This is a genomic window from Chryseobacterium gotjawalense (genome assembly GCF_030012525.1).
GTDB lineage: Bacteria > Bacteroidota > Bacteroidia > Flavobacteriales > Weeksellaceae > Kaistella > Kaistella gotjawalense.
In genome coordinates this window covers 2248841-2306511 of the sequence record NZ_CP124855.1, presented here as the reverse complement: position 1 = coordinate 2306511, position 57671 = coordinate 2248841, and the positions used below count along the sequence as shown (strand labels likewise).

The following is a 57671-nucleotide window of genomic DNA, read 5'->3' as shown; positions in this document are numbered from 1 at the left end:
GTTCACCTTTTACATAAGTTGCGAAAGAGTAAGCGGTTCCATTATCGTGATGGTCTCCTAACCACACGGCAGGTTCTTCAATTCCTCTTTTTACAAAATTCCTGTACCGGTCTAAACTTCCCGTAAACGGATTTGCCTGTGGTGTTTTTGGTGGAAATAACTGGTACATCACAGAATCATCATAATAACTTGTAAAACCTTCATCCATCCACGGCCGGACGCTTTCGTTGTAAGCCATAATCTGCTGATTCCAGGAATGCCCGCCTTCGTGAACCATTAAACCAACGAGACCGTCTAAACTTTTCGCTTCGCCCAGAATCATGGTACACATTCCATATTCCATTCCGCCGTCGCCACCCTGAATAAAAGAGTACGAAGGATAAACGTATCTGCCGAAAGTAGCATTCATTATCTGGAAAAACTTCGTTACATACGGTTTTGACTGTTCCCAGTATTTGGTCTTCTCTGATTTTTGATAAACGAAATAAACTTTCGGTCCGTCTAAAACCACAAACGAATCTACAGTATAATCACGGTCTGCAGCCCATGCGAAATCCAACATGTTTTTGGCAGTCCATTTCCAGGTTGCTTTGTTATTTTTATCAGCTTTAATGGTGGCTTTCTTATCATAACCTTTTACTTCTAAAGGGTTTTCTAAAGTTCCGCCCGCTCCAATTACATACTCTTTATCGATTTTAATATTGACTTCAAAATCTGAAAAAGGGGCGTGAAATTCCCTGCCGATATAATCAAAAGTTGCCCAGCCGTCATAATCGTATTCTGCGATCTTCGGATACCACTGTGTGACCGTCATGTCGATTCCTTCGCGGTTATTTCTTCCGGCACGGCGAATCTGCATCGGAATCACTGCGTCCCATTCCATCGTAAATGTGGTTGACGAATTGGCTTTTATCGGAGAATCCAGATACACTTTCATCACCGTTTCCTGGATTTCAAATTTCAGATTTTTCCCATTTTGCTTGATCCAATGGATATTTTGCGCGCCTTCTTCATCTTTCGGAATTGAAGCTAAACGCGAAATGCCATTATTCTGTAATCTCGAATCACCATTTTTACCTTGGCCCGCAATTCTTTGATCCATCATGGAACCCGGTTTAAAGGCATTCCAGTAAAGGTGAAAATAAACCACATCCAGTTCATCCGGAGAATTGTTGGTGTACGTCAACGTTTGATTTCCGTTGTAGGTGAAGTTTTTCGCATCCACATCAATATCCATTTTGTATTTGGCGTATTGTTGATAATAAGCGTTTTTCTGCGCTGATAATAATCCGAAAAATAAAGTAAGAATAATGAGAAACCCTTTGTTCATGATGATTTTTATTTTAAAAATGGAAAGGTAAGAATTTTTGATTTTATGGAAAGGATTAAGAAAAGAAAAAACCCTTTCAGCATTTTGAGTCGCTGAAAGGGTTGCTATTATATTTTATTAAAAATTACTTCTTAGCAGCTATTCCGCTTTTTAAAATTTTCTCTAATATTCTTAAAGTTATCAGGTAAGTCGGTTTAACTCCCGTCAGTCCCAATCCACCGGAAGACAGTGTAGAACCAGTTTCCAGAGGATTATCAGACGCATAATACGCATACATTACGAAAAGATCTTCTGAAATATGGTGGCGGATTTTCGAGGCAACCTGAATGGCTTTCTGATAATGCGCACCTTCCATTTCCAGCCCAATCGCTTTCCAGGAAGTGTCCATAAAATAACGGAGAATATCTTTATTCTGAAGAGAAGTTCCCAAAACGGTAACCATCCCGCCTTCGAATGCCCGTAATTCGTCATCTTCGAAATCTGCTAATTTCAAAGCATTTTCAAACGGATAATTATCTGCGGTTCCTTCAAATACGTGAGAAGTAGGAATCATAATATCTCCTTTTCCGCCCATCAAAATTCCGGCTTTCCCCATTATCGAAATGGACTTCACCTTCATCGTGTAGATTTCGCCATTATAGTCATAAGGACGTAAAAGTTCGTCCATTACTTCGTAAGCCTGCTCACCGAATGCATAATCGAAAACCATAATCACATCGTCTCCCGAATAATTTAGGTCTGCAAAAGGTGTATTTTTCAAATCGGTTTTTGCCAAATCGATAATCTGAACATCGATATTGCTTCCGCTTTGATCGTGAATATAAATCAAACCGGCATCTTGGGAATGTACGAGAACTTTTTCCTGCAAGGTTTTCTTGTTGGAAATTTCTTCATACATTTTATAGTCCACATTCTTAGTCACTTTTTTCCCGATAGCATCATTTGCAAAAAGCATATTTTTCACAGAATGCATGTTGGCAGAAATAATATGTAAAGGTCTCATCTGCAGATTATTTTCTGCTAAAACCTGTTTTACTTTATTCGCCCATTTTTCGCCAAAGAAATGGTGGCCTACTCTTTCTCTGAGAATTGCCGAGAAATGAACTTCTCTTTCTCTGATTTGTTTATAATCATTAAAACTTTCGTTTCCTAAATGATAAATGATTTTGAAAAGACGGTCCGGATTTTTATCATCGCCGAAACTGTTATAAGCGTTCAAAGTTTCATCAAAGGTTCGTCCTAACAATGAAGATAGGTGAATCAGTGCCACTTCTTTCTCTTTTCTGCTCATTTTTTTATCGCCTGTTGCAACTTCTTCGATAATTTTCCAGGCTCTGCTTGGTTTGTCGCTGCGTTCAGAAAGGAAGGCGAGTTTGCGGATTTTGTCCGCTTCAATATAAAGGAAAGTAAGGTGAGTGAGAATATCGTAAATTTCAGAACGACCCAGAAGAACTTCGATGTTCATTTGATGTTCGTCGATACGATAACAGTTTCTTCTTCTTTTTTTAGGAACAATAACTTCGAAGCTTCCTTTGTCGAAACCTTCATCAGAAGTAAGATGAATGAATGAGCATTCCTCAATCCCTTCCGGAAGTCTGTCTAAAACATACAGAAGTCCGTCTAACTCTATTTTGTTCGGAACTCCCATTGTTCCATAAATTTCCGGGTTGATGATCATAAGTAGTGACCGGAGGCTTTCTCCGGAGATCCCGGCAGGTTTGAAAAAACCGCGATAGAATAAGTGACGCATAGAAACATAAAGTCTTTCGATTGCTTCAGTGGTTTCTCTTGCTCGTGAATTTACCATAGTGTAAAATTTCATACAAATATAAGGAAATAGTTCTAATTTTTACGCTCCCCCAATGGATTCTGTTCATTGTTAATGATTTGTTGACGATAAGATTCTTTCTGCTTCTTTATCTTTTTCATTCGACCGTGCCAGACTGTAATTATTTGCAAATTATTTCCTCCAACGATTTTAAAAAAATCATCCTAATTCATTATAGTTAAAAAGAATGGTTTCAATATTAAATCCTCTATTTTTAAAAATGACCCCATAAAATTTATGGGCAAATCTATTTTGTTTATGTATTTTTTGTAATTTTACCCTATCAAAAACACACCAAATGTCAAATTTAAGATTTAAAGCGCTAGAATTACTTTCTCAGAAAGATTACAGAAAAGAAAATGCAGTGGAAGTTCCTGCAAAATTATCTTCACTTTTTTGTGAAAACGTTTTCTCAGAAGAAACGATGAGAGAATACTTAACCAAAGAAGCATTTACGTCCATTCAGAATGCCATTAAAAGCGGACTGAAAATCCAAAGGGACGTCGCAGATCAAATCGCAGTAGCCATGAAAGACTGGTCGATAAGCAAAGGAGCCACCCACTACACCCACTGGTTTCAACCTTTGACTGGATCTACCGCAGAAAAGCACGACTCCTTTTTTACTCCATTCGAAAGTGACCGCGCCATTGACCGGTTTTCCGGGGGAATGTTGATTCAGCAAGAACCAGATGCCTCCTCTTTTCCAAACGGCGGAATTAGAAACACTTTTGAAGCACGTGGTTATACGGCCTGGGATCCAACTTCGCCCGCGTTCATCATGGGAACAACTTTATGCATTCCTTCCATTTTTATTTCTTATACGGGTGAGACTTTAGATTACAAAGCGCCTCTGCTTAGAGCATTACATGCCGTAGATGAAGCTGCGACTGATATTTGCCGGTCTTATTTTGACAAAAATGTAACGAAAGTGATTCCTACTTTAGGCTGGGAGCAGGAATATTTCTTAGTAGATTCTGCATTGTATCAATCAAGGCCGGATCTGGTCATTACCGGAAAAACACTTTTGGGGCATTCTCCTGCAAAAGGCCAACAGTTAGACGATCACTATTTCGGTTCTATTCCTACGCGGGTAATGAACTTCATGAAAGAACTGGAAATCAAATCAATTCAACTGGGAATTCCTGTAACGACGCGTCATAACGAAGTTGCCCCGAACCAGTTTGAATTAGCTCCGATGTTTGAAGAAGTAAATGTCGCTGTGGATCACAATTCATTATTAATGGATTTAATGGCGAGAGTTGCGCACAAACACCATTTCCATATTTTATTCCACGAAAAACCGTTCGCCGGAGTGAATGGAAGCGGAAAACACAACAACTGGAGTTTGGCCACCGATACCGGAGAAAACCTTTTAAGCCCGGGTAAAAACCCTAAAAAGAACCTTCAGTTTTTGACCTTCTTCGTCAATACACTGAAAGCAGTCCATGATTACGCAGACTTATTAAGAGTGAGTATTGCTTCTGCCGGCAACGATCACCGTTTAGGTGCCAATGAAGCGCCTCCTGCTATTATTTCAACCTTTATCGGTTCGCAGTTATTTGGCGTTTTAGAAGAGCTTGAAAAAGTAAAAGACGGAAAATTATCTCCTGAAGAAAAAACAGACCTTAAGTTAAATGTGGTGGGTAAAATTCCAAATATTTTACTAGACAACACCGACAGAAACAGAACTTCTCCATTTGCCTTTACCGGCAACAAATTTGAAATAAGAGCGGTTGGATCCTCTGCGAATTGCGCAGAAGTGATGACCGTGATGAACGCGATCGCCGCCAAACAGTTTAAAACTTTCAAAATAGAAGTCGATGCTTTGGTTGAAAGTGGCCTGAAAAAAGACGAAGCGATTTTTAATGTATTAAGAGAATACATTAAAGACTCTAAGAATATTATGTTTGAAGGCGATGGTTATTCAGAAGAATGGGCCATCGAAGCCGCCAAAAGAGGACTGAACAACTTGAAAACAACGCCTCAGGCTCTGAGTAGGGAGTTGGATCCGAAATTTATTGCATTATATGAGGAGCTTGGCATTTACACCCATCGTGAAATGGAAGCGAGAAATGAAATTAAATTAGAGAAATACTCATCAGTAATCGCTATTGAAGCAAGAGTAATCGCTGATATTGCAAGAAACCACATTATTCCCTGCGCCCTTAAATATCAGAACCGCCTCATTGAAAACGTGAAAGGATTAAAAGAAATCTTCGGTGATGCCGAGTATCAAACTTTGGCTAAAGAACAAATGAGTCTCATCAGAGATATTTCAGGACATGTAAGCATCATTAAAGTAGAAGTGGAAAATCTGCTTGAGGCAATCGAAAACGCAAAATCAAAAAGCAATTCCAGGGAAATGGCCGATTCTTTTTGTGAGGAAGTTATCCCATTTTTTGCTAAAATCAGAAACTCATCTGATGAGCTTGAAATGATGGTTGACGACGAATTATGGCCGCTGACCAAATACAGAGAACTTTTGTTTACAAGATAAAACAACTTCTAAATCAACGCTAAAGCCCTATATATAGGGCTTTTTGCTGTTTACAAAACTGCCTTTTTCCGATGATAGAGCAATACAATAAAGGCAATAGATTAAACACATAAATGTTAATGAATCATAATATAAATAAAAACGCAACCCCTTAAATAAAGGGATTGCGAAGAATATTCCTTTAACATTAGGAAAAATAATGTTAAAATGCGTTAAAACAGGACTCCTACTAGGGTGTTTTCACCCTCGGTTTTGCCCGATTACTTACTTTTGTAATGCTTTAAAAAACAAATAATAAGTTTTAACACAGGTAATCAAATATATATGAAGAAAAGAGTTTTGTTTTATTGTGCTGCCGTGTTCACTACATTATCAATGCAGTCTTGTGTAACCAATTATGTAGTTTCTACACCAACAACTTACGCTAACGAATACAAATCGAATGCCAAACTGGCAGCGATAGACAATAAGAAACTTGCAGTAGCAAAAGAACAATTATTAAGCAGCTTCAAGGATGAGCAATTGGTAGCAGCCAAAAACTTAGAAGCCATTGTGAAGAACGAAGAAATTGCAAAAGCAGTTCGGTTCTCACAAAAAATAGATGATATTCTAACTGAAGCAGAAACCTATTTAGGAACTCCGTATCGATATGGCGGGATGACCAGAAAAGGAATTGACTGTTCAGCTTTCGTTCTATCGGTTTTCGGTGCAACTGCAGGCATGAGTTTGCCTAGAGTAGCAGCCTCCCAAGCACAGGAAGGAGAGAAAGTAGAAAAAAGCAACCTTCAAAAAGGAGACCTGGTATTCTTTTCACATGGCAAAGGTAGAATTTCACATGTAGGAATCGTGGAAAATGTGACAGAAAATGGTACAGTCAAATTCATTCACGCCGCAACCTCCAAAGGAGTAATGATTTCTTCTCTTGATGATTCTTATTGGGGACCTAAATATAGGTTTGCCAAAAGAATATTATCACAAGATGATTTCAACAGCAACGTCGCAAATAATTAAAAATAGATAATTGATTTTTTAAGAAAACCACCTTTTTAGGGTGGTTTTTTTATTTATTTGGAGCAACGAATGGATCGCTTCTTACCAATCCCGACCCGCTGTCCGCTGTATCCATTCATCGCTGTCGCGAATTCATGGGATGCCGCTCCCATCGGGGCTAGAATAACTGGTTGGATTCTTTTTCAAGAGCTTTTCCGAACGGAATTTTGTAGAAATAACCGTCAGCAAAAAAAAGAAAGGTATAGCTGTAATTAGTAAAAAGAAATATTTATTCTGCTACTTGCCAAGCGTAACACCTTTGCGCCTTTAAAAAAGTGAGAAAACAGCAAAAATGAAATATTTGTCTCATTCACGACGAGATTGAAAATTTTCATTGTGATTAAAGACGGATATACATTAAAAAGAAAAAATTGTTCTTGATCGATTTCAAAACCGTTCATTTCCGAACAATAACAGAAATACACAGTTCAGGCTTTTAACCAGGATTTAAATGCCGGAAATTAGATAGATCTCTGAATGTAAACGGAAACCCTTTGATTTTGCAAATTGTAATTAAACCAAACTGTTTCGGTCGGTATAATTCAGTTTAAAGAAGATGAAGGTCATCATGGAAAATGCCAGCAAAGAACTCCCACCATAACTGAAAAATGGCAGCGGAATCCCCACCGTCGGAAAAAGCCCCATCACCATTCCCAGATTAATCGAAAAGTGCATCAGCAATATAGAAGCGAAACAATAACCAAAGACCCGGTTAAAAGTGGATTTCTGTTTCTCTGACAGGTAATAAATCCGTCCTATAAACACAGAATAAGCGATCACAAGCATTGCGCTGCCAAAAAATCCCCACTCTTCACCAACGGTACAAAAAATATAATCCGTACTTTGCTCAGGAACAAATTTGCCTTGCGTTACTGAACCTTCACGGTAACCTTTACCGAAAAATCCGCCTGAACCGATCGCCGTTTTCGAATAGAGCAAATTATAACCGGACGTATCCCGAAAAGCTCTTTCTCCCTTGTATAAAACTTCTATTCTTTCTCTTTGGTGTTTGGGCATTTTCTCTAAAATAGAAGGAGCCCCATACGCTAATCCGCAAAGGATTCCGACGCCTCCAATGATCGCCGCTACAGATAGTACATTCCAATGAATTTTATAAGAATTTAAAAAGAGAACAATGGCTGCTATTACAATAATAGCAACCACAACATAAACAGGATCAATAGCAAGCGCGACCAGAAAAACAGCAGCGAAAATCAATCCCACACCAAAAACCCATCCGGACATTCCTTCCCGAAATAAGGCGATGAAAAAAGCGATAAAAACCAATAGGGAACCCACATCTGGGATTGCCAAAACCACCACAGCTGGAACTCCGATAATTGCTAAAGAAGTCCAGAGCGATTTCTTATATTTTAAATTAAAATCGGGACCGGAGACATAGTTGGCCAACATTAAAGAAGTACCTATTTTTGAAAATTCAACAGGCTGTAAACTCACCGCACCGAATTTATACCAGTTTTTCTGTCCCAAAATTTCTGTCCCAAACGGGAATAGACCAATGAGTAAAAGGATACCACCGATATAGATGATGCCAGACATATTTTCGAAGAATTTTGCTCTCGTCATAAATATAATGAGCCCCACGAAAACAGACACTCCAAGCCAAACGGCCTGTCTTGTTCCGCTCGCAGGTTCCACACTATAAATATTTGCTACCGCAAAACCGCAAAGCAGAAAATAGAGAAAAAGTCCTAATTTGTCAATACCCTGTGCCCATTTCATCTTTTTGCGCTGTTTTTTAATTTCTGTAGAATAGAATCCCTCTTATAAAGCAGTTGCTTTTTCTGCTCATTATCTCTGGTGATTCTCAAGCGTTCTTCGACTTTTTTTAGATTTACGGAATCTTTATTCGGCTCTTTATAAAGCCCTTTTCTTTTAAGTTCTACGTCCCATTGTCTTTTGTACTCAGGCATAAAACTCGCATTCACTAATTTTTGATAAAGATGTTCCCGTTTTAAATCACCGGTTAAATACTTCTCTGCAATGACTGCTGCTGCAGGGCCGGCCCAGGTACCACCAAATCCTGCGTGTTCCATAACAGCAGCAATTACAATTTTAGGATGATCTGCAGGAGCTGCTAAAACAAATATTGAATTGTCTTTTCCTTGGGGCACCTGTGCGGTTCCTGTTTTCGCCAGCATGGTAAAATCATTGGATTTTAAACTTCGGGCTGTTCCACGCAGCACCACAGCTTCCATTCCTTTTATAATCGGGTCGAAATATTTCGGATCTACCAACGTTTTGTGTTTTACTTTAAATCTTGGATCCGGATTGGGTTTTCCGTCAATTGCTTTTACAATATGGGGCGTGAAATACCAACCTCGATTAACAATTGCAGCGACAGAATTCGCCATTTGCAAAGGGGTTAATAAAACATCACCCTGTCCCATTCCATTAAAAATAGAACCATTCATGGTGTAGGCAGAACTCCAGTCTTTTTTGCCACCACTTCTCTTCTGGTAAAATTCACCGGTCGGAATTCTTCCTTTAGATCCTACTGCTAAGTCATTATTAAGGAATTCCCCGACACCGAAACTGCTCATTATTTTTTTCCACTCATTCACGCCCCGTGTTGGATCGCCTGGATATTTATTCATAATAGCAATAAAAGCGTACGAAAAATAACAGTTGCTTGAGACCTGAATAGCCGGAATTAATGGATCAGCTCCACCATGACCTTTTACGCGTAAACCCCGATAGTTAAATCCGCCTCCACACGGGAAAACCGTATTTTCATCCATCACTCCCATTTGCATAGCAGCGGCAGCAGTAAGTAATTTAAAAGTAGATCCGGGTGGATAAGCTGCCTGAAGAGACCGGTCAAAGGTAGGGCGGTTGTTATAAACGGTATCCATTTGTAAGCGATACAGGTTTTTTGTTTTTTCAGAACCCGAAAAAAGATTCGGATCAATATCCGGACCCGTGGCCAGCACCAAAATCTCCCCGTTGGTGGGATCAATTGCCACGATTGCACCTTGCTTATTGACCAGCATTTCTTCTGCCATACGCTGTAAATCGTAATCAATCGTGAGCTTGATGTCTTTACCGGTAACAACCTCTTTGTCTAAGGCTCCATTTTTATAAGAACCGATATTCCTTAAGCGGATATCTTTTTGAATATACTGAACTCCTTTTACGCCGCGAAGTTCATTTTCATAAGATTTTTCAATTCCCGTTTTCCCGATGAAATCTCCCGGAAGATAATAGACAGAATCTTTTTTCAGCTCTCTTTCATTGACCTCATTCGTATACCCCAAAAGGTTTCCGGACGTAGAAACTTCATACTGCCGCTGAGGTCTTGACACAATACTGAATGCCGGATATTTGAAAATGATTTCCTGTATTCTGGCAATTTCCTCACGACTTAGATTCTTCATAAAAGTCATCGGAGTTAATTTCGAAAAATACTTTTCCTTTTTTATAGCATTAACATTTTTGATGAAATCGGCTTTGCTGATTCTCACCAAATTGCAAAAATCTATGGTATCGAAGTCCGGTTTTAATAATGCTGCAGTAAAAGAGATTTCATAAGCAGGCTGGTTTCCAACCATGATTTTCCCGTTTCGGTCAAATATAACGCCGCGCTGTGGAATAATGTATTCGGTTTTTATTGAGGTATTGGCCGCGTTCAGCGCATACCGGTCCGTGAACAACTGCAAATAAGCAAGCCTTGCTATAAAAATTATAGCAATTAAGGATAAAACAATGGAGATTTTTAAAAATTGCGGTTTCAGACTTTTTGTTTGATTTTAAATGCTAAAGCATAAATAATGATAAAGATAAATGAAATCCCACTTGTTGCCAAAACATTAAGGAAGATATCGAAAAATCTACTAAATTTAAAGATTTCAATATATTGAACAAGTGCCTGATGGATAAAGATACTCATAAATACAAAAAGAAAAAACTGAGACCACTGCAAAGAATGGAAAGAAAAGAAATCCGTAGAAGTATCCGTAGAAGTTCTGAAAATAAGGGTTCTGAAATAAGCAATGACCGTTGTTGCAAATGCATTGATTCCCCAGGTGTACAAAAAAGCATCAATTCCTAATCCCAAAATAAAACTCAACAGCAAAAACTGGTATTTATTTCGAAAGAAAGGATAAAACATGACGAACACCGGATATATCACTGGCGTATATTTTCCGAAAAGAGTGATGCGGTTAAGAACAAAAATTTGTAATGCGATAAGCAAAACAATAATCAGGATATCTGTAAAAAGTGCTCTACTTATCATTTCTCTCTTTTTATGGTCGCTTGCAAAGTATCTTCAATCTTACGGACTTCTGCTTTTTTCAGATTTTTCACCACATATATTTTACTCAGATTTCCCATCTTTTCACTCAGTTCCACCGAGATATCCCAGAAGCCTGTTTTGTTATCGACTTCATAACCGGCAATTTTACCGATCATAATACCTTGTGGGAAAATAGCAGATTTGCCGTCGGTTACAATCGTATCGCCAACCTGAAGCGGAACATATTTCGGTATATCCGACAGATGCATAATTCTGGAATCATCGCCGCGCCAGGTGAGTGTCCCGAAATATCCGGATTTTTTCAGCGACGCATTGATTTTAATTTTATTTAAACTTAAAATCGATTGTACCAAAGAATAAGAGTCGGTAGTATTTATAACGATTCCGGCAATTCCCCCGGGCGCCATAACTCCCATTTTGGGCATCACACCATCTCTTTTTCCTCTGTTAATGGTAAAATAATTGTCTTTTCGGTTGATGCTGTTAAATACGATTTCGCCATCGACAAAAGTATAGATTTGTCCACTTCCGACGGTGTCGTGCACTTTACGGAATTCAGGATTTGCTCCTGCATCTTTGCCGTAAAGCTGCATCATTAAACTTTTATTTTGCGTAACCAGCTGATCATTGGTTTGTTTCAGTTTCAGGTAAGAAGTCCCTTCATCGATATATCCCGAAACCCAGGAATTAAAGGCAGCAGATTGCCCCGCAATCCACGACTGTTGCATTGAGTTTCTACTGAAAATCAATACGATAGCTGTGAGTTGCAGAAATATAAAGAAGACGAATAAACCGTTCTTCGAAAATAATCTCAGCAAAAATCCCATCTGTTAGTTTCGTAAAAAATGATTTATTACTTAATTAGGAAGTTGAATTTATCCATGTTTTTCAAGGCGATTCCTGTTCCGCGAACTACCGCTCTTAACGGATCTTCAGCAACAAAAACCGGCAGGCCAGTTTTCTTATGAAGTCTGTCTGCAAGGCCTCTTAACAAAGCACCACCTCCGGCAAGATAAATTCCGGTTTTGTAAATATCAGCTGCCAATTCCGGCGGAGTCAGTGAAAGAGTTTCCATTACGGCATCCTCAATTCTAACAATCGATTTATCCAGAGCACGTGCGATTTCTTTATAGTTCACCATAATTTCTTTTGGCTTACCGGTAATTAAATCACGGCCTTGAACCGGAATATCTTCAATATCAACATCAAGATCTTCGACGGCAGAACCCACTTCGATTTTTATTCTTTCAGCAGTTCTTTCACCGATATATAAATTGTGATGTGTTCTTAAATAATAGGCGATATCATTGGTAAATACATCTCCGGCAATTTTCACAGATTTATCACAAACGATTCCTCCAAGAGCAACTACCGCGATTTCTGTCGTACCACCACCTATGTCGATGATCATATTCCCTTCCGGTTTCTGCACATCGATTCCTACCCCGATTGCTGCAGCCATTGGTTCATAAATCAAACGGACTTCTTTCGCATTTACTTTCTGGGCAGAATCTCTTACGGCACGTTTTTCTACCTCGGTAATACCGGACGGAATACAGATAACGATCTTTAAAGTCGGCTGAAAAAGTTTTCCTTTGATCCCCGGAATTTGCTTGATGAATTCTTTGATCATGTGCTCAGAAGCATGAAAATCAGCGATTACGCCATCCTTCAAAGGCCTGATGGTTTTGATGTCTTCATGCGTTTTACCCTGCATGTGTTTTGCTTTCTCCCCAACTGCAATTGGTTTTCCTGTCGAACGCTCGATTGCAACAATCGATGGTTGATCTACCACAATTTTATTATTATGTATAATTAGTGTGTTCGCAGTTCCTAAATCAATCGCAATGTCTTGCGTGAACATATCAAATAACCCCATTTTTATGCTAAATTTTTAAAGTGTACAAAGATATAGATTTAGAACCGTTCTAAAAATTAGATCGCTCCTAATTTTGGTTAAAATTTTATTAAAATTTCCTTCTTTTATATAGATAACTTTTTAATTACCATAATATTTCATTTCCAAAAAAAATAATGACCTGCTGAACCGAGGTTATAGATTTTAGTGATAATCTTCATATTTGATATCCTTCACCAATTCAATTTAAAACCTTAAATTTGCGATTGCTCTATGACTAAGGATAATAACATTCACCAGACCGCTAATTTCGCCGTTCTCAGCGTCAGTTTTGAAAAAGCTGATGCAGAAATACGGGGCAAATTTGCTTTCTTTGATGAGCATGTAAAATATTTTGTCAACCAGATTCATGATTTGAATCTGGGAGATGCTTTTGTGGTTTCTACTTGCAACAGAACCGAAATTTACACGACCACTCAAAATTATCTTCTGATTGCAGAATTATACTGTAAAATCGTGGGCGTCAGCATCACCGATTTCATGAAATATGTGAATATTCTGAAACGGGAAGAAGCCCTTAATCATCTTTTTCGGGTAGCAGGAGGTTTAGAGAGCCAGATTATTGGTGATTTCGAAATCATTGGGCAAATCAAAAATGCCTACCACCGGTTTAAAAAAGAAAAGAAAAACTCCAATCCTTTTTTAGAAAGATCCATCAACTCTGCCATACAGATTTCCAAAAGAATTAAGAACGAAACAGGAATTTCTAATGGCGCTGCCTCCGTTTCCTATGCGGCTGTTCATTATATCCTGAAAAATCAAATGCAAATTTCCGAAAAGAATATTCTGCTTCTCGGGGTGGGAGAAATCGGGCAAAACACCGTGGAGAATCTGGTAAAACATGTTTATAAACCCAATGTGAAAATTGCAAACAGAACTGCAGAAAAAGCAGAAAAAATTGCCGAGAAATATAAAATCCCTCATATCGAATTCGACCAGTTACAGAACGAGTTGACCAAAACAGATATTTTGATTGTCGCCACGGGAGCACAGCATCCGATTATTAATAAATCGCATTTCCCCAATGGCAGAGAAACTTTGATTATCGACCTTTCAATTCCAAACAATGTGGAGAAAGATGTTACGGAGAACGAAAATGTAAGTTTAGTCGATATCGATCAGTTGTCCCTTCATATTAATGAAACCATGGTTCAGCGTCAAAAGGAAATTCCAAAAGCGGAAGAAATCATCAAAGAAATGTCTAAGGATTTTCTGGAGTGGGAAAAGAAAAGAAAACTGGCGCCCAACATCCATCATTTCAAAGCGATGTTGAAGAATATGGAGCGTAATGAAATGCATAAAATTCACAAAAAACATCAATATGTGGAGGTAGATGATATGCAGCTTTCAGAAAAAATGATTCAGAAAATCACCAACCGTTTCGCAAAATACATCATCGATAATCCCTGGAAAGCCGATGAAATAAGTAAATTAATGCACGAAATTTTAGTAGAACAACCAAATAAAGAGTTCAATGAGAAGCATTAAAATAGGTACAAGAAACTCACCGCTCGCATTGTGGCAAGCAAGAGAAGTTGCCAGAAATCTGCAAAATAACAATTGCAAAACCGATATCACCCCGATTGTTTCAACCGGAGATAAAAACCTTACCGAACCTCTTTATGCAATGGGGATTACCGGAGTTTTTACAAAAGATTTAGATATCGCGTTATTAAATAATGAAGTGGACATTGCCGTGCACTCCCTGAAAGATATTCCGACTCAGCTTCCTCATAATATAGAGATTGTCGCTGTATTGCAACGCGATTTTCCCCAAGACGTTTTGGTAAGAAAATCGACTTCTAAAAATAAAGAGCTGCATGAGTTGAAAATTGCCACCAGCAGTTTAAGACGCCGTGCATTCTGGGCAAAATATTTTCCGGAAACCGAGTTTTGCGATATCCGTGGAAATGTACAGACCCGTCTCCAGAAATTAGAAGATCAGGATTTCGATGCGACCCTGTTTTCATTAGCAGCAATTGAAAGAATGAATTTAGCGGTAGACTATGAGTTTCTTCCAATGATGATTTCTGCGCCGGCACAAGGCGTGGTTGCTGTCACCGCAAGAGCTGATGACCATGAAATAAAAGAATTATTCGAAAAAGTAAACCATAGGGAAACTCAGATTTGTATCGACATTGAAAGAAATTTCTTACAAACTCTGGAAGGAGGTTGTACCGCACCAATTGGCGCTTTTGCAGAAATCAATGACAAAGATGAAGTGAGATTTATTGGCAGACTATGTTCATTAGACGGTAAAAAATGCATGGAAATCGATGAAATTTTCACATGGAATGATCAGGAAAATTTTGGAGAAAAATTAGCTCATATCATTTTAAAAGACGGCGGGAGAGAATTGATGCAGGAGATTAAACTGCACCTTCAATAAAATCCGCAACAATATTATATAATAGGAATTATTGATAATTTATTTGTAATGAATATTCTGTTTACAAAAATGCTCGATGAAAAAGAAGTTTCCGATATCCTTGGAAGCCATTTTTCAAGTCATTTTTTAGAGGTAATTAAAATCAAACCTCTTCACCTTGCTCCATTCCCTCTCGGGAATAATTCGCTGATTTTCACGAGTGTAAATGGAGTAGAATCATTTTTTAAAAATGGTTTTAAACCTCATGAAAATTTCGCCGCAAAAAATTATAACAAGATTTACTGCGTCGGAAGGAAAACCAAAATGCACTTGCGGAAATATGGTTTCGGTGTATTTAAAACGAAAAAAAACGCAAAAGAACTTTCAGACTTTATTATTGAAAATTGCTCCAAAGAAAAATTCATTCATTTCTGCGGAAATTTAGCATTGGATATTCTTCAGGAAAAATTGCCGTTGCAAAATATTGGCTATAAAAAAGTAGTCGTGTACGAAACGGAATTGCTGTATCCAAAACACGAAGGAAGCTATGATGCTATTGCTTTTTTCTCACCAAGTGGCGTACGCAGTTTCATTAAAAACAACAGTTTAGACTTTCAGCAAATCTATGCAATTGGTGAAACCACTGCTGCAGAAGTTAAAAAATATACCACCCAAAAAATATTTATAGGGAAAGACAATGACCTAAGCGCTTTGCTTAAATTAATTAAAAAAGAAGGAGAAACAATAAACTCCTATTAAGAAACTTCGGTTTCTGATTTTATTTAAAGATTATGATTAAAAACGATTTGTATTTAAAGGCATTAAGAGGCGAAACCGTAGAGCGGCCGCCAGTTTGGATGATGAGACAGGCGGGAAGGTTCTTACCCGAGTTCCGTGCAATGCGTGATGAATATGATTTCTTCACCAGATGTCGCACGCCGGAATTGGCTTCAGAAATCACCATGATGCCAATCCGAAGATATCCTTTGGATGCTGCGATTTTATTCTCAGACATCTTAGTTGTTCCTCAGGCAATGGGAATGAATTTCGAGATGCGGGACGGAATTGGACCGTGGCTGGAAAAGCCGATCCGTACTTTAGAAGATGTGCAGAATGTTATTGTTCCTGATGTTGATGAAACTCTGGGATATGTTTTTGATGCAATCGAACTGACTTTGCATAAATTAGATAACGATATTCCTTTAATCGGTTTTGCCGGTTCACCATGGACGATTTTATGCTACTGTATCGAAGGAAAAGGTTCCAAAGCCTGGGATATTGCAAAGAGTTTCTGTTTCAGAAATCCTGAAGCCGCACATTTATTATTACAGAAAATTACAGATACTACGATAGCTTATTTGAAAAGAAAAGTGGAGAAAGGCGTTTCGGCTGTTCAGGTATTTGATTCCTGGGGCGGTGCGTTGTCGCCGGAAGATTATCAGATTTTCTCCTGGCCATATATCAACCAGATTGTAGAAGCGTTAAGTCCGTTAACTCACGTAGTTGTTTTTGGCAAAGGATGCTGGTTTGCTTTAGAAGAAATGACTTTATCTAAAGTTTCTGCGCTGGGCGTTGACTGGACGATTACTCCGGAACTGGCACGAACACTGACCAATCACACCATGACCTTGCAGGGGAATTTCGATCCTACAAGATTGCATTCGTCACCGGAAACCATCACCAAAATGGTCACCGAAATGATTAACCGTTTCGGAAAAGACCGCTATATCGCAAATCTCGGTCACGGAATTTTACCGAATATTCCTCTGGAAAATGCAGAAGCATTCATCAGAGCGGTAGTTGACTGGAAACCGAACTAAAACTTTAGTTTAAAAACATTTGCCACGAATGCACGAATTTTTTATTTGTGAATTCGTGGCTTTATTATTTTTAAATTTCGTAATAAAGCAATTCTTCGTCATCACCAGAAAGACGAACAGTCGATTGGTATTGAAGTCCCAATTTTTCAATAAGTTTTTGAGAGGCGATATTTTCTTTTGAAGTGATTGCAGAAATCTTTTTTAAACCAAATTCTGAAAAGGCAGTTTTGATTAAATGATTTGCAGCTTCAAAACCAAAACCTTTTCCCTCAAATTCTGGTAAGAATGAAAAACCGATATCGTGAACTTCTAAACCTTCTCTTTCAAAAATCCCGACGCTGCCAATCTTCTGACCTGTAGATTTCAAACTGATGAGATAATTCCCATAGCCTAATCTTTCGGCCTGAGGAAGAAATTTAGCGATGATATAATTTTCAGCATCTTTAACGGATTTAATATTCCGGTCTCCAATAAATTTTATAAAGTTCGGTGAGTTATACAGTTCGAAAATAAATTCGGAATCATCTGTTGACATTGGTTTTAGCAATAATCTTTCTGTTTCTGTCATTTCTATTTTTTTCATTAAATTCCTTTTTTTCCTGCCAGGATCATTTCGATCATTTTAATTTTTCTATTTTCACGGGTTTCCGGTTTTTTCGCTTCCACAATCCAGCGGATATATTCTTTGCGATGCGTATAACTCATGTCGTCAAACAATTCTTTCGCCTTTACATTTTCATTAAAAACAATTTGAACATCTTCGGGAATAATTACGATTCTCTCTTCTTTATCTTCCCAAAGTTTTACCGAAACTTCATCGCCGAAAGATTTCCCAAGCTGTTTTCGGACTTCCTGTGTTAAGCCCAAAATATGACGGTCGCTTTTCATTTTAACTAAACTTCCGCGGTATTCAACTTTCTCATCAAACAGCGCTTTTATTTTCACTAAACCTTTTTTGCCAAAGCACTTCTCAGTAGAGAAAGGAAATTCAACATAAGCCGCATTGATTTCTCCATTTTGTAAAACAGGACCTTTAAACGAAATAAAATCTGTCATTTTTAAATAAAATTAGATTCAAATTTATAAAAATTGATGGCACAGATATGGATTATGGAAAGAAAATTTTAAAATGAAAAAAACAGGATCAGCATTCATCGCTATTTTCGTCCTTTTATTCCTCGCAAATTGTACCGCTCAAACCAACATTTCCGAAAATATAAAAAAAGACTGGATGTTGGTCGAATTTCAGGACTTCAGCAAAGATTTTATGGCGAGCAGCAAAGCACATCTTAATTTAACTGATCAAAAAGAGCCGGCAAGATTCTCAGCAAATATGGGCTGCAACAATATGTTTGGTTCAGCAACTTTTAATGCAAACGGAACGGTGAAATTTTCAGAAATTGGGAGTACGATGATGTTTTGTGATAAAGCAATGGATCTGGAATCTGCTTTTGGAAGAGAACTTCCGACAATGACGAACTATAAAGTTGACGGGCATTACCTTACTTTAACCAATGCTGCGGGAAAGAAAATGAAATTTGTCGCTGCTGATTGGGATTAAGAATTATTAAATAGTATAAAAATCTCAGGCAATTTTATCTGATATTTTTAATGGTAAATTCAAAGTATTATCTTTGTACAAATGCCGAAAGGAAATTTATGTTAGAAAAAAAAGAACACTCATACGAAAAAGCCGTTTTAGTAGGCTTAGTTACCCAAAATCAAAGTGAAGAAAAGCTTGTCGAATATATGGATGAGCTCGAGTTTTTGGCGTTGACCGCCGGAGCGACCATTGACAAAAGATTCATTCAGAAATTGACGCAACAGGATCCTAAAACTTTTATTGGAAGCGGAAAAGCTCAAGAAATAAAGGATTATGTAAAATCAAACGGAATCGGAACCGTGATTTTTGATGACGAACTTTCACCTTCGCAACTGAAGAATCTTGGAAAAGAAATGGAGGATGTTAAGATTTTAGATAGAACGAATCTAATTCTCGATATTTTTGCTCAAAGAGCTCAAACTTCTTACGCAAGAACTCAAGTGGAACTCGCTCAGTATCAGTATTTACTCCCAAGATTGAGCAAAATGTGGTCTCACCTTGATAAGCAAAAAGGAGGAATCGGAATGCGTGGTCCTGGGGAAACAGAAATTGAAACCGACAGAAGGATTATTCGGGATAGAATAACATTATTAAAGGAGAAATTAAAAACCATTGATAAGCAAATGGCTACCCAAAGACAAAACCGTGGTAAAATGGTTCGTGTAGCGCTGGTTGGTTATACCAATGTCGGGAAATCTACGCTGATGAACGCGATTTCTAAATCGGATGTTTTCGCTGAAAATAAGCTGTTTGCAACTTTAGATACGACTGTACGAAAAGTGGTGATTGGGAACTTACCTTTTTTATTAACGGATACTGTTGGATTTATCAGAAAACTTCCGACCCAATTGGTAGAGAGTTTTAAATCAACTTTGGATGAAGTCCGTGAAGCAGATTTATTGATTCATGTGGTTGATATTTCCCACGAAAGTTTTGAAGATCATATCAATTCTGTGAACCAAACTTTAATGGAAATAAATGCGCATCAAAAACCGATGATCATGGTTTTCAATAAAATTGATGCTTTCGCTTACCAGAAAAAAGACGAAGACGATTTGACACCCGAAACCCGGAAAAACATTTCTCTTGATGAATGGATGAAAACCTGGATGTCGAAATCACAATATCCAACCGTATTTATTTCTGCGTTGAACAAAGAAAACTTCCCGGAAATGAAAAAGTTAATTTACGACGAGGTTCTGAAAATTCATACCGCGAGATTCCCTTACAATGATTTCCTGTTTGAATATCATGACGATGAGGAAGTGGAAATGTAAATAGTCATATTTTTATTGAATGAAATTAGATTATCAGAAAATTATTTCAAAAGTATATGCGGATATTATTGCCAAAGAAAATCTTGGTAAAGTCCCAGACTATATTTCTGAACTCGCATGCATCGATGAAAATAAATTTGGCGTCAACTTTACCGATTTAAAACACAACAGTTTTGGCTGTGGTGATTTTGACGAAAAATTTTCCATACAGAGTATTTCCAAAGTTTTTGCATTGTCTTTTGTTTATGAAAAACTGGAAGAAAAACTTTGGGAAAGAGTAGATGTAGAACCTTCAGGAAGTGCATTTAATTCTTTGATTCAGTTGGAAGCAGATAACGGAATCCCCCGAAATCCTTTTATCAATGCAGGCGCTTTGGTCATTTGCGATATATTACTGGAAATTTGCAACAATCCAAAAGAAGAATTACTTTCTTTTATTCGTGCTCTCACAGAAGATCAGGATATTTCCTTTAACGAAAAAGTGGCTTCGAGCGAGATGCAGAATAGTTTCAGAAATGCAGCGATGTGTAATTTCATGAAATCTTTTGGAAATATTAAAAATAAGCCGGATTCGGTTATAGAACTTTATTGCCATCTTTGTTCGATAGAAATGACTTGCAAACAACTGAGCAAAAGCTTTTTATATTTGGCAAATGAAGGTAAGAAACCTACCGGCGGAATGCGGATTTTATCTTCCAGCAAAGCCAAAAGAATTAATGCAATTTTGCTCACTTGCGGATTTTATGATGAATCGGGCGAGTTTTCTTTTCTCGTTGGATTGCCAGGAAAAAGTGGCGTTGGAGGAGGAATTATAGCAATTTATCCTCAGCATTATTGCGTCACCGTTTGGAGTCCGAAACTCAATGAAAAAGGGAATTCGTACCGCGGCATGAAATTCCTCGAAGAATTTACAACCCTAACCGGCGAAAGTATTTTTTAAAATGATTGAAGAAATAAAATCCGCTTTACAAGATCTTTCCATTCCAGAAAAGAAAGCGTTTTTACCCAGATTTTTCAAAGCCGGAAAAGGAGAATATGCCGAAGGAGACCAATTTATCGGCGTTACCGTTCCGGACCAGAGAAAGATTGCAAAAGAATATTGGAACAGAATTTCATTAAATGAATTAGGACAACTACTATCGTCAGAAATTCATGAACACCGCCTCTGTTCATTATTAATGCTGGTTTCTAAATTTGAAAAATCAAAAGACGCAAAAGAAAAAAAAGAAATCGTTGACTTTTATTTAAAGAATAAAAAATACATCAACAATTGGGATTTGGTCGATACTTCCTGTTATAAAATTTTAGGCCGCTATTGTTTTGAAAATAAAGAGGATTCAATTTTAATAAATTTATCAGAAGAAGATAATTTATGGAGCAAAAGAATCGCGGTAGTTTCAACGATGTTTCACGTGAAAAAAGATTCTTTTCAACTGCTTGAGAAGTTAGTTATCAGAAATTTAAACCATCATCACGACTTGATGCACAAGGCAAATGGCTGGCTTTTGAGGGAAATGGGCAACAGAAATGAACAGCAACTTTTGGATTTCCTCCAACTTCATTATCAAAAAATGCCACGAACAACGCTTCGGTATGCCATTGAAAAACTGGACGAAAATCTTCGTCAGGATTATTTAAAAGGCAGAATATGATGGAAAACATTTTTTACATCAGAGAAATCATCCATTATTCGATGCACTTTATTGTGCCGGTTTTTATTGCAAAAATATTCTTTAAAAATAATTGGAAACACGCTTATTTTCTGCTGCTCGCAACGATGATTGTCGATTTGGATCATGTCTTCGCCAATCCACTTTTCGATCCCAACAGAAACAGTATTGGTTATCATCCGCTGCATTCTTATTGGGCAATCGCTGTGTATTTTCTGGGAAGTTTATTTCTTAAAGGGAATTACAGAATCATCGCAATTGGTTTGCTTTTTCACATGTTCACCGATTTTCAGGATTATTGGCTGTGGAAAAATTGAGTTCGGTTAAGCTGAACTCCATTATTTATATCTCTACTAACGATATAGAATTTGAAAAATAAAAAAGGATAAGCATAAAATTTTTCCATTTTTTTTCTTTATTTTTAATTTAATTTTTCTATATTATCACAAATCGAAATATGAAACTAAAAAAGTTTATTCACTGGACGGTCCTTGTACCGCTTTTATCTGCTGCTTTCTATCTTTTGGGCTTCTTAAATAACACTCCTCTTACCAATATCATAGGGGCTTTGTTATTATTTTCAAGTGTAATGGCAGCGGTGCACCATGCCGAAGTTATAGCACATAAAGTAGGTGAACCCTACGGAACAGTCATTCTTGCAATCTGCATCACGATTTTAGAAGTAGGATTAATTATTTCCTTCATGCTTTCCGGTAGCGAAGGCGCACTCACTTACGCCAGAGATACCGTTTTTGCGGCGGTAATGATTATTCTCAATGGTATTCTCGGAATCTGTATTTGGGTGGGTAGCAGAAAGTATAAAGAACAGTTTTTTATCGCTAATTCGGCAACAACTTATTTAGTGAGTTTGGTGGCGATTTTGGTGCTCACGCTGATTTTGCCCAACTACACCTCTACGAAACACGGTCCTTTTTACAGTAATCCGCAGCTGGTTTTTGTTTCTCTCGCCTGTCTTACTATTTACGGAACTTTTTTAATGTTCCAAAACGTTCGGCACCGCAATTATTTCGTTACCGAAAAGGAAGACAAAACTCCTCACGAAGCAGATCCACCATCGGTTCGAAAAGCTTTAACTAGTCTTTTTTTATTGATTATCTGTCTGGCAGTCGTTATTTTTATGGCCAAAGGACTTTCGCCGGTAATCGAAGGATTTGTAGAAAGTATCGGCGCACCGCATGAGCTGGTGGGAGTAATTATTGCATTTGTCGTTTTGCTTCCCGAAGGTTTGGCCGCAATACGCGCCGCCCGGAACAATCAGATTCAGTCTTCCATTAATTTAAGTTTAGGCTCGGCTTTGGCCAGTGTCGGTTTAACCATTCCCACTGTATCGGTCGTGTGTATTATTTACGATATTCCCTTTGTTTTGGGGCTCGGCATGAAATCGATTATCCTCTTGGCGCTCTCCGTATTTATCGTAATGTTGTCGCTAAGTCGTGGGAAAACGAATCATTTGTACGGAACCGTACTTTTGGTCAATTTGGCGGCGTATATTTTTACGGTGATTGTACCTTAAAATTAACGGGTTTTTCGCGCAACTTCCATTTTGTGAGCCATGAGATTTGCTATGTTTTTTGCTTTGTAAACGGCCAATTCCGCCATTTCGCCGGAGAAATTTTCTTCGACCGTTGCAGTCCATAACATAATCCAATGCTCGAAATGAAATTTTTCCATGGGAACTTCAGCATTGATGGGAAAATGCACTGCCATGGGGTTTCCTTTGTAAGAAATCTGTCCAAATAAAAGCGTTTCCCAAAAAGAATACATTTTGGGCAAATGATGCGACCAGTCGACTTTTGCAACATCATTAAAGAAGAATCCAATCGTCTCATCACTTTGAACTTTATCATAGAAACGATTCACCAAATCCTCAATATCCTGCCTTGTTTCCAATTTTTTCATAGTCCAAAATTAGGCAAAATTTTCAGGTAAATCTTATGACTGTAATCACTGCGCTGGATTCGGGCGGACAATTCGTGCTATCCGCTCATACTCCTCAGTCGGCGTCTCCACTCCGTTCCGTCGCCTCCTTGTGGGGTAACCGCTTCTATCACGGCCGCAGATTTCGCATCAAAATCAACTTCAGTTTCCCGATTTTGGACTAATTTTGCAGTATGGCAACTCTAAAAAGCAAGTTTTCCCATTTACAATCCCGTGACGACACTGGCTTCAGTTCCAATGCCAGCGGTAGATTTGTGCATAAAAATGGAATGCCGAATGTTAGAAGAGCAGGTTTATCAAACCCATTACAGAAGTACAGTTGGTATCACACCATGCTGGATTTACCTTCCTGGAAGTTTATTCTCCTTCTGGTTTTAGGATACATTCTGGCCAATCTCTGTTTTGCTACAATTTATTACAGCATTGGCATCGAGCACCTTACCGGAATTGATAAAAGTACGCCACTCAGTAAATTTACCGATGTTTTCTTTTTCAGTGCCCAAACATTTACCACTGTAGGATACGGTCGGATTGCGCCGGTCGGATTTTTAGCAAGCATGGTTGCTACTTTTGAAGCTTTTTTAGGTTTACTGGCTTTTGCCATTGCCACAGGTTTATTCTATGGAAGATTTTCCCGGCCTCAGGCGTTTTTAAAATTCAGCAAAATTGCATTAATAGTTCCCTATGAGGGAAGCAGTGCTTTAATGTTCAGAATGGCGCCTTATAAAAATAATCTTTTAACAGAAGCTCAGGTCGTCCTCACCTGCGCCATAGATGATCCAGATGAACACGGAGAATTAAAAAGCAAGTTCTTTACTTTAAAGACCGTAATCAGTCAAATTAATACCCTTTCCCTAAACTGGACGGTTGTTCATAAGATCGATGAATATTCTCCCTTCTTTGAATTGACCAAAGAAAACTTTGAAACGATGGATGTTGAAGTATTTGTGCATCTTCGTGCATTTGATGAAGTATTTTGTAACACCGTAGTGCAGCGGACTTCTTATTCGTCTCACCACCAGGAAATTATCTTCGCTCAAAAATTCAACAAGATGTACGCGCCGTCCAGACGTCAAAAAACAACAGTCTTGAATCTGGATTTAATCGATTCTTACACTCCTTATTCTCCCTATTCCATTTAGTAATTATGAATTTAGATTTCTGTAAAACCCAGGCTCTTCAAAAACAGAAAGAACACAAAAAATTTCTGGATTGGATGAAGAAAAAGCCACCCAAAAATCTCGATTATACCGTACAGGAAACTCATGATGAGGTTTTCGAAAAAATAGATTGCCTGCAATGCGCCAACTGTTGTAAAACCACGGGCCCCCTTTTCACTCCGAAAGACATTGAAAGAATCGCCAAACATTTAAAAATGAAAACTGCGGATTTCGAAGATAAATTCCTTAGAACAGATGAAGATGACGATCAGGTTTTACAAAATCTTCCGTGTTGGTTTTTGAATGAAGATAATAAGTGTTCTATCTACGACGTTCGCCCAAAAGCCTGTCGGGAATTTCCCCACACCGACCGCAAAAAGATCTATCAGATTAATAATTTAACGATAAAGAATACCGTCGTTTGCCCCGCTGCTTTTGAATTTGTAGAGCGGTTACAAAAAAAATTAGAAAAGAAATAATCCTTATTAAATTCTCTTAAACTTTAATAAAGTACATTATTACTGCTTAGAAATCCAGGAAAGAAAGCTTAGAATAAAATTGTGGTGCAAATGTAAAAAGCACTTAATTAAAATAATAAAAAGCATTGAAAAATCAATGCTTTTTATCCTTTCACTTTACTTTTTTTCCCATTTCCCCGGGACAGGTTTTTAAGAAAAAAGCCGAAGTAAAACTCCGGCTTCTATTTTATACGACACCTTGCGCCAACATCGCCTCGGCAACTTTCACAAAGCCCGCTATGTTCGCACCTTTCACATAATTTACGTAACCATCTTCTTCGGTACCATAATCGCGACACGCTTTGTGGATTCCGATCATAATTTCCTTTAATCTTGCATCAACTTCTTCAGAAGACCAGTTCAACCGAATTGAATTCTGCGTCATTTCTAAGCCTGATGTGGCAACACCACCTGCATTAGACGCTTTTCCCGGTGAGAACAAAACTTTGTTATCCAGGAAATAGTTGATTGCATCTAAAGTAGAAGGCATGTTTGCTGCTTCGGTTACACAGATTACACCGTTGGCAACTAATGTTTGTGCATCTTCCAGGAATAATTCATTCTGCGTTGCAGCCGGAATTGCAACATCACATTTTACACTCCAGGGACGTTGTCCTGCATAGAATTTAGCACTTGGGAATTTCGTTACGTAATCTTCAGCTCTGTTGTTTCCAGAAGCACGAAGTTGTAATAAGTAATCTACTTTTTCTCCAGAGATCCCGTCTTCGTCATATATGTAACCATCAGGTCCGGAAATTGTTACTACTTTTCCGCCTAACTCATTTACTTTTTTCACCACTCCCCATGCAACATTTCCAAAACCGGAAACAGCGAAGGTTTTACCTTTAACTTCCTGTCCGATTGTTTTGAGCATTTGTTCGCAGAAGTAAACAACACCATATCCTGTCGCTTCAGGACGGATTAATGATCCGCCGTACGCCAGTCCTTTCCCGGTTAATACACCGGTAAACTCATTTCTGATTTTTTTGTACTGGCCAAATAAATAACCAATTTCTCTTGCTCCCACTCCGATATCTCCCGCGGGAACATCGGTTTCAGGACCAATATATTTACACATTTCGGTCATAAATGCCTGACAAAAACGCATCACTTCCATATTGGATTTTCCTTGCGGATCAAAATCCGAACCGCCTTTTCCTCCGCCCATTGGCAAGGTTGTCAGCGAGTTTTTAAAAGTTTGTTCAAAAGCGAGAAACTTAAGTACAGATAAATTCACCGTTGGATGAAAACGAATACCTCCTTTGTACGGACCGATTGCAGAGTTCATTTGAATTCTAAATCCCCGATTCACCTGAATTTCACCAGCATCATTAACCCAAGGAACGCGGAAGATAATGGTTCTTTCTGGCTCTGCCATTCTTTCCAGAAGTTTCATGCCATCATATTCTTTGTGCGTTGCAATGAAAGGAATCACTGTATTGGCAACTTCTTTTACGGCTTGTAAGAATTCTGGTTCGTTTGGATTTTTCGCTTCAATGTCTGCGATAAATTCCTGAATTTTTTGCTCTGTGTTATAATGTTCCATATGCTAGTGAGAATTATTACTAACAAATTTAATTTTTTTTTCAGAACATTCAATAAAAAATTTAAATATTAGGAAAATATCAATAATATTGCTGTTTATTTTTATTAAATTCATAAAAACATCATTAATAATGTTAAAAATTTAAGGTTAATTGTTTTTTAGTATTTTTTTAAAAATGTAAAAAAGCTAAAGCGCAAGATATTGTCTACCCGAAAGCGCTTTTATTAATCCCATAATTTCTAATTGCAATAAATCAGGCAAAATTTTATAGGTTGGTATTTCTAACCTTTGTGAGATTTCGTCTAAAGAAAACGGAGTTTTTTTATCTAATATGGCAAGGATGTTTTTCTGCTGTTCAGGCAGTACCATCTTTATTTCGGAACTGGGAAAAAGTTCGCCAGTTTTCCCGGTATCATTTTGAAAACCAAGCTGATCAACAAGTGAAGTAATCGTAGAAATCACCGCCGCTTTGTTTTGAAAAATAAGCTGATTGCAACCTTGGCTGTATTTCTCGTCGATTCTGCCGGGCAAAGCATACACTTCTCTATTGTAATTGTTGGCAAAAGTTGCGGTGCTGATCGAGCCGCCACCAAAAGCAGTTTCCACGACAATTGTAGCTGGCGTTAAGCCTGCGATGATTCGGTTTCGCTGTATGAAATTCTCCCGGTCCGGCTTTTGAGAAGAATTGAATTCGGTAAACAAAACGCCGTTTTCTTCGAGAATTTTTTGCGAAAGTTTTCGGTTTCTGGAAGGGTAAAGGGTATGAAAACCGTGCGCCAGAACGGCAACAGTCTGGATTTTGTTTTTTATGGAAATATCGTGAACCTCAGCATCGACTCCAAGGGCCAAACCACTGACGGTGGTGATGTTTTCATTTTTGACCGCATTCAAAAAATTTTCAATAAATTGTTTTCCGTAATCTGAAATATTCCTGGTACCTACTATGCTTACTGCTTTTTTTGAAGAGTCAAAATCTCCTTTTTGATAGAGAATAGCTGGCGCATCGTCACATTCGTTTAAAATTGTTGGTAAATCTCCGAGATGACGCAGGTTAATTTTAATATTGTTTTTGACGCAAAATTCAATTTCTTTCTCTGCAAATGTTAAGTGGTCGGGATTTCCGATTTCAACTGCAATTTTTCTTCCGATACCAAAAATAGTTTGTAAGCCTGATTTTGAAAGATCCCAAACCTCTTTCGCCGAACCAACCTCTGCCACTAATTTTCGGAAAATCACATCTCCGATTAAAGGGCAGTGCCGCAATGCGATAGCGTAAAGAGTTTCGTCGTGACGCATAATGAAGTTTTTCCAAAATTATCAAAAATTATTCATTTTTACGGAGTTCATCTAACCGTTCCCATACATTTTCTTTCTTTTTATAAGGAAGCTCCAGAAAATCTTCAGGATGATTTTCTTTATACTCCTGCCATAGTTTGTCGTCTTTTTCACTGTAATAGTTAGGAAATTCCCAAATGTATTTCACTTTTTTTTCACCTGATTTCCGGAAAACAAATGCCATTAATATCCCAATAGCTGCACCGGATAAATGGGACTGCCAAGATACTCTGCTTGGTTCTGACAGCTGAGAAAATAATTCCTCAGGCAAAACACCCCAAATTAAACTGCCGTAATACAACGCAACGATCATCGAAACGGATAAGAATTTCATATTCCATCGGAATATGCCACTGAAAAACAAGAAAAAAGCCATTACGTAAACAATTCCACTGGCGCCGATGATGCAAACATGGTTAAATTCTCCAGTATAAATGTCGATTGGTGGCAAAAGCCAAACTAAAAACCCTGTTAAAATCCATCCAAGAAAAAATATTTGTTTTGCAATAAAAGGATAAAATTGAAATAACAGAAATATTAAAACAAAAACAGGAATGGAATTACCAAAAATATGATCAAAGTTTCCGTGAAGAAAAGGCGACAGGAAAATACCCTTCAGTCCGGAAGGATTTAGCGGAATGATGGCGCCTGAACAACCACTGAACCAACCGATATGTTGCAATAAATATCCCAGCCACATCGCCGCGACCACGATGGTTGCGTAAAGCACGGCTTTGAAGTTAAGTTGGTTTCTGAGCATGGTTTATTTTTTGACAAAACGCTGACCAAAATTATTATTAAGTAATTATGGCGAAATCTTTTATAAATGTAATTAAAATCAGACAAAAAGTACGAAATAGTATAAGAGTACGTTTTTTAAATTTATTTGTTTGTCTTAAATTTGCCCACTATGAGAAAGTTGTATACTGTTATTATGTCATTGGGTTCATTGGCCGTTTATTCCCAGAAAGATAAAAATATCCTGACTGAGATCGATTCTATTTCACAAAGCAGATGGAAAGCTACTGCGCTGAATTTGGACAGTCTGGCAAATCCGAAACTGGAAAAATTCACTCCTGTATTTAAAGATACGATTGTTATCCGTGACCGCATCACTATTACCGGTAGCGAGGACGACATTCCGGTTACCCCTTATAATATTTTGCAATTAAAAGATCCGATTAAATGGTTTTATTATGGCCAGAACAACTTAATTTTCAATCAGTCTTCTTTTTCTAACTGGAATTCTGGAGGCAATAATAATATTGGAATTATCGGAAAAATCAATTATACTTTAAGTTATAAAAACAGAAAACATTTCTTAGACAACAATATACAATTAGGCTACGGTTTTTTATCTTCCCAGGGAGAATCATCCAGAAAGACAGAGGATTACATTAACATCATGACCAATTACGGCTACGATATCGGAAAGAATTTCTACTTATCCACTGGTTTTCAGTTTCTCTCGCAATTCTCTACAGGATATAATTATGCAGTAACACCAAATCCTTCTTTCGCGGACCGGATTTCCCGATTTATGTCACCGGGCTATGTCTACGCCGGGGTCGGAATTTTGTATAATCCAAATGAAAATTTCCAGATGATTATAAGACCGGTAAATGGTAAGTTTACCTTTGTTACAGATCCTTTGCTGCAGCAAATGGGTAGATATGGTTTAGAAAGAGATGGCCAGTCGGTGAGAGCTGAAATCGGTGCTTTGGTGAATGTTGTTTACCGCTTGAAGATTTACAAAGACATTAATTTAGTGAATCAGCTAAATTTATTTAGCAATTATGCCTTTCATCCGGAGAGAGTTGATATTGCATACAATGGTTCTCTCAATTTTAAATTCAATAAATTTATCAATACCACTATAGGTTTGGATCTGCTTTATGATCATGATCAAATCAAGAAACTTCAATTAAAACAAACCTTGGGAGTTGGCTTTTCTTATAATTTTGGTTTCGAAGTTAAGGAAAAGAATAAAAAAATGATTAAGCCTTTCGTTGCGAATTAACCAAAAATTTACGATGTTGGAAATAATTTTTCATTTTAAAAATCATCCACCAATTCATTTGGAGCGGTATTTTTTATACATTCCAAAATTCACGGTCTAAACTGCGGTACTGAATTGCTTCTGAAATATGAGCGGCATTTAATGCCTCTGCCTGCTCCAAATCGGCAATTGTACGGGAAACTTTTAAAATTCTATCAAAAGCGCGTGCAGATAAATTGAGTTTTTCCATGGCTGTTTTAATAAGGAACTGAGAATCTTCATCGAGTTCGCAAAACTTCTCAATTTCCCGCGGTCCCATTTGGGCATTATAGTGAATGTCGGATTCTTTGTACCGGTTGCTTTGAATTTCGCGTGCCATTAAAACGCGCCTTCTTATTTCATCACTTTGTTCTCCTTTCCTTTTATCTGCGAGTTGCTCGAACTCTACCTTTTGCACTTCGATATGAATATCGATTCTGTCGAGCAATGGTCCGGAAAGCCTGTTCATATACCGCTGCATCTCAAATTGCGAAGAAGTATTGTTGGGATCATCCGGAAAAAAACCGCTGGGACTGGGATTCATGCTCGCCACCAGCATAAAGCTTGCCGGATAATTCACCGTGAACTTCGCACGGGAAATCGTGACTTCACGATCTTCTAGCGGTTGGCGCATCACTTCTAAAACTGTTCTTTTAAATTCCGGCATTTCATCCAGAAACAAGACACCGTTATGCGCCAACGAAATCTCGCCAGGTTGAGGATAACTGCCTCCTCCGACCAAAGCGACATCTGAAATGGTGTGATGCGGACTTCTAAAAGGGCGAACGGTCATTAACGAGGTTTCTGTTCCGATTTTGCCGGCGACAGAATGTATTTTAGTTGTTTCCAGCGCTTCCCTTAAAGTTAAAGGCGGAAGTATGGTAGGAACCCTCTTTGCCAACATCGTTTTCCCGCTTCCTGGTGGCCCGATTAAGATAATGTTGTGACCACCGGCCGCTGCCACTTCCATCGCGCGTTTTGCGGTTTCCTGACCTTTCACTTCTGAAAAGTCATTGGGAAAATGGTGGATTTTTTCCTGAAACTCTTTGCGGATATCGATCGTGGTCCGTTCCAGTGGAATCCCTTCATTAAAGAAATCTACGACTTCTTTGATATTATCAACACCATAAACTTCCAGATCGCTCACGATGGCGGCTTCGCGAATATTAAGTTTTGGCAGGATGATTCCCTTAAACCCTTCTTCTTTTGCTTTGATGGCAATCGGAAGCACTCCTTTTATAGGCAATAATCCACCATCCAAAGACAGTTCGCCCATGATGATATATCTGCTGATTTCTTCGGCGTTAATCTGTTCAGAAGCGGCAAGTATTCCCAGAGCTATACTCAAGTCATAGGCAGAACCTTCTTTCCGTAAATCGGCGGGTGCCATATTGATCGTTATTTTCTTGCCGGGAATTTTAAATCCGATATTTTTCAATGCCGCCGATATCCGGTAAGTGCTTTCCTTAATCGCATTATCCGGAAGACCGACCAGATGATAACCAACGCCGCCGGTATCTACATTAACTTCGATGGTGATTGTTTGAGCAGAAACTCCGAAAATGGCACTCCCGTAAATTTTTACTAACATACTCTGTGTTTTGAGATTAAAATTACCAAATTAATCTCAATCTTTTGAAAAAGAATTACGTTTGTAAAGTTTAAGGTTTTTACAGAAAACGATTTAAAAGCAAAAATCCCACAGATAGTGAGATTTTTTGAAGTGGGTGGTACTGGGTTCGAACCAGCGACCTCTGCGATGTCAACGCAACGCTCTAAACCAACTGAGCTAACCGCCCTTAATTAAAAATAAACCTCAGATAGTTCTGAGGTTTATTGGGTGGGCCCTGAGGGATTCGAACCCCCGACCCTCTCGGTGTAAACGAGATGCTCTGAACCAACTGAGCTAAGAGCCCGATACCATTTTTTGATTTTTCAAATTTTGGTTTTGCAAATATACACTTTTTTTCTAATCTTCAAAATGATTAATTAAACACAAAACAACTGTGCTAACTGCATTAAATAAAAAAAACCTCAGAATAAACTGAGGTTTCCTGGGTGGGCCCTGAGGGATTCGAACCCCCGACCCTCTCGGTGTAAACGAGATGCTCTGAACCAACTGAGCTAAGAGCCCAATACCATTTTTGATGTGTCAAATTTTGGTTCGGCAAATGTACAAAAAAATTCTAATCCTCCAAATTTTTTTCTAAAAATTCCCCGACCACAAAGTTGCTTCCGCCAATGAAAATCATTTCTTCTTTTTTAACTTCTTGTTTTGCAAAAAGATAAGCCTCCTGAACCGTGTTAAAAATTTTATAATTTATTTTTGATTTTTTTAATAAATCTTCATAATCCTCTGGGTGACGGCCCCGGTTGTTAGTTGGTTTTGCAAAATAGAAGATGGAATGATCCGGAAGAATCTGCAAAACTTCGTTAATATTCTTTTCAGAAACAAATCCTAAGATGATATGTTTGAATTTCTGGATCGAATTAAGCTGTTCAAAAACCTGTTCCAAGCCAGCCTGATTGTGTGCAGTATCGCAAATAATGAGAGGATCGCTAGAAAATTCAAACCAGCGGCCGATAAAGTTGGTGTTTTTGTAAACGTTTAAAAGTCCGTCTTCGGTATTTTTATCTGAAATGTTCAGTCCTAAATTTTTTACTTCTTTAATTAAAGACAATACCACCTTAATGTTTTTCTGTTGATAATTTCCTTTTAAATCAGATTTGATATTACTGCTAATCACGGTCGCATCAATGAATTGAGCTTTTTTTTCAATTGCTGTGTTTTCAATGATATTTTTCACTACTGCATTTTCAGCTCCTGAGACCACAGCAATGCCTGGTTTAATAATTCCGGCTTTTTCGAAGGCAATTTCTTCAATGGTATTTCCCAGCAGATCCTGGTGATCCAGAGCGACATTGGTAATCGCAGTGATCATCGGTCTAATGATATTGGTGGAATCTAATCTGCCGCCCAGGCCGACTTCGATAATGGCGTAATCTACTTTTCTCTGGTAAAAGTATTCAAAAGCCATAATCGTAGTGAATTCAAAAAAAGAAGGCGTGATTTCCTGGGGCAAATTTCTTAGCTTTTGAATGAACTGGTAAACGAATTCTTTATCGCAATTCTCGCCGTTAATTTTTATCCTTTCGGTAAAATCAATAAGATGTGGTGAATTGTAAATTCCGACTTTGAAGCCAGCTTCCTGCAATACCGATCCAAGCATATTGCAGGTAGAACCTTTTCCGTTGGTTCCGCCGATATGAATCATTTTCAGTTTTTCCTGTGGATTACCGAACAGGGTACAGAGTTTTGTGATATTCTCCAGTCCTGGCTTATAAGCCTTTTGACCGTCGGTTTGGTAACTCGGCATCTGCACGAACAGCCAGGCGATTGCTTCTTGGTATTGCTGATTTGTCATGGTACAAAAATCCTAAATATTATTGGTATCTGACTATTTTTGTTTTGATTCTGCGCTATATTTTGGGATGGCATCGCGACCGGTCTTAAGTGGAAATTCTTTCTTTTTACATTAGCGTCAGTGGTGACGGAAAAAGATTGGGCGTGGAAAGTGGAAAAGTCACCAATAAAATATACTTTCGACGGAGTAAAATTGCCGTCGGAATAATTTTTAAAAAGTAATACTATATACTCCTGTGGATGAGGTATTTGATTTTTCGGCTTTTACATATTGCTTAACCCAACTTACGGAAGTTGAGACCACGCAGGCATCGGAAATACCGCCGGATCGTCGTGCGGAAACCACGTTTCCGGCTTTGTCCACTGTGTAAGAAATTGTGATGCTCCCGCTTGCAGGGCAGTTGTGTGATGGCTGCGCGCCGCCACGGCCCATGGTTCCAGGAATGTAGCCTATTAATTTTCGGTCGATACCAATTTTGCTGTCGCCGTTACCATCGCCGCCAAGAGGGTCGCCCTGGTTTCCGATTCCTGTGCCGTCACCTTGCGAACCAGGTTTTGTACCTCTTCCTTTGATTAGATTTCCGATAGCTGCACTTCCTTTTCCGTCGCCGTTTCCTGTGGCAGAATTTGCCGAGGTTGTTTTGGAGCTGGAGGTTTTGGCCGCTGGTTTTGAAGATGTGGAGGCAGTAGAAGTTTTGGCGTTTTTATCAGATTTATCGGCAGTTTTTACTGCATTTTTAGCATCTGTTCCGGTGATGATTTTTTCTTTCGGAGTTTCTTTTTTGGCGGGAGAAACAACGGCAGGTTTTTCTATAATTTTTGTTTTAGATTCGGGTTCAGCGGGCTGGTCTTCAACACTGGAGTTTGCCTTCGCGGCTAGACTTCCTTCTTGGTTTGCGGGTTCTTCCACACCATTTCCGTTTCTGTTATCTCCGAAATTAATGAGCATTTGCGTCACCACTTCTTTTTTCTCCGGAATATTTTCGGTGAATTTGTAAACAAAAATAAACAGCAGAAGCAGGGACCAAATAATCGCAGTGATAATGCCGCTTTTCAGTTTGTCCTTGTTTTCTTCCCGGATATTGATGCTGTGGTCGTTCATTTTTAACGATTAATCTTCTTTGGTTGTTGCGATTGCAATATTGAATTTATGTTTTTCGGCAATTTCCATCGCAAAAACCACGTCTTTGTGATAGGAGTTTTCATCTGCCCGAATGGTGAAAGAAGGTGTTTTCGAGTTTTGTAATTTATCAACGATAATCGATTCCAATGCTTCTTTTTTTACCAAAACATCATCTACAAAATACGAGCCGTCTGCTTTGATTGTTACCGTAACCTGGCTGGGAATATTTGGATTTTCTATTTCTACTTTCGGCAGTTTTACATCAATTGCACTTTGGTTTGCAGCAGCGGAGGTCACCATAAAAAATATGAGGAGCAACAAAATAACATCCACCATTGCAGCAAGGCTGAACTCGGGATTTGCTTTATTTCTTCGTTTAAGTTTCATAAGTAGATTTCTATTATTTTAATGCTCTTATTTAATCGCCTTCTTCATCAGTATTTTATTTAAGAGAAGATTTCGATCATGCAATTTCACATTAAGTTATGATGGTTTGTTGATGATGTCTAAGAAATCGGTCGAAAGATGTTGTACTTTCAAAACAAATTTGTCAATTCTTGTTAATAATAAATTGTAAAAAAAGTTAGCTGGAATTGCTACGGCCAAACCAGTTGCCGTTTGTCCCAAAGCGGTATAAATACCTTCAGAAAGTATTTTTGGTGAAAAAGACCCTTCCGCATTCGACATGCTGAAAAACGCCATAATCAATCCGATTACCGTTCCTAATAGTCCAAGCATCGGCGCTAAACTTGGTACAGCAGCCAAAAGATTTAGATTTTTTTCGAGTTTGGAAACTTCAATTTGACCTTGACTTTCCATTGCGCTTACAATATCCGAAATGGGTCTGCCGATTCTCGTGATGCCTTTTTCCAGAATTCTTGCTTCCGGCGTGTTTTGCCTTACACAATAATCAATTGCAGCGTCCACACGTCCTTGGTTCAGCAAATCCTGGATATTATTCATCAAATTGGCATCATTTATTTTCAACATTCGGTTGATATAAAAAAGCCTTTCTAAAAATATGTAAAGTGAGAAAATACCTAACACAATTACCGTAATCATTACGATGTTGGCAAAAATATTACCATGAAACATGATCTTCCAAAAAGAAAAAACTTGTTCCTGAGTTTCGGGTGTTATGACTTGAACTGCTGCTTGTAAGAACATTGATTAAATTTTTAATTAAAATTTGAACGGCAAAAATAGTTTAATATTGTTGAAGAGCCGATCTGTAGATGATTTATTTGATAAAGTTCAAATTCTGAACCCAATTATAATGTTTGCAAAGTTTTCACAAAACATTTAAAATTTCTGAAAATAGAGATTAATCGTCAATTTCTATCTCGTCCTGCCGGAAATTACATTTTAGTTTAAACGGAATTGAAATTTCGGAATCGGTATAGAAATCGCTGATTTCTCCTTTCCAACAAAGCTCCAAATCGTCCGCTTCGTTTTTCTCAAAAGAAAGTTCGCTGTTATAAAGATAAGCGTCTTGGTCATCGAAAAGATCAACTTCGGTATAAGTTTCATCATCAGAATCCTTAATCTGAAACATTTTTCCTTCAATCTCAGCATCATCAGTAGGATAATCGAAAACACTCAGTGAAATCTGCGGAAAATTGTACTGCAAAGAATCATCATCTACATGATCCAAAGAATCGTCGGTAATGATTTCTACTTCCAAAAAATGTTGGGTATTGCTGTAAACCGCTTTGCAATAGGTATTCTGGATGTGGTATTTAAGGGTTTCATCCGGATGATAGATTTTTAAAATCCCTTTCATTTCTATAAGGAAAAATTGAGTTAAATAATTGATCGAAACTGACAGAGCAAAGATAAAAAATAGATTGATTGTGCAAAATTATTTGTTGTAAATTTCATTTTTCGATCTGCTATTGAAATCGGGGAACCCAGTCAGAGTAAATGACTTGAAATTTGCCACGGATTCACGAATTTATTTTAAATGACTTGTTATTCTGCGTTTTTTCTGAACTCATCAATTTCTATATAAATTTAAATTTCTTATTTTTAAAATAAAGGGAATGTTTTAAACAGTCTTTTTCGTGTATGCCATTTATTCACATCCTTATTTTTTTTCGATTAGTCGCAAGTTTAATTTATAACAGCAAAACTTTAAACAAAAAACTTAATTTAGCATCTTCAAAATATAAAAAATGAAAAACTTAATATACACCGCTTTTTTTGGCGCAGTTTTCCTGACGGGATTTACAGGTTGTAAGAAATCAGATTCTCCATTAACCAAAGTCACTCCAATGGAAGTTGATTCAATTGCGGCCGATTATTATGAACAATATTTAAAACTTTACCCTTTAGAAGCTACTTCCCAAGGTGATTTGCGCTATAATGACCAGCTGCCGATCAATATTGACAAAGACTTTATTTCTGGTGAAATTTCTTTTTACAATTCGGTACAGAATCAATTAAAAAAACTGGATTACAAGTCGCTGAGTGATGATGATAAAACGGTTTATGATGTACTCGACTATACATTAAAGGACAAAATCGAACGGTATGCCTATCATCCGGAATACATTCCATTTACCCAATTTGGCGGATTACCCCTTGACTTTCCATTATTAGGAAGCGGTGAAGGAAGCCAACCTTTTAAAACAGAAAAAGATTATGAAGACTGGCTAAAGAGAATGGAAAAATTCCCCGAATGGATGGACACTGCAGAAGGAAATTTCCGGGAAGGCATTAAAAACAGTTTCGTTTTACCGAAAAAACTTGTCGTGAAAATGATTCCGCAAATGAAAGCCGAAGAATTGACCAGTTCCGATTTCGATAAAAATATTTTCTTTGGTCCTGTTAAAAATTTCCCGAAAAAATTCAGCAGTGCACAAAAACAAAAACTAACTGCATTGTACAAAGACGTTATCTCAAAGAAAATAATTCCGGCCTATACCAAAATGGCAGCTTTTCTGGAAACAGAATATTTGCCTAAAGCAAGAAACACCGATGGGATAAATGCGTTGCCAAAAGGAAATGAGATCTATGCCTATTACGCCAAGAGTTGGACTACTACGACAAAAACCCCCGAGGAAATCAATAAAATTGGTTTAGAACAAGTGGCGATGCTCCGCACAGAAATGGATAAAGTGAAACAGGAAGTGGGTTTTAGCGGAACGTTGGAGGAATTCATCACTCACGTAAAATCTGATCCGAAAGCAATGCCTTACAAAACCGAAAAAGAAGTTATCACGGCATTCAACCAAATTTTAGCTAAGATTACTCCGAAATTAAAAAGTATGTTTGGTGTAACACCCGTAACGCCATTTGAAATTCGCCAAACCGAAAAGTTTAGGGAAGCTACAGCCAGCGCAGAATATATTCAGGGAACCCCAGACGGAAAACGGCCTGGAATTTTTTATATCCCAATCCCCGATCCCACAAAATTCAACGTGACTTCCGGGATGGAATCCTTATTTCTTCACGAAGCAATCCCGGGACATCATTACCAGATTTCATTACAGCAGGAAAACACCCAGCTTCCAAAATTCATGCGGTTCGGTTGGTTCGGCGCTTATGGTGAAGGTTGGGCGCATTACTGTGAAACACTGGGACCAGAATTTGGACTCTACACCGATCCTTACCAGAAAATGGGATATTTGAGCGATCAGATGTTGCGCGCTGTGCGGCTTGTAATTGATACCGGAATCCATAGCGGAACCATGAACCGCGAAGAAGCTATTAAATATTTTCTGAGCAATATATCCTATGATGAAGCAGGAGCAACCGCAGAAGTAGAGCGATATATGGCCATGCCGGGACAGGCTTTAGGCTATAAAATTGGCTCACTGAAAATCCGTGAATTGCGGGATTTATATCAGGATAAATTAGGAAGTAAATTCAGTTTAGCCAAATTTCATGACGAGGTTTTAAATCAAGGTTGTTTGCCATTGGATGTTCTTGATCGGAAAATGCAAAACTGGGCGAAAAAGCAGTAAAAAAACATTTACTAATAATTGAGATTAAATCCGTTGAACTTTTCAACGGATTTGTTTTTTTAGTTATAGTATCAGCAATTAGAACAGCGTTTTAAGTGATTTCTGAAATCGAAACAGATAGGGTTCAGTTCTATTAAGAAAGTTAGAAAATAGTTTAAAGCGATAGTAAATAAAACAGTATTTTTACCAGTTAAAAATTCAACTCTATATGAAAGCCAATTTTCCTCAAATTCCAATCTCGTTGAAAGAGAATGTTCTGGAGAATGTCCTGCAGAAAACCCCTTTTGGATTTTCACTGGTAAACGAAGATTATGTCTTCGAATTTGCCAATGATGAGTGGCTTAATATTGTTCAAAAAACGAGACAGGAAGTATTGGGAAAGAAAATGTTCGATATTTTTCCTGAAACCCAAGACCAATTGCTTTCCATCTTTGAAAAGGTAAAAGAAAACAGAGAATCGTTCTACTCCCCTGAACACAGTATCAAACTAAAGCGCGCGGGCATCGTGCAGGATGTTTTTTTTAATTTCGTTTACCAGCCCATTTATAGCGAGTGCGGTGATTTACAGTATTTTGCAATGGTCGTTATCGAAGTGACGGATTTGGTAGGGATTCGAAACCAAATAAAAGATGAGGAAGAAAGATTGCGGCTGGCAACAGAAAGTTCGCATACAGCCACCTGGGATTTAAACTTGAAAAATTCCGAAATTGTTCATTCATCTTACCTCTCACAAATTTTCGGATATGAGAATGATGATGAAATCAGTCATCTTAAATTGAGAACTCATCTTGTAGAATATGATCGAATTAATATTGTAGATAAAGCTTTTGAACGTGCTTTAAAAACTGGTAAATATCAATATGAAGCCAGAATAATCGATAAAAAAGGAAATTTAAAATGGGTTTTTACCACCGGTAAAATATTCCCGGACGAAAAAGGCCAACCGGCCAGAATGCTTGGAGTAATGCAAGATATTACCGAAAGAAAAAACAATGAAATACTGCTGCAAGAAAGCCATCATCAATTAAATACCGCTCTGGATGCCACCAAATTAGGCAAATTCGATATGGATTATGAAACGCAGAAAAAATATAATTTTTCTCCCCGGTTTTTATCGATTTTAGGATATGACGCCGACACAGAAACAATTGATTCTAAAGTTTTTGAAAGTCACATTCACCCAAAATATCTAAAAATTCGTGCCGCAGCCTTAAAGCAGGCAAAAGAAACTGGCGACCTTTTCTATCAAACAAAAATAATACTGCGGGAAGGGCAGGTAAAATGGATCGAAATATACGGCAGACTTTTAGAAAGTTATAAAGGCAGTAAACCCTATATCTCGGGCACCATGCGCGATATTACAGACCTTAAGGAGTTTGAAAGCAGCATTAAAGAGAGCGAGAAAAAATACCGTTTCCTGGCAGATGCCATTCCGCAGATTGTCTGGATTGGCGAAAGCGACGGCAGACTCACTTATTTTAACCAAGCCACCATGGATTATTCTGGCAAAAACTATAATACCTTTCTGGAAGAAGATGGCTGGCTAAGCATTGTGCATCCTGACGAAAAAGCTGAAAATTTGCGCCTTTGGATGGAAAGCGTCATCACTAAAACGCCTTTTACCTATGAGCACCGATTCCGCGGTAAAAATGATGAGTACCGATGGTTTTTGAGCAGGGCAACCCCACAGTTAGATGAACTGGGGAATGTAAAGAAATGGGTGGGAACCAGCACAGATATTGATGAAATGAAGCGGCAGGATCAGCATAAAAATGATTTCATTAAAATTGCCAATCATGAATTGAAAACGCCGGTCACCACAATAAAAGGCTACGTGCAGCTTCTCAAGAAAATGCGTGGCAATTCTGGGGATAAATTCCTGGTTAATTCCTTAAATACCATCGAAAATCAAATCAACAAGCTTAATCAGTTAATGGGTGAGCTTCTGGATATTTCCCGGATCGAATCCGGGCAGCTTCCTTTACATAAAGGCGATTTTTCACTGGTGAAACTGGTGACGGAAACCATAGAAGACATCAAGGCTGCCGACCAAAGTCATCAGATAAACTTTGAACTGAGCCATACGTCAGATGTCGAAGTATTTGCAGATAAAGACCGGATTACCCAGGTTTTAAATAATCTTCTGACCAACGCAATCAAATATTCACCTGATAAAAAGGAGGTAAATGTTAAACTTTTCATTGATGGAAGTTGTGCGGTAGTTTCTGTTGAAGACTTTGGAATCGGCATGAATGAAAAAGAATTAAGTAAAATTTTCCAGCGTTTTTACCGCGTTTCCGGTAAGGATGAAGTCACTTTCCCCGGTTTCGGAATCGGATTATTCATTGTAAAAGATATCATGGATCGCCACCAGGGAAAAATCTGGGTAGAAAGTGAAAAAAACAAAGGGAGCAAATTTTACTTCTCATTGCCTCTTTTAAAAATTAAATAAATTATGAAGATATTAATAGTTGATGACAATAAGGATATATGCCTGCTGATCGAAAACATTTTGCTCGCTGAGGGTTACGATATTCAATCATGCAGCAATCCTTCAGAATTCCAGGAAAAATTGAAAAATGCTAAACCTGAACTAATTATTACTGACATGCTCATGTCTGGTTTTGATGGCCGGACTTTAACCAAAGGGATAAAAAACAATTCCGAAACCGCAGATATAAAAGTGATGTTAATGTCTGCCCATCCCGATGCACAACAGATTCACAAAGAAATTGGCGCCGATGATTTTCTGGCCAAACCTTTTGAAATAGACGATTTGGTTGATAAAGTGGAGCGCCTTTTAAATTAAAACCGCTCCCTGAATTTTAGAAACTCACGCTGACAAAATTTATTCAAATAACATTTTCGTAATAAAATCATTTTCCTTATTTCCTCTTGCCGGTGAATATTCCCGGCCGTAGAAAATGATTTGCAGGTGCAATTTATTCCATATTTCCCTGGGGAATAATTTTTTCGCATCTTTTTCCGTTTCTACCACATTTTTTCCGGAAGTTAACTTCCACTGAATCATCAACCGGTGAATATGAGTATCAACCGGAAATGCCGGAACACCAAAAGCCTGACTCATAACCACAGAAGCGGTTTTATGGCCGACACCGGGAAGATTTTCAAGTTCTTCAAAAGTCTGCGGAACAATTCCATCATGTCTTTCGACCAGAAGTTCAGCCATTCTTTTTAAATTTTTAGCTTTCGTATTGGCTAAACCGATTTCTTTAATTAAATATTTAATTTCATCAACTTCTAATTCCATCATTTTAAAAGGATCGCCCGCAACTTCAAAAAGTTTTGGCGAGATCTGATTCACTTTTTTATCCGTTGTCTGAGCTGAAAGTGCGACTGCAACCAATAAAGTAAACGGATCATTGTGGTCGAGCGGGATGGGAACTATAGGATACAATTTCTCCAGTTCGGTCATCACGATTTCTGCTCTTTGCTTTTTCGTCATTTTAATTCTAAATTTGAACAAAATTAAACATTATGTTGAAAGTAGGCGATCAATTACCAGAATTCGAAAGTATAAATCAAGACGGTGAAACGGTAAAGTCATCTGATTTTGCCGGAAAAAAACTTGTCGTATTTTTTTACCCAAAAGCAAATACGCCGGGCTGCACCGCAGAAGCGTGTGATTTAAACGATAATTTTTCACAACTTAAAAAAGAAGGATATCAATTATTAGGCGTTTCTGCAGATCCTGTAAAAGCCCAAAAGAAATTCCATGAAAAATTTGGATTCCAATATCCTTTACTCGCCGATGAAAATAAGGAAGTCATCGAAAAGTTTGGTGTTTGGCAATTGAAGAAATTCATGGGCAGAGAATTCATGGGAATCGTCCGTACCACATTTATTTTTGATGAAAAAGGAATTTGCACACATGTCATCGAAAAGGTAAAAACCAAGGAAGCCGCAAAACAGATTCTGGAAACCGTTTAAATTAAAACAAAAACTGTCGCCACGGATGTACGAATTCTCTTTATCCGTGCATTCGTGGGAATTTTTACATCAACATTCGCTGTGCTTTTTTCACGCCTTCTGCCAAAATATCGATTTCTTCAAAAGTATTATAAACCGCGAAACTTGCACGAACCGTTCCTGCAATATTAAAAAAGTTCATAATGGGTTGCGTACAGTGATGACCGGTTCTCACAGCGATCCCAAGTTTGTCGAGAATCATTCCGACATCAGAAGCAATCCCGATTCCTTCCAGATTAAAAGAAACCACGCCGGTTCGGTTGGCTTTTTCGCCGTAAATTCTTAAACCTTCTATTTCCAATAATTTTTTCTGAGCGTAATCCAACAAAGCATTTTCGTGCGTTTGAATATGTTCATGACCAAGAGTTTCCATAAAATCAATGGCCGCGCCTAAAGCGATATTCCCGCCAACATTCGGTGTTCCGGCTTCGAATTTAAAGGGCAGATCTGCGTAAGTCGTTTCTTCAAAAGAACACGTTGCAATCATTTCGCCACCACCATGGAAAGGTTGAATTTTTCTAAGGATTTCTTCTTTTCCGTACAGAATTCCCGTTCCCATCGGCGCATACATTTTATGTCCGGAGAACACAAAAAAATCACAGTCCATTTTCTGGACATCGATTTTGAAATGCGGAACAGATTGGGCACCATCAATAACGACGATTGCGTTGGAGTTCGCTCTGGTTTTTGCAATAATTTCTTCAATAGGATTGATTACTCCCAAAGCATTTGAAACCTGGTTAAGAGAAACAATCTTCGTTCTTTCACTCAAATTTTCATCTAAAAAATCGAGTTGTAGAATCCCGTTTTGATCCATTGGAATCACTTTCAGTTTCGCACCGGTTCTTTGACACAACATTTGCCACGGAACAATATTCGAGTGGTGTTCAAGATAAGAAATAATGATCTCGTCGTCTTTCTTAATCAAATCCGTTAAAGAATATGCGATAAGGTTGATTCCTTCGGTAGTTCCTTTCATAAAAATAACTTCAAAATCATGTTTAGCATTAATGAATTTCTGAACTTTTCTTCGGGAAACTTCCATCTCTTCCGTCGCTAACTGGCTCAAAGTATGAATTCCGCGATGAACATTTGCGTTAATGGTAGAATAGTACTTTTCCCAACTTTGAATAACGGAAACCGGCTTCTGAGAAGTAGCGCCGTTATCAAGATAAACCAAAGGTTTGCCGTTAACGGTTTGAGTGAGAATAGGAAACTGACTGCGAATATTTTGAATATCGAACATGATGCTTATTTAGAATGCTTCAAATTTACGGAAATTTAATTTGAATAATTTTTATTTAGAATTTAGATTTAAAACATGAGATTAGAGATTTTAGATACCATCAAAAAAGAAAATTTCGAATTCATTCACCACAGAATATTCAGCATCTGAATTTCGAAAATCTTTGATTTTCCTGCGCCTTAAAACAAGATGATTTTCACATATTTTCTTGCGTCTTTGCGTTTAATATGTTGTCAAAAAATCACCGATCAATCAAAGTTTTTCACCACTTCATTCACATAAAACGCAACTTGTATTGGCCTTCCCTTATCATCAAAAGTTTCCCTTTTATCCATTCCCGTACGCACAATTACCATTTGTTTTTCCGGAATCACAATAATATACTGACCGTACAATCCGCGGAAATAATAATGTTTAATCGCCGCGTCATTATTGATCCAAAGTCCTGAACCATAAGCTTCACCGGATAATTTTGTCGGTGTCCGCATCTTTTCAATAAAGTCTGAATTAAGGATTTGTTTCCCATCAAATTCACCATCATTTAAAAATAACTGTCCGAGTTTTGCAAAGTCTCTCGCACTGGAATTGATGCAGCAGAACGTCTTTTCCATGCCGAAATCATCGGTATTCCAGGTTGCGTTTTGCTCCATTCCGAGCGGTTGCCACAGGTTTTCTGAAGCATACTGCGCAACGGTTTTATCGATCGATTTTCTCAGGGCAAAACCCAGAAGCTGCGTTGCACCGGATTGATATTCGAATTGTGTTCCGGGTTGATTTTTAAAGTCGCAAAGAAAAACGGCTTTTTCCAAAGACTTTCCGTAATAGGCTTTTGCGTTGGGCAGAAAAGGATTTTTATAATCTTCTTTCCAGTTCAAACCGGCTTCCATTTCAGCTAGATTAGCAAGCGTTAACGATTTCCCGAATTTTATATTATTATAATTTTGAAAAAAATTGGAGAATTTTTCATCAAAACTTTTGATCTTTTTCTGTTCGATGGCTTTACCGACAAGCATCACCGTTATTGCTTTTGCCACAGAAAAAGAATTGGTTTTTGAGTTTTGATTATAACCGTCCCAATATTCTTCGTGAACTAATTTCCCGTTTTTAATGATGAGAAAGGAAGCTGTTTTTGATTTCTTTAAATCTTCAACGAGATTTTTCGGTAAAGGCTTTTTATTGTAGAGCGAATCTTTCACCCAGGGAACTGAATTTCCTTTTGCAATCGTGTGAGACTTGAAATAAGTTCCGTCATCAATGGAAGAACCGGATTCACCGCGCAGATAAGTTTCGCGGATTCCTTTGAATAAATAATCATATCCAAAAGTGTACGCCAATGCTATCACGGCCGCCAAAAGAACCAATATTCCTTTTAAAGTTTTTTCTAACATAAAAACATGTTTAAACAAATTTAGGATAATAAATGATAATTCTGTAAAATAAAAAAGTCCCAGATTGCTCCGGAACTTTTTATTTAAAATATTTTTAAAAACTATATCTTAGAAAGCAAATTTCTGAAATTCGTTTTCTCATCAATGATTCTTCGTAAATCTGCAACAGCAACTCTTTCCTGTTTCATGGTATCTCTATCCCGCAAAGTCACGGTGTTGTCGGTTAAAGAATCGTGGTCGATTGTAATACAGAACGGTGTTCCGATTGCATCTTGTCGTCGGTACCGTTTTCCGATGCTGTCTTTATCTTCATAGATTATGTTGAAATCATATTTCAGATCATTGAAGATTTTTTCGCCATATTCGCCTAAACCGTCTTTTTTCATTAAAGGTAAGATCGCCGCTTTTACCGGAGCCAAAGCCGGAGGAAGCGAGAGAACCGTTCTTTCGGAACCGTCTTCTAAAACCTCATCTTTCAAGCAGTTCGAGAAAATCGCCAGAAACAAACGGTCTAAACCAACCGAAGTTTCTACCACATAAGGAACGTAGTTTTCATTTCTTTCAGCATCGAAATACTGTAATTTACGGCCAGAATGTTTTTCGTGAGCACTCAAATCGAAATCGGTTCGGGAGTGAATTCCTTCCAGTTCTTTAAATCCAAACGGAAATTTAAATTCAATATCTGCCGCAGCATTGGCGTAATGTGCCAGTTTTTCGTGATCGTGAAATTTATAATTTTCAGCGCCTAAACCTAAAGCCAAATGCCAGTTCAAACGTTTCTGTTTCCATTCTTCATAGAAACCGAGTTCGGTTCCCGGCGGAACAAAAAACTGCATCTCCATCTGTTCGAATTCCCTCATTCTGAAAATAAACTGTCTCGCAACGATTTCATTTCTAAAGGCTTTCCCAATTTGGGCAATTCCGAAAGGCAATTTATGACGCGATGTTTTCTGAACATTTAAAAAGTTGACGAAAATCCCCTGCGCCGTTTCCGGTCTCAAATATAAATCGGTCGCGGAATCAGCAGAAGCGCCTAATTTTGTTCCGAACATTAAGTTGAATTGCCGAACGTCCGTCCAGTTTTTAGAACCGGTATCAGGATCGGCAATTTCTAATTCTTCGATCAAAGATTTTATGTCGGCAAGATCTTCTTTTTCAAGAGATTGCGCCATTCTCGAAAGAATAGTTTTTTGTTTTTCCCGATATTCTAAAACGCGTGGATTCGTGCTTTCAAATTCATTTTTATCGAAAGCATCACCAAATCTTTTGGCCGCTTTATCAATTTCTTTTTGTGCTTTATCTTCCAGTTTTGCACAGTAATCCTCTATTAAAACATCGGCTCTGAAACGTTTTTTCGAATCTTTATTATCAATCAATGGATCGTTAAAAGCATCAACGTGGCCAGAAGCTTTCCAAATCGTGGGATGCATAAAAATCGCAGTATCAATGCCCACAATATTATCATTTAACTGCACCATCGCTTTCCACCAGTACTGTTTGATGTTGTTTTTCAGTTCCACTCCATTTTGTCCGTAATCGTAAATCGCCGAAAGACCGTCATAAATTTCACTGGAAGGGAAAATAAAACCATATTCTTTCGCGTGCGAAATCAATTTTTTGAAAACATCTTCTTGTTTTGCCATCGTTTTTAGAATTTATGCAAAAATAGGGAATTTAATACGGATTATAAATGACAAAAGAGACAGAAGTCAAATCTGTCTCTTTATCTATTTTTTAAGTAATTTTTTTAGAAATTATAACTCAGAGCTAAACCATTTCCGGCACTTTCCAATTTAAAATACGGTTGAAAAACAGTTGATTCACCATTTTCAGTTTGAATTGCTTTCTTCGCATTTTTATCCGCTGCAAGAGCGAATGGGATTCCTATCCCAATTAACCCAACTCCCGTACCAATGAGAGTCCAGGCGGTTGAATAGTCCGGCTTTACCTTGTAAGGATCGCCAAACATATTATAAACTGTTTTTGTATTTGCCTGCGCAATCATCTCAGCGATACCCAAACCGAGCGAAAATCCTCCGGTATAAGCAAAAATTTCACTGGCCGTTTTATTAGTTCGTGCTTTTTTGAAATAATCTCTTGCTTCAGCATTTTGAAAAACCTGCTCGTACTGAGAGAATTTGTATTTTGTTCCGTCTTTGACTAGTTGGTTTTTCTCCATACTTACCTGAGAAAATGCAGTTTGAAAACAAATTGATAAACTCAATAATAGAATTTTTTTCATGAAAATTTTTTTTGCTAAAATAGAAATTATTTTCATTGTGGTCAATCACTTACAATCCTTTTAATTTCATTAAATTTGTCAAACTTTTCTCCCATGTACAAATCTTTTATCCGTCCTATTCTATTCCAATTCGATCCTGAAGAAGTTCATTATTTTACCTTTTCATTATTAAAGAATTTCCCGTTTCTCACCAAAATATTTCTTCCAAAATCCATTGAGGACAAAAGACTGGAAAGAGAAGTTTTCGGTTTGAAGTTTAAAAATCCAGTTGGATTGGCTGCCGGATTTGATAAAGACGCGAAAATGTTCAACGAACTTTCCGATCTTGGATTTGGCTTTGTAGAAATCGGAACATTAACGCCGAAAGCGCAGGAGGGAAATCCCAAAAAAAGACTGTTCCGCTTGAAAGAAGATTCTGCGATCATCAACCGGATGGGCTTTAATAACGGCGGAGTAGATGCCGCGGTCCAACGTTTAAAGAAAAATAAAAACGTGCTCATCGGCGGAAATATCGGTAAAAATAAACTCACTCCGAATGAAAATGCCGTCAATGATTATATCATCTGTTTCGAAAAATTATTTCCGGTCGTCGATTATTTTGTAGTGAATGTGAGTTCACCCAATACGCCCAATCTTCGGGAGCTTCAGGATAAAGAACCTTTAACAAAACTGCTTGGAACGCTGCAGGAATTAAATTCAAAAAAGGAAAAACCAAAACCGATTCTTTTGAAAATCGCACCGGATTTAAGTGATGATCAGCTTTTAGATATTATCGATATTGTAAAAGACACGAAAATAGCCGGCGTAATTGCGACGAATACGACACTTTCCCGCGAGAATCTAGTTTCAGAAAATAAAAAAGAGACCGGTGGCCTTTCCGGAAAACCATTAACAAAACGTTCGACTGAAGTCATCAGGTTTCTCTCCGAGAAAAGTGGAAAAGCTTTTCCAATAATCGGAGTCGGTGGAATTCACTCTGCGGAAGATGCGATCGAAAAATTGGAAGCAGGCGCGAGTTTAATTCAGCTTTATACCGGATTTATTTATGAAGGCCCGGAATTGATTCATGAAATTAATCAAAAAATTTTGGAGAAAGGATTGTAATTGAATCTAAATGAAAAAATTAGCCACCGTATAAATAATCAAACCGACTAAACCGCCGACTAAAGTCCCGTTTACCCGGATAAACTGCAGATCTTTCCCAACCTCCAGTTCCAGTTTTTTACTCAGGTCTTTTCCTTCCCAGTTTCCAACGGTAGAACTGATTAATGCGCCGAACTGATGCGTGTTTTTCAAGATGTATTTGTAAGCGGTCACGCGAATCCAATGGTCAATTTTATTTTGAAAAACTTCATCGGTCTGTAGATTTTGAGAAAGCTCAGTCAGGTTTTTTCTGATGTAATTTTTCAAAGCCGAATTTTCTTCTTCTAACTCTTTTGATAAAGATTTTTTGATGGAATTCCAAATATCGGTAGAATACTGCAAGATTTTTTCATCTTTTAGAAAGTCATTTTTAACGTTTCGGAATTCTGAAACCCATTTTTCTTCCGTTTTAATTTCTTTGGAAAAAGAATAGAGTTTCTGCGTGATTTCGTGTCGTAGAGAATGATTTTGGTCGAGTTCAACTTCTTCAAAAAATTTTGAAAGCCCATTGGTGATTTTACCGGCAATATTATTATCCACAAACTTCGGGATCAAAAAATAACTCTCACTTTTCACTCGTTCTTTCACCATTTCCTGGTTATTCAGGACATATTCTTTAATTTGTTTGGAAAGATTGGTGATGAATCTTTGATGGTCTTTTTTGTCGAGAATATATTCGAGTCCGTTGCCGATGATTTCATTGATCTTTAAATCATCAGACATTTCTTTCGCCTTTTTTCCAATGAAATTGACAACTTCGGTATCGTCGAGTTTATTTAAAATATTCAAAATGATACCCGAAACTTCTTTCATTAAATTTTCCTGATTGCGCTCTTTCGAAAGCCAGTCTCCTACAAAATGTGAAATCTTGATTTTCTGAATATAAGGACGGATATTTTGGGGTGAAAGAAAATTATCAACCACGAAATTCCCCAGGTTATCGCCAATGCGTTCTTTGCTGTTTTCTATTAAATTGGTGTGCGGTATTTTGATGCCGAGCGGATAATTAAAAAGTGCGGTAACTGCAAACCAATCAGCCAAAGCACCCACCATCGCCGCTTCTGAGAACGCACGGATATAGCCGATCCAATGGGCAGGATTTTTCTTTCCCAAAATCGTCATCAGTACAAAAATAACGGCCATCAAAACGAAGAGTCCGGTGGCAAACATTTTGTACTTTCTTAATTGTATCTTTTTTTCTGTATCATTCATTGTTTCAAATGTACTAAATTTGACTCGCAAAACTTAAATTGATTCAGTTTCACAAAAAATTTGTTTTAAAATTTATGAAAATTATATTTTCGATATTAGTTTGCCTTTCGCTGCAAATGTGTTCTCAAGTTAAACAACCCGAAAAATCTACCACAATGGAAAACTCAACTACAAAAAACAATCCATACTATTCCCGGACAGACCGTACCAAACTGAACGTTCCCAATACTGAATGGAAAAAAATACTGCCGGCTGATGTATATGCTGTGGCCCGCGAAGCTGCGACCGAAAGACCAGGCACAGGAAAATATAATGTGTATGATGAAAAAGGTGACTATTACTGCGCAGTTTGCGGAAATCATCTATTTCGTTCAGATGCTAAATTTGCATCTACTTGCGGCTGGCCAAGTTTCTTCGAAGCCGATAAAGAAGGCACTGCCTACAAAAGAGATTCCACTTATGGAATGGAAAGAACTGAAGTTTTATGCAAAAGGTGCGACTCTCATTTAGGTCACGTTTTCAATGACGGCCCGGCCCCGACAGGAACGCGGTATTGCATGAATTCTGTCAGTCTGGATTTTGTGGGAGATAGTGAAAAAGCCGCAAAGTAAGAATCAATTTATTTACCACAGATCATGTTAGAACATTTTTATACTTGTCCATACTGTTGGGAGGAAATTTCTGCGCTTTTGGATCCGTCCATTCCCAATCAAACGTATATCGAAGATTGTGAAGTTTGCTGTAATCCGATAGAATTGCACGTAAGTTTTGAAAACGAGGAATTGGTCGGCTTTGATGCCGTGAATATTGAACAGTAAATTTTTATAAAAATATACGATCACTTCTGAAAAGGAATAAATCTTAGAAAGCAAAACCTCGACGAAAGCCGAGGTTTTATTTAAAGTCAAAAAAAGCAAAATCTAAGCTTTTTCTAATTCTACCGTAAAGTGTCTCAGGATCTCAGATTCCCAAACAATATCGTAGCCTTTTTTAATTTCATTTCTTCGGTCATACACGTTCTTAATAGCAACCGCAATATAATCCATATGGTTATTGGTGTAGGTTCTGCGTGGAATTGCCAGCCGAACCAACTCTAATTTTGGATAACGGTTTTCACGGGTTTCCGGATCACGGTCTGCCAGTAAAGTCCCGATTTCTACGGTCCGGATTCCAGCTTCTCTGTAAATTTCGTTCGCTAATGTTTGGGCAGGATATTCTTCTCTCGGAACATCAGGTAAAAATCCCAGAGCATCAATGAAAACAGCATGGCCGCCAATTGGCTTCTGCACAGGAATCCCAAAATCAATTAATTTATTTCCCAAATATTCTACTTGCGAAATACGGCTTTCCAGATATTCAAATTCAGTGGCTTCATTTAATCCAACAGCCAAAGCTGCCATATCTCTTCCCGCCATTCCGCCATAAGTGATGAAACCTTCGAAAATAATGGTGAAGTTAGAAGCTTTCTTAAAAATATCGGCGTCATTCAGAGCAATAAAACCACCGATGTTTACCAGGCCATCTTTTTTAGAACTCATGGTCATTCCCACTCCATAAGAAAATGCTTCTTTTGCAATTTCTTTAATGGTTCTGTTTTCCTGACCTTTCTCTCTTTTCTTAATGAAGTAGGCGTTTTCAGCAAATCTGGCTGAATCGAAATAAATTGGAATTCCATAACGGTCTGAAAGTTCTTTTACCGCTTTCATATTTTCTAAGGAAACCGGTTGTCCGCCGGAAGAATTACACGTAATTGTAATTAAACAAAATGGAATTTTTTCTTTTGGATAACTTTTATAAACGTTTTCTAATTTCTGCAAATCAATATTTCCTTTGAAAGGATGAGGATTTTCAATATCAAAAGCTTCATCGACTGTACAGTCGACAGCGTGGGCTTTTCTGATTTCAATATGCCCTTTTGTGGTGTCAAAGTGGGAGTTTCCAGGGATCATATCTCCCTCTTTTACCAAAACGGAAAACAAAACATTTTCTGCGGCTCTTCCCTGGTGTGTTGGAAGTAAATATTGATATCCTGTGATATTCTGAACGGTTTCGTGCAGTTTGTCAAAACTTCGGGAGCCCGCATAACTTTCATCGCCGGTCATCATTGCTCCCCATTGTTGGTCGCTCATTGCGCCAGTTCCGGAGTCGGTTAACAGGTCGATAAAAACCTGAGAAGATTTTAAATTAAATAAATTATAATTGGCGTTCTTTAGCCATTCTTCTCTTTCTTCTCTGGTCGATTGGCGAATTTCTTCAACCATTTTTATTCTAAAGGGTTCTGCGTAAGGAAGTCTCATAAGTTGTAAATAATTGGTAATGAGCATTTTTAAATAAAATTAATCCGTGAACAAAAGTCAGTTCATTGATTATTACTGATTACCAATCATTCCGGCGCTTTAAAAACATTATCATCAGAATGGAAACCGGCAACTCCCCCACTCACGGCAAACTTCATCGCCTGCGCGGCAGTTACATTTTCTAAAGCAACAATATTGCTTGCCAAAACGAACACTACCCAGCCAGAAACTGCGTAAGAATGCGGCAGATACACCGATACATAATTGGGAAAACCTACGGATGAAAGATCACTTTGGGTCAAAAAACCGATACGCCAAACATCAGGATTATCTGAGGTTTTGATGAGCACGGGTTGATTGAATTTCTTTTTATCGCCTACGAAAGAAGTCATCACATCTTTCAGGGAAGTGTAGATGAATTTAATTCCGGGCGTATGTTCCAGGATATAATCGAACGTATCGACGACAACACGACCGATAATGAACTTACTTCCCAGATAACCGATTAAAGTGGTCGAGAAAATAACGATCAGAAAAGTGATTCCCGGATAAAACTGTTGGGATATCGCCGGGATGATATTGTCGATACTCGAAACGATATACCAAATGATCCAAATCGTTAAGGCAAATGGTCCTATAATTAATAAACCCTGAAAAAAGGATTTTGCGAAAGTATTCAGTATTTGTTCAAATCGGTGTTTTGGTATCATGCGCGGTGCTCGTAATCATTAGAAAATTCAGATGTAAAAATACGTAAATTTCTGATGGTTTTACTAAAAATATTAACCGTGAATGGTTTCTTTTTTCCCATAAGATTTAATGATTTCTGCTTCATAATCGAGCCATTCTTCCCAGCGCTGATTTACCTTTTCAACATCACCCAACTGTCTTGCAAAACCAATAAAAGTAGTATAATGTCCCGCTTCGGAAATCATCAGTTCTTTATAGAAGGCTTTCAGTTCTTCATCTTTAATATTCTCTGTTAATACCCGGAACCGCTCACAGCTTCTGGCTTCAATCATGGCAGCAAAAAGCATTCTGTCGATAATATATTCCTTGCGGGTTCCCTGAACAATGAATTTGAATAACTGTCCTACATAATCATCTTTGCGTTCCCGGCCGAATGTATAACCCCGTTTTTTTATAATTTCGTGAACCTGCTGAAAATGCTCTAATTCTTCCTGTGCAATTTTCAAAAGCTCCGTAACGATTTCAGGGTATTCCGGACACATGGTGATGATTGTAATCGCATTCGTAGTGGCCTTCTGCTCACACCAGGCGTGATCGGTAAGGATTTCCTCTAAATTTCCTTCTGCAATATTTGCCCATCGGGGATCGGTCAAAAGTCTCAGTTTAAACATCTTTTCAATTTTTGGGTAAATTTAATGAAATAAAAAGCAGTGGATTAAACTCTTGGAAATTATTAAAAGAGACTAATAATTAAATTTAAACTGAACTTAATTGCTAAATATGGCACAAATGTTGAATTATCAATAATAACATTAAAAAACAAACTATTATGAGCACCGTATCTTTAAAAAACCAACTCAACAAATTCGGAATTCTGATGCTGACTTTCTTCTTTAGTGCATTAGCTTTTGCACAGGAAGCTACAAAAACGCCTAATATGGACGTGAATGTTACCACCACTAAAACAACGACTACCGAACAATGGTATACCAATCCGATCTATTGGGTTATTGGAGGACTGTTCGTCATCATCCTTATTGCGATCATTGCAAGAGGCAACGGTAGAAGAGATTAGTTTTCCTTATCTGAAAAATCAATTGGCTGTTTCGGTATTAAACCGAAGCAGTTTTTTTTCGTAAAAATTCAAGAATTTTCCAGCCAACAGCGTCCAGTTTTTTTAATCCTTTGGCAATAATAAGAGCCAACAAAATATTGACACCAAATATAACGGCTACCAAAATCCACCACGGGAAATATTCTTTCAGCGGAACAACCAGAAAATAAATAACTGAGGAGCTCATTCCCTGTGCGAAATAAAAGAAAATAGCGTTCTGCCCGATATAAGTAAGGAAGTTGTTTTTTTCAATTTTCAGTCGGTTGTATAAAACAAACAGGGTTAATAACGAAAAACTGGCCCAGAAAACATACAGTAATTTCGGTGGAAATTTCGCTTTATTCATTTTCAAAAATAATTCTTCCCCATAATTCCAAAATAGAAAAGCTAAGATAAGAAGTAAAATTCCATATAAAAAAGGAAATACTTTGGCTGGGATTTTCTTTCCTTTGAATTGATGAGCAATTAAGAATATTCCTAAATATAACGCCACATAGCCAACTTGTCCTGATGGATAATAGTGCGGAAATACATTAAAAATTAAAGTTAAGCCCAAACAAATTCCAATAAACCAATTGATATGTTTTGGAAAAAATCTCAGAATTAAAACACCAAGCACCGTTAAAATAAAATACACTTTTAAATACCAGAAACTGCCCATCACTACCGGAAAAGTATCGGCATTGGTATATTGATGAAGATACCAATTGCCCAAATTTTGCCATTGCGGAACATCAGAAATACTTTGCGGAACGTATTTGGAACCGAATGTGGAATAAAAATCTTTCATCCAATCTAAACCGAAGACATTTAACCCAAAAACTTTAAATAAATAATCGAGAAAGAAAAGAAAGGTCACGAAAATCATATAAGTGATCTGCAGTTTCACCAACCGATATAGCGTTTTTTCGATATTTGCACCGGAAGTTAAACCACTTAATGCGTAAAACAAAGGAACATCTATGAGCAAAGACAGAACGCGCAATTCTGTAGGAACATAGTATTGACCGGACCAAAATACGGTGTGGATGAAAATAATGGCAAGCGTCGCGAAACCCTTTGCAAAATCAATGTATAAATCTCTTTTCATAGTTTATTTGAAAATCAAATTTAAATAAAAATAAGATCAAAAAATCTTTCTTATTTTAAAGGAAAGAGTTTAAGAAAGATAAAAATTTAATTATCTGAATGTTATCTGTCAAAAATAAATGAAAATTGTCATTTTGATTGTGGATAACTCAGAAATATTTACTATTTTTGCACCTCGAATTAACTAACAAAATTTATAAACAATGTTTGCAATTGTAGAAATAGCAGGGCTTCAATATAAAGTTGAGCAAGACCAAAAGTTGTTTGTAAACCGTTTGAAAGGCGATAAAGGAGGAAAAGTTTCTTTCGATAAAGTTCTTTTAACTGTAAACGGTTCTACAACAATCGGCGCCCCAGCTGTAAGCGGTATCACTGTTGATGCTGTAATCCTGGACCACTTAAAAGCTGATAAAGTAATCATCTTCAAAAAGAAAAGAAGAAAAGGATACGAAAAGAAAAACGGTCACAGACAGTCTTTAACTCAAATTCAAATTACTGGAATCACTGGTTTCGACAGTAAGAAAGAAGAGAAAAAAGCTGCACCGAAAGCTAAAAAAGAAGCAGCAGTTTCAGAAGAAGCGCCAGTTGCTAAAAAAACAACCAAAAAATCAGACAGCGAAACCGCTGAATAATTTTAACCAAAAAACCTTAAAATAAAATGGCACATAAGAAAGGAGTTGGTAGTTCCAAGAATGGTAGAGAATCGCATTCCAAGAGATTGGGAGTTAAGATTTTCGGAGGACAAGAAGCTATCGCCGGTAACATCATCGTGAGACAAAGAGGTACTACTCACCACCCAGGTGAAAACGTAGGAATGGGTAAAGACCATACTTTGCACGCTTTGGTTGCAGGAAAAGTAGTTTTCAGAAAGAAACAAAACAACAGATCATTCGTATCTATTGAACCAAACGCTTAATTAAAAAGTGTTTTAAAATATAAAAAGTCCCAGTCAGAAGATTGGGACTTTTTTGTGATCTGTTATTCTGAAATTATTTGAGGAATAGATAAAACTTAAAAAGCCTAAATGCTTTTAAACAAACAGGCTTTTTAATGAGTTGCATTTTGCATACTGCAATTTCCACAGGAAATCTTAATGTTCTTAATTCCTTAACTAAAACTTTATGGTAAAAATGAATTTTAAAATTCTTTCATTTTTTCTTTAGGTTTCGTCTGCGATTTACTGTCCTTTATTCAGGAAAGCATCCCAACCTTGCGCGTTCAAAGCAACCAGTTCACCGCTTCCTCTCGCTACCAAATAATTTCCCTGTTCTAAATCTACCGCATGACCGATAATGGTAAAGTCCGGATGGTTTCTGATTTTTTCGAAATCAGCCGGCGCGATTGTAAATAATAATTCATAATCTTCGCCGCCGTTCAGCGCACACATTACAGGATTTAAGTTCAATTCTTCTGCCGTAGAAATCGTTAGAGAATCCATCGGGATTTTTTCTTCGTAGATTCGGAAGCCCACTTTACTCTGATCCGATAAATGTAATGTTTCAGAAGACAAACCATCAGAAACATCAATCATAGAAGTCGGTTGAATATCCAGTTCTTTCAGTGTTTTCTTAATGTCAGTCCGTGCTTCCGGCTTCAGCTGTCTTTCGAGAATATAATCATAACCTTCCATTTCGGGCTGCATATTTGGATTGGCCAGAAACACAGAATGTTCTCTTTCCAAAATCTGCAAACCCATATAAGCGCCGCCCAGATCGCCTGTTACGACCAACAGATCATTAGGTTTTGCGCCGCTTCTTTTAATTAAGTTTTCAGAATTTTCAAGCCCAATTGCTGTAATGGTAATCACAAGTCCAGATGTAGAACTCGTGGTGTCTCCGCCTACCAAATCGACTTTGTAATGCTTGCAGGCCATATAAATCCCGGCATAGATTTCCTCTAAAGCCTCTACCGGAAAACGGCTCGAAACCGCCAGTGAAACAAGGATTTGAGTGGGCGTAGCATTCATTGCGGCAACATCGCTCAAATTAACGACAACCGCTTTGTATCCCAAATGTTTCAACGGAACATAGCCTAAGTTGAAATGAACGCCTTCTGCCAAAACATCAGTAGATACGACTACTTTTTTTCCTTCAGGATTTATTACCGCGCAATCGTCACCTACTGAAACTTCTGTAGAAGGATTTTCAAAACTAAAGTTTTCGGTAAGATGTTTTATGAGCCCAAATTCTCCATATTTGGAAATCGGAGTTAATTCAGGATTTTTATCTTCTAACATTATATTTATAGATTTAATGAGGTTTTAGAAATTATTGCTCGATCTGTTGATCTTTATCTTTTTTCCAGGTAAAGGTATTTCTTTTATGAAAAGGTTCTACATTTTCCGGTTTGAAAGGCAAATCTTTTAAGTCCTGTCTTGTCAAAGTTTTTACGTGTTCGCTTTTGAATTCATTCATCACTTCCAGCACATCATCGGGTGGTGTTGTCGATTTTCTCAACATCGTATCAATCCAAACTCCTGTGGCTTCGGCAGTTGCACAATGGGTTCCGTCTGGCAGATAAAATTTATGAACAAACTGGTAAATACTTGC

Annotated in this window: 56 protein-coding genes and 3 tRNA genes (2 of these 59 running past the window's edge); 25 read left to right on the top strand and 34 right to left on the bottom strand. The window is 37.8% G+C overall.

All coding sequences use genetic code 11. The annotated features are described in order from the left end of the window. Together QGN23_RS10540 and QGN23_RS10535 are read right to left on the bottom strand one after the other, a co-directional pair. A protein-coding gene (locus QGN23_RS10540) for a M1 family metallopeptidase (RefSeq protein WP_282904264.1) crosses the window boundary here: on the bottom strand, positions 1 to 1330 show its 5' portion. It extends 515 nt beyond the left edge of the window; only the first 1330 of its 1845 coding nucleotides appear in the window; its start codon is at positions 1328 to 1330; its stop codon lies beyond the left edge, outside the window. 124 nt (positions 1331 to 1454) lie between these two features. Further along, on the bottom strand, positions 1455 to 3137 hold the full coding sequence (locus QGN23_RS10535) for a DUF6909 family protein (RefSeq protein WP_282904263.1): 1683 nt from the start codon (positions 3135 to 3137) through the stop codon (positions 1455 to 1457). A 319-nt stretch (positions 3138 to 3456) separates the two neighbouring features. Between QGN23_RS10535 and QGN23_RS10530 the strand changes: the two genes are divergently transcribed. Beyond that, positions 3457 to 5655 carry a glutamine synthetase III family protein gene (locus QGN23_RS10530; protein WP_282904262.1) on the top strand — a complete coding sequence of 733 codons (2199 nt, stop codon included), beginning with the start codon at positions 3457 to 3459 and terminating at the stop codon, positions 5653 to 5655. A gap of 324 nt (positions 5656 to 5979) precedes the next feature. Continuing rightward, positions 5980 to 6666 carry a C40 family peptidase gene (locus tag QGN23_RS10525; protein ID WP_282904261.1) on the top strand — a complete coding sequence of 229 codons (687 nt, stop codon included), beginning with the start codon at positions 5980 to 5982 and terminating at the stop codon, positions 6664 to 6666. Positions 6667 to 7218: 552 nt separating this feature from the next. On the opposite strand, the gene rodA is transcribed toward QGN23_RS10525, so the two are convergent. Genes rodA through QGN23_RS10500 form a run of 5 tightly spaced genes read right to left on the bottom strand, consistent with a single transcriptional unit; the run spans position 7219 to position 12863 of the window. Then, complete coding sequence (rodA, locus tag QGN23_RS10520; protein WP_282904260.1) at positions 7219 to 8448, bottom strand: rod shape-determining protein RodA; 1230 nt, start codon at positions 8446 to 8448, stop codon at positions 7219 to 7221. Continuing rightward, entirely contained in the window at positions 8445 to 10460 is a 2016-nt protein-coding gene (locus tag QGN23_RS10515; protein WP_282906393.1) for a penicillin-binding transpeptidase domain-containing protein, read from the bottom strand. Before QGN23_RS10515 ends, rodA begins: the two co-directional genes overlap by 4 nt. Beyond that, on the bottom strand, positions 10457 to 10963 hold the full coding sequence (locus tag QGN23_RS10510) for a rod shape-determining protein MreD (RefSeq protein WP_282904259.1): 507 nt from the start codon (positions 10961 to 10963) through the stop codon (positions 10457 to 10459). The genes QGN23_RS10515 and QGN23_RS10510 overlap by 4 nt, the downstream gene beginning before the upstream one ends. Beyond that, on the bottom strand, positions 10960 to 11811 hold the full coding sequence (gene mreC / locus QGN23_RS10505) for a rod shape-determining protein MreC (protein WP_282904258.1): 852 nt from the start codon (positions 11809 to 11811) through the stop codon (positions 10960 to 10962). The genes QGN23_RS10510 and mreC overlap by 4 nt, the downstream gene beginning before the upstream one ends. 26 nt (positions 11812 to 11837) lie before the next feature. After that, a complete protein-coding gene (locus QGN23_RS10500; protein WP_133439166.1) occupies positions 11838 to 12863 on the bottom strand; it encodes a rod shape-determining protein in 1026 nt (341 codons plus the stop codon). A 252-nt stretch (positions 12864 to 13115) separates the two neighbouring features. Here QGN23_RS10500 and hemA point away from each other — a divergent pair, with 252 nt between their 5' ends. From hemA to hemE, 4 genes are read left to right on the top strand one after another with little or no spacing between them, the layout of a single operon-like run. Then, positions 13116 to 14390 carry a glutamyl-tRNA reductase gene (gene hemA / locus QGN23_RS10495; protein WP_282904257.1) on the top strand — a complete coding sequence of 425 codons (1275 nt, stop codon included), beginning with the start codon at positions 13116 to 13118 and terminating at the stop codon, positions 14388 to 14390. Further along, positions 14377 to 15291 carry a hydroxymethylbilane synthase gene (hemC, locus tag QGN23_RS10490; RefSeq protein ID WP_282904256.1) on the top strand — a complete coding sequence of 305 codons (915 nt, stop codon included), beginning with the start codon at positions 14377 to 14379 and terminating at the stop codon, positions 15289 to 15291. Before hemA ends, hemC begins: the two co-directional genes overlap by 14 nt. A gap of 48 nt (positions 15292 to 15339) precedes the next feature. Next, positions 15340 to 16029: a uroporphyrinogen-III synthase gene (locus QGN23_RS10485; protein ID WP_282904255.1), complete on the top strand. Its 690-nt coding sequence runs from the start codon at positions 15340 to 15342 to the stop codon at positions 16027 to 16029. A 32-nt stretch (positions 16030 to 16061) separates the two neighbouring features. After that, positions 16062 to 17090 (top strand): uroporphyrinogen decarboxylase, encoded by a 1029-nt coding sequence (gene hemE, locus QGN23_RS10480; protein ID WP_282904254.1) that lies wholly within the window; start codon positions 16062 to 16064, stop codon positions 17088 to 17090. Positions 17091 to 17160: 70 nt separating this feature from the next. Here hemE and QGN23_RS10475 read toward each other — a convergent pair whose 3' ends face one another. Both QGN23_RS10475 and QGN23_RS10470 read right to left on the bottom strand, forming a co-directional pair. Further along, positions 17161 to 17673, bottom strand: coding sequence for a GNAT family N-acetyltransferase (locus QGN23_RS10475; RefSeq protein WP_282904253.1), 513 nt, complete (start codon positions 17671 to 17673; stop codon positions 17161 to 17163). Then, positions 17673 to 18146, bottom strand: a complete 474-nt coding sequence (locus QGN23_RS10470) for a YdeI/OmpD-associated family protein (RefSeq protein ID WP_282904252.1) — start codon at positions 18144 to 18146, stop codon at positions 17673 to 17675. Before QGN23_RS10470 ends, QGN23_RS10475 begins: the two co-directional genes overlap by 1 nt. 73 nt (positions 18147 to 18219) lie before the next feature. Between QGN23_RS10470 and QGN23_RS10465 the strand changes: the two genes are divergently transcribed. From QGN23_RS10465 to QGN23_RS10440, 6 genes are all read left to right on the top strand, one after another. Continuing rightward, positions 18220 to 18651, top strand: coding sequence for an META domain-containing protein (locus QGN23_RS10465; RefSeq protein ID WP_282904251.1), 432 nt, complete (start codon positions 18220 to 18222; stop codon positions 18649 to 18651). Positions 18652 to 18749: 98 nt separating this feature from the next. Then, positions 18750 to 19970: a GTPase HflX gene (gene hflX / locus QGN23_RS10460; RefSeq protein WP_282904250.1), complete on the top strand. Its 1221-nt coding sequence runs from the start codon at positions 18750 to 18752 to the stop codon at positions 19968 to 19970. A 19-nt stretch (positions 19971 to 19989) separates the two neighbouring features. Beyond that, positions 19990 to 20910, top strand: coding sequence for a glutaminase (locus QGN23_RS10455; protein ID WP_282904249.1), 921 nt, complete (start codon positions 19990 to 19992; stop codon positions 20908 to 20910). A 1-nt stretch (position 20911) separates the two neighbouring features. After that, complete coding sequence (locus QGN23_RS10450) at positions 20912 to 21622, top strand: DNA alkylation repair protein (RefSeq protein ID WP_282904248.1); 711 nt, start codon at positions 20912 to 20914, stop codon at positions 21620 to 21622. Then, positions 21619 to 21957: a DUF6122 family protein gene (locus QGN23_RS10445; protein ID WP_317622302.1), complete on the top strand. Its 339-nt coding sequence runs from the start codon at positions 21619 to 21621 to the stop codon at positions 21955 to 21957. Before QGN23_RS10450 ends, QGN23_RS10445 begins: the two co-directional genes overlap by 4 nt. 140 nt (positions 21958 to 22097) lie before the next feature. After that, positions 22098 to 23174 carry a calcium:proton antiporter gene (locus QGN23_RS10440; RefSeq protein ID WP_282904247.1) on the top strand — a complete coding sequence of 359 codons (1077 nt, stop codon included), beginning with the start codon at positions 22098 to 22100 and terminating at the stop codon, positions 23172 to 23174. 2 nt (positions 23175 to 23176) lie between these two features. Here QGN23_RS10440 and QGN23_RS10435 read toward each other — a convergent pair whose 3' ends face one another. Then, positions 23177 to 23560 (bottom strand): group III truncated hemoglobin, encoded by a 384-nt coding sequence (locus QGN23_RS10435; RefSeq protein ID WP_282904246.1) that lies wholly within the window; start codon positions 23558 to 23560, stop codon positions 23177 to 23179. 212 nt (positions 23561 to 23772) lie between these two features. Between QGN23_RS10435 and QGN23_RS10430 the strand changes: the two genes are divergently transcribed. Beyond that, entirely contained in the window at positions 23773 to 24741 is a 969-nt protein-coding gene (locus QGN23_RS10430; RefSeq protein ID WP_282904245.1) for an ion channel, read from the top strand. 5 nt (positions 24742 to 24746) lie between these two features. Continuing rightward, positions 24747 to 25238 carry a YkgJ family cysteine cluster protein gene (locus QGN23_RS10425; RefSeq protein WP_282904244.1) on the top strand — a complete coding sequence of 164 codons (492 nt, stop codon included), beginning with the start codon at positions 24747 to 24749 and terminating at the stop codon, positions 25236 to 25238. 226 nt (positions 25239 to 25464) lie between these two features. Here the strand turns inward: QGN23_RS10425 and gdhA are convergent, their stop codons facing one another. The 3 genes from gdhA to QGN23_RS10410 form a co-directional block, all read right to left on the bottom strand. Beyond that, entirely contained in the window at positions 25465 to 26823 is a 1359-nt protein-coding gene (gene gdhA, locus QGN23_RS10420) for an NADP-specific glutamate dehydrogenase (RefSeq protein WP_282904243.1), read from the bottom strand. Positions 26824 to 27009: 186 nt separating this feature from the next. Further along, positions 27010 to 28119, bottom strand: coding sequence for a DNA-processing protein DprA (gene dprA / locus QGN23_RS10415; protein WP_282904242.1), 1110 nt, complete (start codon positions 28117 to 28119; stop codon positions 27010 to 27012). A 28-nt stretch (positions 28120 to 28147) separates the two neighbouring features. After that, on the bottom strand, positions 28148 to 28918 hold the full coding sequence (locus QGN23_RS10410) for a rhomboid family intramembrane serine protease (RefSeq protein WP_282904241.1): 771 nt from the start codon (positions 28916 to 28918) through the stop codon (positions 28148 to 28150). 150 nt (positions 28919 to 29068) lie between these two features. Between QGN23_RS10410 and QGN23_RS10405 the strand changes: the two genes are divergently transcribed. Next, positions 29069 to 30178 carry a DUF3078 domain-containing protein gene (locus QGN23_RS10405; protein ID WP_282904240.1) on the top strand — a complete coding sequence of 370 codons (1110 nt, stop codon included), beginning with the start codon at positions 29069 to 29071 and terminating at the stop codon, positions 30176 to 30178. Between the two features lie 73 nt (positions 30179 to 30251). Here the strand turns inward: QGN23_RS10405 and QGN23_RS10400 are convergent, their stop codons facing one another. The 9 genes from QGN23_RS10400 to QGN23_RS10360 form a co-directional block, all read right to left on the bottom strand. Then, positions 30252 to 31787, bottom strand: a complete 1536-nt coding sequence (locus QGN23_RS10400) for a YifB family Mg chelatase-like AAA ATPase (protein WP_282904239.1) — start codon at positions 31785 to 31787, stop codon at positions 30252 to 30254. 133 nt (positions 31788 to 31920) lie between these two features. Beyond that, positions 31921 to 31995: transfer RNA gene (locus QGN23_RS10395), tRNA-Val, on the bottom strand. Positions 31996 to 32037: 42 nt separating this feature from the next. Further along, positions 32038 to 32112, bottom strand: a tRNA-Val gene (locus QGN23_RS10390). A gap of 143 nt (positions 32113 to 32255) precedes the next feature. Beyond that, positions 32256 to 32330: transfer RNA gene (locus tag QGN23_RS10385), tRNA-Val, on the bottom strand. 52 nt (positions 32331 to 32382) lie between these two features. Beyond that, complete coding sequence (locus tag QGN23_RS10380) at positions 32383 to 33621, bottom strand: bifunctional folylpolyglutamate synthase/dihydrofolate synthase (protein WP_282904238.1); 1239 nt, start codon at positions 33619 to 33621, stop codon at positions 32383 to 32385. A 210-nt stretch (positions 33622 to 33831) separates the two neighbouring features. Beyond that, entirely contained in the window at positions 33832 to 34722 is an 891-nt protein-coding gene (locus QGN23_RS10375; protein WP_282904237.1) for a ferric siderophore ABC transporter substrate-binding protein, read from the bottom strand. Between the two features lie 9 nt (positions 34723 to 34731). Then, positions 34732 to 35130, bottom strand: coding sequence for an ExbD/TolR family protein (locus tag QGN23_RS10370; RefSeq protein ID WP_282904236.1), 399 nt, complete (start codon positions 35128 to 35130; stop codon positions 34732 to 34734). A 96-nt stretch (positions 35131 to 35226) separates the two neighbouring features. Next, complete coding sequence (locus QGN23_RS10365; protein WP_282904235.1) at positions 35227 to 35910, bottom strand: MotA/TolQ/ExbB proton channel family protein; 684 nt, start codon at positions 35908 to 35910, stop codon at positions 35227 to 35229. A gap of 157 nt (positions 35911 to 36067) precedes the next feature. Beyond that, on the bottom strand, positions 36068 to 36526 hold the full coding sequence (locus QGN23_RS10360; RefSeq protein WP_282904234.1) for a hypothetical protein: 459 nt from the start codon (positions 36524 to 36526) through the stop codon (positions 36068 to 36070). Between the two features lie 391 nt (positions 36527 to 36917). On the opposite strand from QGN23_RS10360, the gene QGN23_RS10355 reads away from it, so the two are divergent. The 3 genes from QGN23_RS10355 (at position 36918) to QGN23_RS10345 (ending at position 41520) form a co-directional block, all read left to right on the top strand. Beyond that, entirely contained in the window at positions 36918 to 38711 is a 1794-nt protein-coding gene (locus QGN23_RS10355; RefSeq protein ID WP_282904233.1) for a DUF885 domain-containing protein, read from the top strand. A 208-nt stretch (positions 38712 to 38919) separates the two neighbouring features. Further along, the gene (locus QGN23_RS10350; RefSeq protein ID WP_282904232.1) at positions 38920 to 41163 is read left to right on the top strand and encodes a PAS domain S-box protein; all 2244 of its coding nucleotides are present in this window, start codon (positions 38920 to 38922) and stop codon (positions 41161 to 41163) included. Between the two features lie 3 nt (positions 41164 to 41166). After that, the gene (locus tag QGN23_RS10345) at positions 41167 to 41520 is read left to right on the top strand and encodes a response regulator (RefSeq protein ID WP_282904231.1); all 354 of its coding nucleotides are present in this window, start codon (positions 41167 to 41169) and stop codon (positions 41518 to 41520) included. A 39-nt stretch (positions 41521 to 41559) separates the two neighbouring features. Here QGN23_RS10345 and nth read toward each other — a convergent pair whose 3' ends face one another. Further along, positions 41560 to 42177 (bottom strand): endonuclease III, encoded by a 618-nt coding sequence (gene nth / locus QGN23_RS10340; protein ID WP_282904230.1) that lies wholly within the window; start codon positions 42175 to 42177, stop codon positions 41560 to 41562. Positions 42178 to 42209: 32 nt separating this feature from the next. Between nth and bcp the strand changes: the two genes are divergently transcribed. Continuing rightward, positions 42210 to 42662, top strand: coding sequence for a thioredoxin-dependent thiol peroxidase (gene bcp, locus QGN23_RS10335; protein WP_282904229.1), 453 nt, complete (start codon positions 42210 to 42212; stop codon positions 42660 to 42662). A gap of 64 nt (positions 42663 to 42726) precedes the next feature. Here bcp and QGN23_RS10330 read toward each other — a convergent pair whose 3' ends face one another. The 4 genes from QGN23_RS10330 to QGN23_RS10315 form a co-directional block, all read right to left on the bottom strand. Next, positions 42727 to 43947: an aminotransferase class V-fold PLP-dependent enzyme gene (locus QGN23_RS10330; protein WP_282904228.1), complete on the bottom strand. Its 1221-nt coding sequence runs from the start codon at positions 43945 to 43947 to the stop codon at positions 42727 to 42729. A gap of 248 nt (positions 43948 to 44195) precedes the next feature. Beyond that, on the bottom strand, positions 44196 to 45335 hold the full coding sequence (locus tag QGN23_RS10325; protein ID WP_282904227.1) for a serine hydrolase domain-containing protein: 1140 nt from the start codon (positions 45333 to 45335) through the stop codon (positions 44196 to 44198). A 101-nt stretch (positions 45336 to 45436) separates the two neighbouring features. After that, entirely contained in the window at positions 45437 to 46978 is a 1542-nt protein-coding gene (locus QGN23_RS10320; RefSeq protein WP_282904226.1) for a glycine--tRNA ligase, read from the bottom strand. A 104-nt stretch (positions 46979 to 47082) separates the two neighbouring features. Next, a complete protein-coding gene (locus QGN23_RS10315) occupies positions 47083 to 47577 on the bottom strand; it encodes a hypothetical protein (RefSeq protein ID WP_282904225.1) in 495 nt (164 codons plus the stop codon). A gap of 93 nt (positions 47578 to 47670) precedes the next feature. Here QGN23_RS10315 and QGN23_RS10310 point away from each other — a divergent pair, with 93 nt between their 5' ends. Next, positions 47671 to 48681: a quinone-dependent dihydroorotate dehydrogenase gene (locus tag QGN23_RS10310; RefSeq protein WP_282904224.1), complete on the top strand. Its 1011-nt coding sequence runs from the start codon at positions 47671 to 47673 to the stop codon at positions 48679 to 48681. Between the two features lie 6 nt (positions 48682 to 48687). Here the strand turns inward: QGN23_RS10310 and QGN23_RS10305 are convergent, their stop codons facing one another. Next, positions 48688 to 49932, bottom strand: a complete 1245-nt coding sequence (locus QGN23_RS10305; RefSeq protein WP_282904223.1) for a DUF445 domain-containing protein — start codon at positions 49930 to 49932, stop codon at positions 48688 to 48690. 116 nt (positions 49933 to 50048) lie between these two features. On the opposite strand from QGN23_RS10305, the gene msrB reads away from it, so the two are divergent. After that, positions 50049 to 50543 carry a peptide-methionine (R)-S-oxide reductase MsrB gene (gene msrB, locus QGN23_RS10300; protein WP_396127354.1) on the top strand — a complete coding sequence of 165 codons (495 nt, stop codon included), beginning with the start codon at positions 50049 to 50051 and terminating at the stop codon, positions 50541 to 50543. Positions 50544 to 50567: 24 nt separating this feature from the next. Continuing rightward, on the top strand, positions 50568 to 50750 hold the full coding sequence (locus tag QGN23_RS10295) for a CPXCG motif-containing cysteine-rich protein (protein WP_282904221.1): 183 nt from the start codon (positions 50568 to 50570) through the stop codon (positions 50748 to 50750). Positions 50751 to 50852: 102 nt separating this feature from the next. Here the strand turns inward: QGN23_RS10295 and QGN23_RS10290 are convergent, their stop codons facing one another. The 3 genes from QGN23_RS10290 to miaE all read right to left on the bottom strand — a co-directional run bounded on the left by QGN23_RS10290 (position 50853) and on the right by miaE (position 53590). After that, entirely contained in the window at positions 50853 to 52229 is a 1377-nt protein-coding gene (locus QGN23_RS10290; protein WP_282906391.1) for a tryptophanase, read from the bottom strand. Positions 52230 to 52315: 86 nt separating this feature from the next. Continuing rightward, positions 52316 to 52939 (bottom strand): DUF502 domain-containing protein, encoded by a 624-nt coding sequence (locus QGN23_RS10285; RefSeq protein ID WP_282904220.1) that lies wholly within the window; start codon positions 52937 to 52939, stop codon positions 52316 to 52318. Positions 52940 to 53011: 72 nt separating this feature from the next. After that, positions 53012 to 53590, bottom strand: coding sequence for a tRNA-(ms[2]io[6]A)-hydroxylase (miaE, locus tag QGN23_RS10280; RefSeq protein ID WP_282904219.1), 579 nt, complete (start codon positions 53588 to 53590; stop codon positions 53012 to 53014). 158 nt (positions 53591 to 53748) lie between these two features. Here miaE and QGN23_RS10275 point away from each other — a divergent pair, with 158 nt between their 5' ends. Beyond that, complete coding sequence (locus QGN23_RS10275; protein ID WP_282904218.1) at positions 53749 to 53994, top strand: hypothetical protein; 246 nt, start codon at positions 53749 to 53751, stop codon at positions 53992 to 53994. Positions 53995 to 54031: 37 nt separating this feature from the next. Here the strand turns inward: QGN23_RS10275 and QGN23_RS10270 are convergent, their stop codons facing one another. Further along, positions 54032 to 55123 (bottom strand): acyltransferase family protein, encoded by a 1092-nt coding sequence (locus QGN23_RS10270; RefSeq protein WP_282904217.1) that lies wholly within the window; start codon positions 55121 to 55123, stop codon positions 54032 to 54034. Positions 55124 to 55325: 202 nt separating this feature from the next. On the opposite strand from QGN23_RS10270, the gene rplU reads away from it, so the two are divergent. Both rplU and rpmA read left to right on the top strand, forming a co-directional pair. Further along, positions 55326 to 55754, top strand: a complete 429-nt coding sequence (gene rplU, locus QGN23_RS10265; protein WP_133439209.1) for a 50S ribosomal protein L21 — start codon at positions 55326 to 55328, stop codon at positions 55752 to 55754. A gap of 26 nt (positions 55755 to 55780) precedes the next feature. Beyond that, on the top strand, positions 55781 to 56038 hold the full coding sequence (rpmA, locus tag QGN23_RS10260; protein WP_133439210.1) for a 50S ribosomal protein L27: 258 nt from the start codon (positions 55781 to 55783) through the stop codon (positions 56036 to 56038). A gap of 261 nt (positions 56039 to 56299) precedes the next feature. On the opposite strand, the gene thiL is transcribed toward rpmA, so the two are convergent. Together thiL and QGN23_RS10250 are read right to left on the bottom strand one after the other, a co-directional pair. Beyond that, positions 56300 to 57358, bottom strand: coding sequence for a thiamine-phosphate kinase (gene thiL / locus QGN23_RS10255; RefSeq protein WP_282904216.1), 1059 nt, complete (start codon positions 57356 to 57358; stop codon positions 56300 to 56302). Between the two features lie 31 nt (positions 57359 to 57389). Then, positions 57390 to 57671, bottom strand: the 3' portion of a protein-coding gene (locus QGN23_RS10250; protein WP_282904215.1) for an acyl-CoA thioesterase. Its footprint extends 258 nt past the window's final position; 282 of the gene's 540 nt are visible here — the last part of the coding sequence; the start codon falls outside the window, past its right edge; its stop codon occupies positions 57390 to 57392.

Coding starts and splice junctions, on each gene's coding strand:
- bcp (WP_282904229.1), top strand. CDS start 42,210: ATGTTGAAAGTAGGCGATCAATTACCAGAATTCGAAAGTATAAATCAA.
- QGN23_RS10410 (WP_282904241.1), bottom strand. CDS start 28,918: ATGCTCAGAAACCAACTTAACTTCAAAGCCGTGCTTTACGCAACCATC.
- QGN23_RS10275 (WP_282904218.1), top strand. CDS start 53,749: ATGAGCACCGTATCTTTAAAAAACCAACTCAACAAATTCGGAATTCTG.
- QGN23_RS10305 (WP_282904223.1), bottom strand. CDS start 49,932: ATGAATGATACAGAAAAAAAGATACAATTAAGAAAGTACAAAATGTTT.
- QGN23_RS10435 (WP_282904246.1), bottom strand. CDS start 23,560: ATGAAAAAATTGGAAACAAGGCAGGATATTGAGGATTTGGTGAATCGT.
- QGN23_RS10315 (WP_282904225.1), bottom strand. CDS start 47,577: ATGAAAAAAATTCTATTATTGAGTTTATCAATTTGTTTTCAAACTGCA.
- hemC (WP_282904256.1), top strand. CDS start 14,377: ATGAGAAGCATTAAAATAGGTACAAGAAACTCACCGCTCGCATTGTGG.
- mreC (WP_282904258.1), bottom strand. CDS start 11,811: ATGGGATTTTTGCTGAGATTATTTTCGAAGAACGGTTTATTCGTCTTC.
- QGN23_RS10350 (WP_282904232.1), top strand. CDS start 38,920: ATGAAAGCCAATTTTCCTCAAATTCCAATCTCGTTGAAAGAGAATGTT.
- QGN23_RS10290 (WP_282906391.1), bottom strand. CDS start 52,229: ATGAGACTTCCTTACGCAGAACCCTTTAGAATAAAAATGGTTGAAGAA.
- QGN23_RS10485 (WP_282904255.1), top strand. CDS start 15,340: ATGAATATTCTGTTTACAAAAATGCTCGATGAAAAAGAAGTTTCCGAT.
- QGN23_RS10530 (WP_282904262.1), top strand. CDS start 3,457: ATGTCAAATTTAAGATTTAAAGCGCTAGAATTACTTTCTCAGAAAGAT.
- thiL (WP_282904216.1), bottom strand. CDS start 57,358: ATGTTAGAAGATAAAAATCCTGAATTAACTCCGATTTCCAAATATGGA.
- rodA (WP_282904260.1), bottom strand. CDS start 8,448: ATGAAATGGGCACAGGGTATTGACAAATTAGGACTTTTTCTCTATTTT.
- QGN23_RS10310 (WP_282904224.1), top strand. CDS start 47,671: ATGTACAAATCTTTTATCCGTCCTATTCTATTCCAATTCGATCCTGAA.
- QGN23_RS10525 (WP_282904261.1), top strand. CDS start 5,980: ATGAAGAAAAGAGTTTTGTTTTATTGTGCTGCCGTGTTCACTACATTA.
- QGN23_RS10470 (WP_282904252.1), bottom strand. CDS start 18,146: ATGACAGATTTTATTTCGTTTAAAGGTCCTGTTTTACAAAATGGAGAA.
- QGN23_RS10330 (WP_282904228.1), bottom strand. CDS start 43,947: ATGTTCGATATTCAAAATATTCGCAGTCAGTTTCCTATTCTCACTCAA.
- QGN23_RS10365 (WP_282904235.1), bottom strand. CDS start 35,910: ATGTTCTTACAAGCAGCAGTTCAAGTCATAACACCCGAAACTCAGGAA.
- QGN23_RS10500 (WP_133439166.1), bottom strand. CDS start 12,863: ATGGGGTTATTTGATATGTTCACGCAAGACATTGCGATTGATTTAGGA.
- QGN23_RS10450 (WP_282904248.1), top strand. CDS start 20,912: ATGATTGAAGAAATAAAATCCGCTTTACAAGATCTTTCCATTCCAGAA.
- miaE (WP_282904219.1), bottom strand. CDS start 53,590: ATGTTTAAACTGAGACTTTTGACCGATCCCCGATGGGCAAATATTGCA.
- QGN23_RS10355 (WP_282904233.1), top strand. CDS start 36,918: ATGAAAAACTTAATATACACCGCTTTTTTTGGCGCAGTTTTCCTGACG.
- QGN23_RS10465 (WP_282904251.1), top strand. CDS start 18,220: ATGAAAAAAACAGGATCAGCATTCATCGCTATTTTCGTCCTTTTATTC.
- QGN23_RS10445 (WP_317622302.1), top strand. CDS start 21,619: ATGATGGAAAACATTTTTTACATCAGAGAAATCATCCATTATTCGATG.
- QGN23_RS10425 (WP_282904244.1), top strand. CDS start 24,747: ATGAATTTAGATTTCTGTAAAACCCAGGCTCTTCAAAAACAGAAAGAA.
- QGN23_RS10360 (WP_282904234.1), bottom strand. CDS start 36,526: ATGAAAGGGATTTTAAAAATCTATCATCCGGATGAAACCCTTAAATAC.
- msrB (WP_396127354.1), top strand. CDS start 50,049: ATGTGTTCTCAAGTTAAACAACCCGAAAAATCTACCACAATGGAAAAC.
- nth (WP_282904230.1), bottom strand. CDS start 42,177: ATGACGAAAAAGCAAAGAGCAGAAATCGTGATGACCGAACTGGAGAAA.
- QGN23_RS10295 (WP_282904221.1), top strand. CDS start 50,568: ATGTTAGAACATTTTTATACTTGTCCATACTGTTGGGAGGAAATTTCT.
- QGN23_RS10510 (WP_282904259.1), bottom strand. CDS start 10,963: ATGATAAGTAGAGCACTTTTTACAGATATCCTGATTATTGTTTTGCTT.
- QGN23_RS10345 (WP_282904231.1), top strand. CDS start 41,167: ATGAAGATATTAATAGTTGATGACAATAAGGATATATGCCTGCTGATC.
- QGN23_RS10285 (WP_282904220.1), bottom strand. CDS start 52,939: ATGATACCAAAACACCGATTTGAACAAATACTGAATACTTTCGCAAAA.
- rpmA (WP_133439210.1), top strand. CDS start 55,781: ATGGCACATAAGAAAGGAGTTGGTAGTTCCAAGAATGGTAGAGAATCG.
- QGN23_RS10455 (WP_282904249.1), top strand. CDS start 19,990: ATGAAATTAGATTATCAGAAAATTATTTCAAAAGTATATGCGGATATT.
- rplU (WP_133439209.1), top strand. CDS start 55,326: ATGTTTGCAATTGTAGAAATAGCAGGGCTTCAATATAAAGTTGAGCAA.
- QGN23_RS10400 (WP_282904239.1), bottom strand. CDS start 31,787: ATGTTAGTAAAAATTTACGGGAGTGCCATTTTCGGAGTTTCTGCTCAA.
- QGN23_RS10370 (WP_282904236.1), bottom strand. CDS start 35,130: ATGAAACTTAAACGAAGAAATAAAGCAAATCCCGAGTTCAGCCTTGCT.
- QGN23_RS10380 (WP_282904238.1), bottom strand. CDS start 33,621: ATGACAAATCAGCAATACCAAGAAGCAATCGCCTGGCTGTTCGTGCAG.
- QGN23_RS10270 (WP_282904217.1), bottom strand. CDS start 55,123: ATGAAAAGAGATTTATACATTGATTTTGCAAAGGGTTTCGCGACGCTT.
- QGN23_RS10440 (WP_282904247.1), top strand. CDS start 22,098: ATGAAACTAAAAAAGTTTATTCACTGGACGGTCCTTGTACCGCTTTTA.
- QGN23_RS10475 (WP_282904253.1), bottom strand. CDS start 17,673: ATGAAAAAAATAGAAATGACAGAAACAGAAAGATTATTGCTAAAACCA.
- QGN23_RS10405 (WP_282904240.1), top strand. CDS start 29,069: ATGAGAAAGTTGTATACTGTTATTATGTCATTGGGTTCATTGGCCGTT.
- dprA (WP_282904242.1), bottom strand. CDS start 28,119: ATGCGTCACGACGAAACTCTTTACGCTATCGCATTGCGGCACTGCCCT.
- QGN23_RS10375 (WP_282904237.1), bottom strand. CDS start 34,722: ATGAACGACCACAGCATCAATATCCGGGAAGAAAACAAGGACAAACTG.
- QGN23_RS10535 (WP_282904263.1), bottom strand. CDS start 3,137: ATGGTAAATTCACGAGCAAGAGAAACCACTGAAGCAATCGAAAGACTT.
- hemE (WP_282904254.1), top strand. CDS start 16,062: ATGATTAAAAACGATTTGTATTTAAAGGCATTAAGAGGCGAAACCGTA.
- gdhA (WP_282904243.1), bottom strand. CDS start 26,823: ATGGAACATTATAACACAGAGCAAAAAATTCAGGAATTTATCGCAGAC.
- hflX (WP_282904250.1), top strand. CDS start 18,750: ATGTTAGAAAAAAAAGAACACTCATACGAAAAAGCCGTTTTAGTAGGC.
- QGN23_RS10430 (WP_282904245.1), top strand. CDS start 23,773: ATGGCAACTCTAAAAAGCAAGTTTTCCCATTTACAATCCCGTGACGAC.
- hemA (WP_282904257.1), top strand. CDS start 13,116: ATGACTAAGGATAATAACATTCACCAGACCGCTAATTTCGCCGTTCTC.
- QGN23_RS10325 (WP_282904227.1), bottom strand. CDS start 45,335: ATGTTAGAAAAAACTTTAAAAGGAATATTGGTTCTTTTGGCGGCCGTG.
- QGN23_RS10320 (WP_282904226.1), bottom strand. CDS start 46,978: ATGGCAAAACAAGAAGATGTTTTCAAAAAATTGATTTCGCACGCGAAA.